A 55,361-nucleotide genomic window follows, 5' to 3' on the forward strand; every position below is an offset into this window, starting at 1 on the left:
CGAATTGCGCTTGCGGCCATCGGGCATGATCCGCTCGTGACGCACGATCCCTTCCTGCTTCGCACCGAGCCGCAGAATCGCCGCGCGTGACTTCTCGTTCAGCTCGTCGGTCGTGAACTGCACGCGCACACAGTGCAGCGTGTCGAACGCATACGCGAGCAGCAGCCATTTCGCTTCGGTATTCGCGCGCGTGCGCTGCGCCGATGCGCTCAGCCACGTATGACCGATCTCGAGCTTGCGGTTCTTGCGGTCGATCTTCCAGAAACGCGTGCTGCCGATCACGCGGCCCGACGCACGCTCGACGATCACGAACGGCATCACGGTGCCGGCCGCGCGGCCTTGCAGCGCCGTGTCGAGATAGGCGTCGACCGTCTCCTCGCCCGGCACGACCGTGACCTTCAGGTTCCACAGCTCGCCGTCCGCCGCCGCATCGAGCAAAGCCTGCCGGTCGGATGCTTCGAGCGGCCGCAGCGCGATGCGCTCGCCGGTGAGCGTCGGTTGTCCGGGGGAAGATGAAGCGTCGGTCATGACGGGTTCCGTTTCCGTGAAGATGACGAAGAGAAGCAGGCTGCGCGCAGCGAAACGCCCATCATACGGCCGTCGTCAGCCGGGCAGCGCGGCGAGCCGCTCGCGAATCGCCTGCGCTTCGCCACGCAGCGCTTCGGCGAATGCGTCGACGAGCAGGCTCTTCGGCCGGTGCTCGGGCACGATCACGCTGACGCGGTAGGGAAACGAGCGCGTGAGCGGCCGCACGTGCAGGTCGCGCCCGACGAAATCGAGCGCGGTCAGCGGATTGACGATCGCGGCGCCCAGCCCCTGCCGCACGAACGCGCACACCGACACGGCCGACGGCGTCTCGACCACCGAACGCGGCGCGACACCGAGCTGCGCGAACGCCTCGTCGATCAGGATCCGGTACGGGTCGTTCAGCGACAGGCTCACGAACGGGCGATCGGCGAGATCCGCGAGATCGATCGCGCGCTGCGCGAGCAGCGGATGGCCGTCCGGCAGCACGCACACCTCGTCGACTTCGAGCAGCGGCGTGAGCACGGTGCCGGCCGGCGCGACGTCGTGCTCGGTCAGCCCGACATCGTAGCGCTGCGCGGTCAGCCACTCTTCGAGCACCGGCGACTCCTGCGTCGCGACCGACACGCTGACGCCCGCATGCGCGTCGTGAAAGCGCCGGCATGCGCCGGGCAGGATCGCGTGCGAAAACGCCGGCAGCGCGATCACCGACAATTGACCGTCGCGAAACTCGCGCAGCCGCGCGGCCGTCGCCGCGACGCGCTCGAGCCCCACATACGCGAGCCGCACGTCGTCGAACAGCGTGAGCGCGGCCATCGTCGGCCGCAGCCGGCCATGCGAGCGCTCGAACAGCGCGAAGCCGACCACCTGCTCCATCCGCGCGAGCTCGCGGCTGATCGTGGGCTGCGACGTATAGAGCATCTCGGCCGCGCGCGTCGTGCTGCCGGTGACCATCAGCGCGCGGAAGACCTCGATGTGCCGGTGTGTGAGCATGGCCGCCTATATCAAAAATGAATCGAATGTCGACAAACATGCATTTTACTGTATAGACATTCAGGCGCATCATTCAAGCTGTCCGTTCATTCGATCCGATTCATCCGCCATGTCCCTCGATTCCCGCCAGCTCGCGACGCTCGCGCAGCAATACGGCACCCCGCTGTGGGTGTACGACGCCGACGTCATCCGCGACCGCATCGCCCAACTGCGCCAGTTCGACGTGATCCGCTATGCGCAGAAGGCGAACTCGAACCTGCATATCCTGAAGCTGATGCGCGAGGAAGGCGCGTGCGTCGACGCCGTGTCGCTCGGCGAGATCGAACGCAGCCTCGCGGCCGGGTTCAGTCCGGCGGGCGAGCCGGAAGGCGTCGTGTTCACGGCCGACCTGATCGACCGTCCGACGCTCGCGGCCGTGCTGAAGCACGGCGTGACCGTGAACGCCGGCTCGCTCGACATGCTCGCGCGCGTCGGCGAGCATGCTCCCGGCCATCGCGTGTGGCTGCGCGTGAATCCCGGCTTCGGCCACGGCCACAGCAACAAGACCAACACCGGTGGCCCGCAGAGCAAGCACGGGATCTGGATCGACGACGTGCCGCGCGCGATCGAGATCGTGCGCCAGTACGGGCTCAAGCTGGTCGGCATCCACATGCATATCGGCTCGGGCGTCGACTACGGCCACCTGTCGCAGGTGTGCGATGCGATGGTCGACCTCGTCACGTCGCTCGGCCACGACATCGAAGCGATCTCCGCCGGCGGCGGGCTGTCGATTCCGTATCGCGACGGCGAGCCGCGCGTCGACGTCGGTCACTACTTCAGCCAGTGGGATGCCGCGCGCAAGCGGATCGAACGGCATCTCGGCCACGCGGTGCGCATCGAGATCGAACCGGGCCGCTTCCTCGTTGCCGAGGCCGGCACGCTCGTCACCGAAGTACAGGCCGTGAACCGCCGTCCGAAGCACGACTTCGTGCTGATCGACGCGGGCTTCAACGACCTGATGCGTCCGTCGATGTACGGCAGCTACCACGCGGTGTCCGTCCACACGCAGGACGGCGCGCTGCCGGCCGGCCGGCCGCTCGTCGACATCGCGATCGCGGGGCCGCTGTGCGAGTCCGGCGACGTGTTCACGCAGGACGCGGGCGGCGTGGTCACGCACCGCAAGCTCGCGCAGCCGCAGATCGGTGACCTGCTGTTCCTGCACGATGCGGGCGCCTACGGCGCGTCGATGTCCTCGAACTACAACAGCCGGCCGCTCGCGCCGGAGGTGCTCGTCGATCGCGGCACGCCGCGGCTGATCCGCCGCCGGCAGACGATCGACGAACTGCTCGCGCTCGAAACGTTCGAGTAACACGCGTTCGGCGGCAGTCACGCCAACGGCCAGGTTTGCCGCTACCGGCAAATCTGGCCGTTGTGCTTTTCGGCGCGCGGCGCTCATGCCGCCCGGCAACACATGAAGCACGCCGCCGAAGTCGCCGATCTTCCACACGCGGTCGCCTCGCCCCTTCGCACCTTCGAACCTTCTCCCCTTCGCCACCTGCGCCGACCGACTCCGACACCCGCTTCCCGGGTGTTCGGTCACACCCCGGCCAATGACTTCTGCCGCATTGTTCGCCCGCCGCGCACCACGCACAGTGGCCGCACGGCAGCGCATTCGCTTCGACCCGCGCGCCGTCTCGACGGCCGAGCAACGCCGGGTTATCTGCAGGAGCGAACATCGTGCAACTTCGACTCACCACCGGCCGTGACTACCAGGACGACCTCACGGCGCTGCGCGACGCGATCCGCCAGAACGGCACGCGCGCGACGCGGCAAGCCGTCGACGTCGTGATCGGCGACGACACCGGCGCGCCGCGCGTGTCGCTGTTGTTGAACCTCGCGTGGCAAGCCGCGAAGAACGGCCCCGCCGTCGACGCGTCGCTGTACACGCTCGGCTTCGTCAGCCAGGGCGGCACCTTCGTATTCGACATCCGGCCGTTTCCGGGCGGCACGCCGGCCGGCGCGGCAGCGCTCGGCGGCGACGGTTCGTACGGCTGGCTCGGCTACGCGACCGATCCATTGCCGACGATCAATCCGAGCAACCTCCATCAGGCCGTGTGGACGCTGTCGAAACTCAAGCCGGCGGACGCATCGAAGCCCGCACCGTTCAAGCCCGATCTCACACGGCTCGTGATCGCGTTGTCCGAGGCGCTGCGCTTCGCGCGCACCGAGCATGCGATCGCCGGCCTGCTCGACGGCACGCTCGCGACCTACGCGCCGAACGACGATCGCACGGCCTGCTTCAACAACTGGGCGGCGAAGGGTTTCCCGCTCGGCGAGCCGGCCTGATGCCGGCGAAGGAGCCACTCATGTCTGGACTCGACTTCAACGCGTCGCTGCGCTGGGAAACGTTCGTACTGGGCCTGATCGCGAATGCCGGCGATACGCCACGCGCGGGCAAGCAGCAGACCGGCTGCGCACTGCCGATGTACGTGATTCCGTTCGCGCGGCTCGACGCGCCGCCCGAGTTGCGGGCGCTGATGTCCGAAATCGCCACGTCTGCGCGCGTCGTCGATCGCGGCACGCCCGGGCGCCACATCGGCGGCGACGTGCTCGGCGCGATGCGGCAGATCCACCAGAACGTGCCGCGCTACCTGCCGACCCTCATCTACGGCACGGCGACGGACCCCTTCGCCGGGCTCACCGAGCGCGCGAAGCTGTACGAACGCTATGCGGCCACGTTCAAGGCGAATTCGAACGGTCGCGGCGGCGGCGCGCAAACGACCGGCTACGTCGAATACACGGCCGGCACGAATGCGCTGTTCCGCGGCGGCAATCGCGCACGCATCGCGTTCGACTACGTGTTCGGCCGCCTGTACTTCTCACCGATCCACTACGAAGCCTGGGTGCCCGGCACGCTCGATCCGGGGCCCGGACAGACCGTCGCCAAGGTCATCGACGGGCCGTACGCGAACCCGTGGTTCTGGATCACCGACATCACGTCCGTTTGAAGCCGCGGCGGTGCGGCCTGAAGCGCCGCGCCGCCACCATCAAGGAAGAGGAAGCCATCATGAAACAGCCAGTCCGAATCGTTTCCGTGCGCTATTCATGCGACTGCAAACCCCTGCGTGCGCCCGACGAAGCGCTCGATGCGTATGCAGCGCGCGTGCAGGGGATCTTGTTCAATCACCTGAACGGTGCGCTGTCGAGCGCGTTCGAAGCCGTGCGGCGCGACGCGAAAGACGACGATGCACGCCGCGTCACGTTCGTCACCGCGCCCGAGTTCTACTGGAACGTGCCCTGGGACGCGCTGAACGACGTCGACGAACTCCATGCGATCGTCGACTTGCAGCTCGATCCCGTGCGGCGCGCGATCGGCGCGGTCGCCGATCGCTTTCCGGTGGATCAGTACGGGCCGATCGTGTTCCTGCCCGGTACCGTCGCGATGCTCGTCAAGCACGAGACGGCGGCCGACGTGCCCGATGACGGCGCGTTCGTCGGGCCGTACGTGTCGCTGAATTTCACGTTCGCGACGACCAATTTCCTGCCGCCGCTCGCGCGCGGCGAAGGGGGCGATGGTGACGGCGACGACGACGGAACGCGCCGCGCGGCGATCTGGCCGAAGCGGCATACGTCGTGGATCGACTACGGCGACTCGGTCGATGCGCTCGAGACGCCGCTCGCCCACACGTTCCAGCTCGGCGACGGCACGCTGGTCGAGGTGCTGAAGACGAGCGACGTGTCGCCGCAAAGCGCGACGGCCGACGCGCCGCCGTCGTCGCCGTATCAGGGCCCGCGCCTGTCGGACAGCTTCGACAATCGGCTCGGCGAAGCGCCGCCGTTCGGCATCGACATCTGCCTCGACTTCCTCGAATGGCGCGAGTATCCCGGCAACGACGTCAAGCCGCCGCATCTCGACGACGGCGCGCTCGTGCTCGACTTCGTGCTGTCGTACGGCGTGAATCCGACCGATGACGCGTTCGACGTGCCCGACTCGCTGCAATACATCGCGCACAACGACGGCCGCCGCCACAAGGAAGTCGTCGTGTTCGCGGTCGACCGCACGCAGACGCACTGGCAGCGGGTCGCCGAAGCGCCGTGCGTGCGCCACCTGTCGAGCGCGGAACGCGAACGCGTCGCAATCCACGCGTTCGACGTGGACGTGCCGGACGCGGACGGCGCACCGTGACATGGGCGCCCCCCGCTTCGGGCGCTGGCGCGCGCGGCCGGCGCTGCCGGAGCCGCCACGCGCGCCGGACGATCTCGCCGCGCAGCTGTGCGACGAATGCGAGGCGATGGCGCGTTATGCGCTCCATCACGGGCTGCCGATCGAGCCCGAACTCGTCGCGCGGCTCGCGGCGCTGATCGCGGCCGCCGCTTCGTCCAACCCGGCGGCCAACCCGGCGCCGGGCGCGTCGACCACCACGCCGCTGGCGCCCGCGCAGCAGCACGCGCTCGCGGCGATCCACCGCAAGCTCGCGACGCTCGTCGCGCCCGCGACGCCACAGGCCGTCACGCTGCTCGACATGCACCGGCGCCAGGCGCACCCGTTCGCGTGGCTCGGCCCGGTGCCGCTGATCCGGCTGCTGACCGGGTCGGCGCTCGGTTTCCTGCTCGCGGTCGTGCTGACGAGCCTGTCGCCGCATGTGTCGGGCGAGAACATCGAGCGCGGCTTCCTGCAATCCAACGGCGTGCAGCTGCTGTGGAACACCACCTTCCTGCTGTGCTGCGCGGGGCTCGGCGCGTCGTTCGCGACGCTGTTCCAGGCGCACCACTACGTCGCCGCCTCGACCTACGATCCGAAATACGACGCATCGTATGGCGCGCGGCTGATTCTCGGCGTGATCGCCGGCCTGATCATCGTCCAGATGCTGCCGGCCCAGCTGTTCGCGCAGGGCAGCATGCACAACTTCGGGCGGCCGGCGCTCGCGATGCTCGGCGGCTTCTCGGCGACGGCCGTGCATCGCGTGCTGCAAAGGCTCGTCGAGACGCTCGAGACGCTGGTGCAGGGCGACCGCTCGACCGACGTCGGCGCGGCGCTCGCCGCGAATCGCGCGCGCGCCGCCAGCGAACGCGCGCAGTGGCAGGGCGAACTGGCGGCCAACCTGCTCGATCTGCAGCAGTCGCTCGACGGCGCGGCATCCGCCGAGGCCGTCCGCGCGCGCCTCGCCGAATTCACGCGCGCGATGCTCGCGGCCCACCCCGCGCCGTCGGCCGCGGACGATCCGCTTCCGCCCGACGCGCCCCGGCAGTAGCGCGACGCGGCGCGGGCGCACCGTTGCCGCCGCAGCGCGAAACCCGCCTTCGCCCGCGGCACGCTCGCGTGCCGGCCCGATCGGTGCGCCCGTCTCACGCATCAACCGGGCGAATGGCACGCCGGCGCGAACGTGAAACCGGCCGGCTCGGACGGCACGTGGCGCGCGAGCCACAACGCCGCCTCCGTCCGGTTGCTCACGCCGATCTGGCGGAACAACGCGTACAGATGGTTCTTGATCGTGCCCTCCGCGACATTCAGTACACGGCAGATCTGCTTGTTCGACTTTCCTTCGGCCAGCAGCCGCAGCACCTCGCGCTGGCGCGGCGTGAGGCGCTCGAATGCGCGATCGTCGCCGGCCGGCACGCCGCCCGGGGGCGCCTGCGTCGCGCCGCCGTCGTTCGGCGGCACGTAGATCGCGCCGGCCGCGACGCGGCCGAGCGCATCCGCGAATTCGTCCGCGCTCGCGTGCCGGTCGATGATGCCGGCCGCCCCCGCCAGCAGCGCATCGGCAATCGTGCGGCGGCACACGGCGGCCACCACACACAGCCACGGCGCGCCGGCGAACGTCTCGTTCAGTACGCTCGGCCAGCTCGGCCGCGCGGCGTGCTCGCCGCATTCGATCGTGATCGCCTCGACCGTCCCGGGCAGCAACGCGTCGCGCAAGCGCAAGACGTCCTCGGGACGGCGGGCCGACCACACATGCCAGTCGACATCGCGTTTACACAGTACGTCCGCCACGCCCGCGACGAATAACGGCGGGCTATCGATCATCAGAACGTTCATTGCGCGGTTTCCTCGAAATCGGGATGCTCGGTTTAGGATTTTTTGCTTCCCTACCCGGCGTTTTTTTTACCGCTGTTTTACGCACCGCGCACTAGGCCCGTCGCTCCGTGACGAATGGCCTAATTCGTCCACGCCGCGCCCCGCCGCGCGTATCGATGCCCGCCGCGGGCCGGCCCGGGCCGCCGGACGTGACGGACGTCATATTTGGTAAACGTCTTCAATTTCCTAATGTGAATAACGACAGCGAATTTCCGTTGTCTTCAACACGAAGAGGAGTTTATTCATGGACGCGAATTTCATTGGCTCGGTGATTAACGCTTTACCCATGGACCAAATGATCGCCGGCCCGTTAAAGGCGATGATCAGCGCGCAGACGCAGGCCGCAAAGAGCTACGCGGATTTCCTGATGCAGGTCTGCATCCAGGGAGGCAAGGCCGTGGCCGTCCAGTTCGACTACGACGAGACGCTGGTGGACGAAAGCGGCGTGTCGAAAGGCGTCGTGCAGAAGACGATGCGCATCCCGCTGCTCGCGGCGATCGTCCATCCGATCATCGCGATCGAGGAAGGCACGATCGACTTCGAGATGGAGATCACGCAGTCGGAGAAGTCGTCGTCGTCGACCGAAGCCGGCGGCGAATTCCAGGCGAAGTTCGGCTGGGGGCCGATCAGCGTCAGCGTGTCCGGGCGCGTGTCGCACAAGGCGGAGCAGACGCGCAGCACCGACACGCGCGCGAAATACTCGATCCATACACAGGTGAAGCGCCAGTCGCCGCCCGAAGCGCTGATGCGCGTGATCGACTTCCTGACCGAGGCCGCGACCAAGCCGGTCGTCACCGAAGGCAACGCGAAGGACGTGAAGCCGCTGCCGGCGACGCCGACCGACGGCAAGCTGGTCGGGGATGCGTCGGGTGCCGGCGGCAAGGCGGCCGCGCCGGCCGGAGCCGATGCGGGCGCCCAGCAGCCGGCGCACGCGTAAGCGCGCGGACCGGCCATGTTCAGGCTCTTCAGACGGTCGCGTCGCGCGGGCGGCGGCGGGCACGACGACGCGGATGCGCGTCCGGGTGGCGGCACCGCCCGGCAGGAACCGGACGGGCCGGTCCCGCCGGCGGCCGGGGCGGTGGCAGGCCGTAGCGGCGCGGTCGCCGGCGCGGGCCCGGACGCGGTCGCCGGCACGGGCGACGCAGCGCCGGCGGCGGCAGGTGTCGATCCGGCGCGCCACGCGACGCCCGATGCCGCCGGCTGGCCGGCCGGCGCCGCGTCGGGCGTAAATGACGCCCCGGCCGCCGCGGCCGGCGCATCGACCGGCGGCTTGCCGCCCGCTGCGCCTGTGTCGCCCGCTCCGCCGACACCACCCGCTACGCCGACGCCGCCTACGCCACCCGCGCCGCCCACGCCACCGCCCGGCGCCCCGGCCGACGACGAACGCCCGCCGCCGCGCGGCATCGCGCTCGACGAGATCGCACGCGGGATGCAGCACGCGGCCGCCGCCGCGAACCAGTTGCTCGCGCACCAGTACACCGCCGTGCTCGACCAGTTCTTCGATCTGCGCGACGACGGCCTGCTCGCGCCGCGCGAGGTCACGGTCGCACTCGACGCGGAGCACACGATGCCGGTGCCGCTCGTCGCGCTCGCCACGCCGCGCGGGCTCGCGCTCGACCGGATGGTCGTGCACCTGACCGTGCGCGGCGACTTCACCGAGGCGCTGCCGGCCGGCGGCATCTCGGGCAACGACGACCAGCGCGGCCGCTTCTACGTGACGTTCGCGCCGCGCTCGGAGAAGAAGGACGCCGCGCCGGGCAGTGCGCGGCAGCGCGACACCGAGCACATCGACATCGAAATGCAGTTCGCGGCGCTGCCGCCGCCCGAAGCGATCATGCGCGTGATCGACGAATACACGCATCGCCTGGTGCCGCGCGCACGGCCGGGCAGCAAGGAGAACGACGATGGCGAACCAGCCTGAACGCACCGGCGAGCAAGGCATCGCGCTGATCAAGCAGTTCGAGGGGCTGCGGCTCGCACGCTATCTCGACGCGGTCGGCAAGCCGACGATCGGCTACGGGCACCTGATCCTGCCGAACGAGCGCTTCACGCGCCCGCTGACGCCGGCCGAAGCGGAGGCGCTGCTGCGGCATGACCTGCGCGGCGCCGAGCTGAACCTGCGCAAGCTGTTGCGCGTGCCGGTCACGCAGCAGCAGTTCGATGCGCTGATGTCGTTCGTCTTCAACCTCGGCGCCGGACGGCTGCGCTCGTCGACCTTGCTGCGCTACCTGAACGCCGGCGCGAGCGCGCGGGCGGCCGACCAGTTCCTCGTCTGGAACAAGGCCGGTGGCAAGCCGCTCGCTGGCCTCACGAAGCGCCGCCAGGCCGAGCGCGCGCTGTTTCTGTCGTGAGCGCCGTGACGCCGCACCGGCCGAACGTCACGGGTCGTCGTGCGTGTCGTTCGCGCCATTTCGCAGCGCGTCGGCTGCCCGTAAGCTGAAACCGTCGCTGAAGTCTTGCTGCATCCGTACCGTTACAACCCTTGCCATTCACCACTCGTCACGACAGGAGCCCCGCATGAACGTCACCCGCTCGCCCGGCCGCACGACGCTGCCCCGCACCACCCGCTCGCACGTAGTGCGCCGCGCGCTGGGCGCCGCTTGCGCCGCCGTCACCGCCACCGTTGCCGTTGCCGCCCTGGCTGCGCTCGCGCCGCACGCCGCGCTCGCCGCCCCCGCCGATCCGTTGCCCGCATACGGCGCCGACCTGCAGCGCACGTCGGTGTCGGGGCTGTCGTCCGGCGGCTTCATGGCCGCGCAGTTCGACGTCGCGTTCTCGAGCCGGCTGATCGGCGCGGGCATCGTCGCGGGCGGGCCGTTCTATTGCGCGGGCGCGAACGCGCTGATCCCGCCGGCGGTGGCCGCGACCACGCTGTGCATGCAGCCGATCGGCCCCGCGCCCTCCGCGGCCGACGCATGGCGCGCCGCGCGCACGTTCGCGCAGCGCGACGAGATCGACGATCCGGCCAACCTGCGCGGCCAACGCATCTACGTGTTCAGTGGGGCGAAGGATACGGTGGTGTTCACGCGCGTCGTCGACCAGACCGCGCGCTTCTACACACTCGCGCAGGTTCCGGCCGCGAACCTTCAGTATCGCCAATCGCAGGACGCCGGGCATGCGTTCATCACGAACCGCCCCGAGGACAACACATGCAGTGCGAACGCGAGCCCGTATATCGACAACTGCGGCTTTCAACAGGCGCACGACATCGTACGCTGGATCTACGGCACGCCCGACAAGCCGCTCAACGCGCCCGCCGCGCAGGCTGGCGGCAAGCTGCTGGCGTTCGACCAGCGCGCGTTCGATCCGCAGCGCCGCGCGTCGCTCGGCGATACGGGCTACGCGTACGTGCCGGCCGATTGCGAACGCGCGACCTGCGCGGTGCACGTGGTGTTCCACGGCTGCGTGCAGAACGTCGCGACCGTCGGCGAGCGGATGATTCGCGGCGTCGGCTACAACGAGATCGCCGACACGAACCGGCTGATCGTGCTGTATCCGCAGGTCGAGAAATCGGCCGTCAATCCGCTCGGCTGCTGGGATTTCTGGGGCTATACGAGCACCGATCCGCTCCAACCCGGCTTCTACCGCCGCGACGCGCCGCAGATGGCCGCCGTGATGCAAATGGTGCAGCGCCTCGGCGCCGCGCGTCGGTAATCCGCGTAGCGGCTGCCGTCGCGCCGTCATCGCCCCTTCTTCACGAGGAATCGCCATGTTCTCCACGTTCATCGCCCAATGGGAACGCGCGCACGCCGACGCGCTCCAGCTGTTCGGCAAGCTCGCCGCGCAGACGACCGGCACCGGCGGCACGTCCGCCAGCCCCGCGTGGCGCGCGTTCGCGCACACCGCGCTGCTCGCCGGCCATCGCTACACGGATGCATGCCAGGCCGCGACCGACGCATTGTGGCGCGGCCAGCTCGAACGGTTCGGGCTCGGCAGTTCGGCCGCCGCGGTCAAGGAGCTGGCGGCCCTGAACGCGGATCTCGCGACGCGCTTCACGCAGAGCCACCTCCAGCACGCGGGCGCGATGGCCGACGCGGCCGCGCAATACCTCGACGATCTCGGCCGCACGCGCGGCCCGGCCGATGCCGCGATGGCGCTCGGGCGCTTCGCCGGCGACCTGCAGGCGCAGGCGCGTGCGCATGCGCTGCACGTCGCGTCGCTCGCGAACGGCGTCGCGCCCGCGCTCGCGCAGTGGGCCGACCGCACGCTGCGCGACGAACGCGGCACGCCGGATGAGGAGCAAGCATCATGAACATCAAGCTCCGCTTCGTGAACCGCTCGAACGACTGCGGCAACAGCGAGGTCGTGCTGTTCCAGCGCGACGTGATCCCCGATCTGGATACGTTCGCGATCGCGTGGAAGGTGATCCGTTATTGCGGACACGACTGCTTCCATCCGTTCGACTACTCGACCGACATCGACGTCGCGCTCGGCGACGAGCACGGCAACTTCTCGCCGCGCGTCACGGCGCCCGCCGGCGTGCGCTTCGTGATCGACGCGCAGCCGACCGGACGCGGCCGGCTCGTGCCCGACCCGGCCGACGCGCCGGGCGGCGACATCGAAGTCGTCAATCGGCTGCGGCGCGGCGCCGTGAACGTCAACGCGTTCAGCGCGGGCCGGCTGATCGCGGTGAAGGAAGCGGTCGCGCCCGGGCAGAAGGCGGTGTTCCGCTTCACGCCGACGCTGTGGATCGGCGTGGCGTCGCAGATACAGGAAAGCCGCGCACTGCACGCGGCGGTGATGTCGAGCGCGAACACGATGCTGCCGCTGGCGGGCGTAGCCGCGGCCGACATCGTGATGACGGGCGGCGGCACCGGCACCGACGCGCAGCCGTTCGCGTTCGCGCTCGAACACATCGTGCGCGCGTAGTGCCGCCCGACACGGCTTGAACCGGCTTGACGGCACGGCTTCGCGGCCGGGCCGGCGGGAAAGGTGTGCGGCAGACCGACTGCCGTTTTTTCAAACTCAAGGAGCAACGACGTGGATATCCAACTGAACCTGATCAACCGCTCGAACGACGCCAACAACTCGAGCGTCGTGATCTTCCAGAAGAACGTGGCGACCGACTTCGACGAACTCGCGATCGCGTGGAAGGTGATCCGCAATTGCGGCCAGGGCGACAACCATCCGTTCAAGTTCCCGATGACGATGAGCGTGAGCGCGAGCGACAGCTGGGGCAACTACATGCCGCAGCAGGTCGCGGCGAACGGCCAGGTGTTCCAGGTCGTGCGCTCCAGCTCGGGCGACGTGCTGCAGCTCGGCGGCGACCCGGGCGCGAGCTCCGAGGTGCAGGTGCGCAACGACCTGCCGGCCGGTGCGATCAACGCGACGATCTACAAGGACGGCAACGCGCTCGCGCGCAAGACCTCCGTCGCGCCGGGCCAGAAGGCGGTGTTCCAGTTCAAGCCGACGATCTGGATCGGTGTCGCGTCGCAGATCGAACAGGGCGCGCTGATGAATTCCGCGGTGATCTCCGACATCAACACGGAACTGTCGCTGCTCGGCATCGCGAGCGCCGACATCGTGATGACCGGCGGCGGCCCCGGCCCGCGCTCGACGCCGTTCACGTTCCGGCTGGAAAACGTGGTGATGGCGTAACGGTCCGTGCGCCGGCGATGCACGGCCGGCGCCCGTTCAATCAGTTATCCGAATCGAATCAAGGTGACTCATGGACATCAATCTCAACTTCGTCAACCTGTCGAACGACGTCAACAACAGCCAGATCGTGATCTTCCAGAAGAACGTGTCGACGGACTTCGACGAGCTCGCGATCGCGTGGAAGGTCATCACCAACTGCGGGCGCGGCGACAACCATCCGTTCGTGTTCCCGTTGTTGACGACCGTCTCCGCGAGCGATGCCGACGGCAACTACATGCCGCAAAAGCGCGCGGACAATGGACAGGTCTTCAACGTGTCGCGCTCGACGTCGGGCAACGTGCTCGCGCTCGCCGGCCCCGCCCCGACGTCGCGCGAGATCCAGCTGCGCAACGACCTGAGCCAGGGAGCGATCACCGCGTCGGTCTTCAAGGACAACCGGTTGCTCGCGCACAAGACGGGGATCGTGCCGGGCCAGAAGGCCGTGTTCGAGTTCAAGCCGACGCTGTGGATCGGCACCGCGTCGCAGATCGAACAGGGCGCGGTGATGAATTCGGCCGTGCTGTCCGACATCAACACCGAACTGTCGCTGCTCGGCATCAAGAGCGCCGACATCGTGATGACGGGCGGCGGTGGCGGCACGACCGCGACCGCGTACCAGTTCCGGCTCGCGAACGTGGTGATGGGGTAAACGGCGCACGCGCGACGGCGCACGGGCGGCACCCGTCACGTCGTCGCGCGACCGCTCCGCGCGTGAATCAGCCCGCGCGCCGCACCGGCGCCATCTTCGAGAAATACTTCGCCCCGGCCACGCAGCCGACGACCACGACCGTCACGACGAGCATCGACGGCGGCACCGTCTCGTGCAGCAGCCCGGCCGCGAGCAGGAAACCGAAGAACGGCTGCAGCAGCTGCAACTGGCCGACGCCCGCGATCCCGCCGAGCGCGAGGCCGCGATACCAGAACACGAAGCCGATCAGCATGCTGAACAGCGACACGTATGCGAGCCCCCACAGCGCGGCGGCGTCGACGCCGTCGAACGTCGCGGGCCACGTGAACCACGTGAGCGGCAGCATCACCGGCAGCGACAGCACGAGCGCCCACGAGATCACCTGCCAGCCGCCGAGCTGGCGCGACAGTCGCGCGCCTTCCGCATAGCCGAGCCCGCACGCGACGATCGCGGCCAGCATCAGCGCATCGCCCGCCACCGACGCTCGACCGCCGTTGCGCAGCGCGAACGCGGCCACCGCGCCGCTGCCGACCAGCGAGAAGACCCAGAACGGCAGCCGCGGCCGTTCGCCGCCGCGCCAGACGCCGAACAGCGCGGTCGCGAGCGGCAGCAGCCCGACGAACACGATCGCATGCGCGGACGTCACGTGCTTGAGCGCGAGCGCGGTCAGCAGCGGAAAACCGACCACGACCCCGAGCGCGACGACGATGAGCGACGCGGTCTCGACACGCGTCGGCCGCTTCTGCTTCAGCGCGACGAGCAGGATCAGGCCGAGCACGCCGGCGATCGTCGCGCGCGCGAACGTGAGGAACAGCGGGTCGAGCCCCTGCACCGCGATGCGCGTCGCGGGCAGCGAGCCACTGAAGATGATCACGCCCAGCAGGCCGCTGAGCCATCCGTCGGTCGTCTTTTGCACGGGAAATCCTGGTCGGAACAAGGTGGATGACCGATGATCCGCCGCCCGCGAAAAGCGCGTAAGCTACAGCCCAATACAATTCTGACAAACTGTACTGGACAACCGGCCGTACAGTTCCCCCCGCCATGAGCCGTTCCCTGCAAGACCCTGCTCCGCCCGCGCCGTCGCGCACGCGCGTGGAAACCGTGATGGACACGCTGCGCGCGCGGATCGCGAGTCGCGCGCTGATGCCCGGCGCGCGCGTGCCGTCGATCCGGATGATGGCCGACGCGCTGCACGTGTCGAAATCGACCGTCGTCGATGCGTACGAGCGGCTCGCGAGCGAAGGCGTGCTCGTCGCACGGCGCGGCTCTGGCTTCTACGTGTCGGGCCACGCGCCGCCGCTCGCGCTCGCCGAACTCGGCCCGCGCCTCGATCGCGAACTCGATCCGCTGTGGCTGTCGCGCCAGGCGCTCGAGGCGGCGCCCGGCTCGGTGAAACCCGGTTGCGGCTGGCTGCCGTCGTCGTGGCTGCCGGACGAGAGCCTGCGACGTGCGCTGCGTGCGGTGTCGCGCGACGAACCCGACGCACTGACCGACTACGCGACACCGCTCGGGCTGCCCGCGTTGCGCCAGCAGCTCGCATGGCGGCTCGCGCAGCACGGCGTTCATGCGGAGCCCGCGCAGATCATGCTGACCGACGGCGGCACGCACGCGCTCGATCTCGTGTGCCGGCTGCTGCTGGAGCCGGGCGACACCGTCGTGCTCGACGATCCTTGCTACTTCAACTTCCAGGCGCTGCTGCGCGCGCATCGCGCACGGATCGTCAGCGTGCCGTACACGCCGAACGGCCCCGATCTCGCGCGCTTCGAGCAGGTGCTCGCCGAACACCGGCCGCGCCTGTACATCACGAACGCGGCGCTGCACAACCCGACCGGCGCGACGCTCGCGCCGCCGATCGCGCACCGGTTGCTCACGCTCGCGGCCGAGCACGGCCTGCTGATCGTCGAGGACGACATCTTCGCGGATTTCGAAAGCACGCCCGCGCCGCGCCTCGCGGCATTCGACGGGCTCTCGCGCGTCGTGTCGATCGGCAGCTTCTCGAAGACGCTGTCGGCCGCGATCCGCTGCGGCTACATCGCCGCGCGCCCCGAATGGATCGACGCGCTCGTCGACCTGAAGCTCGCGACGTCGTTCGGCAATGCGCAGATCGGCGCGAACGTCGTGCACCGGCTGCTGGTCGACGGCACCTACCGGCGCCATCTCGACGGCCTGCGTATGCAGTTGGCCGATGCGATGGGCGAAACGATCCGGCGGCTCGCGCGCGCCGGGCTCGGGATCTGGACGGAACCGCGCGGCGGGTTGTTCGTGTGGGCCGAGCTGCCCGACGGGCTCGATGCCGCGCGCGTCGCGCGCCATGCGCTCGACCACGATGTGGTGCTCGCGCCGGGCAACGTGTTCAGTGCGTCGCACGGCGCGACGTCGTTCATGCGCTTCAACGTGTCGCGCTGCAAGGGGCCGGCGGTGTTCGATGCGCTCGGGCGGGCGATGGAGGCGGCGCGGATGTCGGAGCACGCGATCGCGCAGCCGGACACGAACGGGCGCGCGCTCGCCGGCGAACGTTGACGGCGGGCGAGCGCGCTACTTGCCGGTCGCCACGATCTCCGCGACGAAATCGACGAACGCCCGCACCTTCGCGGGCGGCAGGTGACGCGACGGATAGTAGGCAAACAGCGGAAATGCCTCGCCGCGCCAATCCGCGAGCAGCTCGACGAGCCGCCCCTGCTCGATCAAGCCCGCTACCCCGCTCGCCTTGAAGCGTGCGATGCCCACACCGGCCAGACATGCACCGAGCATCGTGCCGGCGTCGTTGACGAGCAGCCTGCCCGTCGTCCTGACCGGCACGCGCTTGCGGCCGAGCTGATAGATCCATTCGAGCGGCTGGCCGGTCAGCGTGTTGCGCATCTGGATGCACGCATGGCCCGCGAGATCGGCCGGCGCCGCAGGACGCCCGTGCCGTTTCACGTAGGCGGGCGCGGCGACCGTCACCGCGCGCGTCTCCAGCAGTTTGCGCGCCACCAGCGACGACGACGGCGGCTCGCCAAACCGCACCGCAACGTCGAATCCGTCGGCTACCAGATCGCCGAGCTGCTCGCGCGCGGCCAGTTCCAGCGACAGATCGGGATGGCGTGCAAGCAACGCCGGAAGGTGCGGCGCGAGCACCCGCCGCGAGAAATACGCGTCGACGTTCACGCGCAATCTGCCGCGCACGGCGGCGGCCGAGCCGGCGGCCAGCGTCACCGCATCGCCGATGCCGGCGAGCAGCGGACCGATCTCTTCGTACAGGCGGCGCCCTTCGTCCGTCAGCGTAACCGAGCGCGTCGTGCGATCGAGCAGCCGCACGCCGACGCGCGCCTCGAGCCGGCCCACGGCCCGGCTGACGCCGGACGGCGACAAGCCGAGTGCGTCGGCCGCGCGCGCGAAGCTGCCGCTTTCGACGATCGCGGCCAGCACGCCCACGTTCGCCAGAATCCGCCCGTCGATCCCCAGGATTTCATTCATGACAAACAATCACCAATCAAATGACATGGATTCGATTCCATCAGGAATCGTCGCCTCCTATCATGCAACCCGATGCATCGCGACGGCAAGCCCGAACGCGGCATGCAGTTCCGGCGCCCGCATCTTTCGGCGCGCCCGCTCCCTTCTCGATGAGGATTTCAAACCATGTATGCCATTACCGGTATCACCGGACAGGTCGGCGGCGCGCTCGCCCGAACGCTGCTCGCGGCCGGCCGGCCCGTGCGCGCCGTCGCGCGCACCGCGGATCGCGCCGCGCCGTGGGTCGCGCGCGGCTGCGATGTTGCACTTGCCGAGATGACCGACACCGCCGCGCTGACGACGGCCTTCTCGAACACGGATGGCGTCTTCGTCCTGCTGCCGCCATGCTTCGATCCGGCGCCGGGATTCCCCGAAACGCGCGCCGTCATCGATGCCGTCGGTGCGGCATTGCGCACCGCTCGGCCACGCAAGGTCGTCTGTCTGTCGACGATCGGCGCGCAGGCGACGCAGGTGAATCTGCTGACGCAACTGACGATGATCGAACAGGCGTTCGACGACTTGCCGATACCCGTCACGTTCCTGCGCCCCGCGTGGTTCCTCGAAAATGCCGCGTGGGACGTAGCAACCGCACGCGACGCCGGCGTCATCTACAGCTTTCTCCAGCCGCTCGACAAGCCGGTGCCGATGGTCGCAACCGAAGATGTCGGCCGGACGGCGGCCGCGCTGCTACAGGACGAATGGACCGGCGCACGCATCGTCGAACTCGAAGGGCCCCGGCGGGTCAGCCCGAACGACCTCGCGAACGCGTTCACCCGCGTGTTCGGGCGCCCGGTGCGCGCCGAAGCCGTGCCGCGCAGCACGTGGGCGGCGCTGTTCGATGCGCAGCGGATGTGCCACCCCGAGCCGCGCATGCGCATGCTCGACGGCTTCAACGAGGGCTGGATCGACTTCGAGTCGGCGCGCGCGGATGTCGTTCGAGGAGAAATCGACGCGGACGCCGTGCTGCACGCCCTCGTCGCCCGCGTCGCCTGAGCGCGACCGGGGTGGCGGCTGACGTTGCCACGCCGCCGCCCCGGTCGCCCGATCACGCCTCCCCTGCGTGCGCCCTCGCCCGCACCTCGGCGAACGTCGTATCGACCAGCATTTTCCCGGTATCGAACACCGTTTCGAGCGCGTCATCCCACTCGCCTTCCAGCGCGCGATCGTCCCATGCGACCGGCAGCGTCACCGTCCGGTATTCTCCCGTGCGCCGATTGCGCAGCAACGTGAGCCGGCCCTGCTTCGAGCGCTTGCCCGGATCGGTAACCGGATCCTTGCTCACGCCGTGCCACACGTCGCCGCGCCGGATCGCCGAGCACTTCATCGCGAAGCGCTGCGTGTCGCGATTCACCTGCTGCAGCAGCGCGCCGCCCATCCCGAACACGACGTTGCCGGCCGCATAACCCGCGTCGTCGAGTGCGGACAGGATCGCGTCGATCGACAACTCGTCGACACCGTCGCCCTGAATCACGCGCACGCGATTCAGCACGCGCCGTCCCTTGCCGTTCACGGACGAGCCGAACGAAGCGTCGAGCGCGCGCACGGTCTGCAGCACGATCTTCACCGGGTCGCCCGAATCGGGACGCACGACGACCGTCGCGCCCGAATCGATCACCGCCTGGCGCAGCGGGCCGCCCCACAGTTCAAGCGCGGCGAACAGATCATAGGAGTCCGACACGACCGACACGATCGCGCCGGGCAAACCGAAGCGAGCGATCATGTTCCGGTACGCATCGGCTTCGTGCTCACGCCCCCACGACGTGATCGTGCTGTGCTCGGCCGCGGGCACCGAGTACGCGGCCATCGGCTCGCGATAGAAGCGGTTCGCGGCCAGCACGCCGAGCACCGTGTCCGAACCCATGAAGCTCACGAGGTGTGCCGCGCCGCCGATCGCGGCCGACTCCGCGCTCGATACGCCGCGCGCGCCGAAGTCGTGCAGCTTGAACGGCAGCTGCGCGAGATCGTCGTCGGTCTTCTCGAGAAAGCGGCGGATCGTCTGGCGCAGGTGCCAGCTGCGCGTCGCGACCGTCACCGGGTACCACACGCGCAGCAGCATCGTCTCCAGATACGACGCGAGCCAGAACACCTTCGGGTCGTCGCATTCGACGGTCATCAGCACATTGCGCACGGGCACGATCGATCCTTCGGGCACCGCGCGGATCCTCACGGGCAGGTAGCCGTCGTAGTGCTCGACGACATGACGCCAGCCGTCCTCGTTGAACGGCTCGCCGTGCACCGCGAAGAAATCGCGCGCGTCGTCGATCATCGCGTGCGTGACCGGCCGGCACAGATATTCCTTCAGCAGCATCTGCAGGCCGAAGAACAGCGTGCGGTCATAGCGGCCGCCGCGCGACTCGACGTACGAGAACATCGCCTGCGCGTCGGGCGGGTATTGCAGGAAGTGGGAAGCCTTGTACGAATCCGTGTTGAGGATCGGATTGGCGAGAACCGCGGCAAAGCCGCCGGGATCGTTTTGCATGGCTAGAGCTCCTCTAGGCCGTTGAAGTGCCGCCGCGTCTGTCGCGGCGGACCGGAATCCGGGGAATCAGCGTGTCACAGCTTCCCCAGGAAGTGATACGCGATCTCGAAGTGATCCTCGAACATCACGTTGCGCATCTGCGCGAATTCGTTGAGCGGCACCCAGCGCGCCTTGTCGGCGTCGTCGCTGCCCTTCACGCGCGGCAACTCGCCGGTCGGGAAGTTGAACAGGCATGCGTGCGTGATCGTGCGGCCGCGCAGCGAGCGGGTCGGATGATCGAATACCTGGCGATCCTTGATCGAGCCGCGCAGCACGGGCTCCGGCAGCTTCAGGCCGGTCTCCTCGCGCAGTTCGCGGATGCAGGCCGCGTCGAGCCGTTCGTCCTGGTTCACGAACCCGCCCGGCAGCGCCCACAGGCCGCGGCCCGGTTCGCTGCGCCGGCGCACGAGCAGGAGATGGCCCGAGTGCACGACCACCGCGTCGACCGTCACGAACGTGACCGGATACGGTGCGGCCGACCACGCCTTGCGATAGCCGGCGATGAATTCGGCCTCGGCCTTCAGCTGCGCGAATGCCGGCTGCGTGCGAAAGCGTTCGAGCCAGCCGAACACCGGTTCCGGCACGGCCCATTGCACGAAGCTGTTGGTGCGTTCGGCGAAATACTGATCGCGGATTTCGGTGGCGGAGATGTCTTCGGTCGCATCGACGTCGACGAGCTCCCATTGCGGGAACATCCGCAGGTAATACGACGTGGCGTCCTTCTCGTGGCCGATCAGCCCGACCCTGCGCTGCGCGACGTCGCCGAGCGAGGCGGCCACGGCATCCTGCACCCAGCGCACCCAGTCGCCGTCGTTGTACGTCGAATCCTGCACGGGCGCGACCGTCACGCGCTCGCGCTCGGACGGCTCGAGCAGCGAAGCCAGCATCTGGCGGCGCTCGTCGAACGAGAACGGATCCTTGATGGTGCGGGGCTTGTCGGTCGATCCGATCAGCACGCATACGCGCTCGGCCCGGCTCAGTGCGGACTTCAGCACGTTCAGGTGACCACGATGCGGAGGCTGGAAACGACCAATGAAAACGAGCGCGTCGAAGCGCCGGTTCTGTTGCGTACTCATGAGGCTCCCTCAAGAGATTGAAACGCTTCGGGTCTTTCCCGAAGGCATGGAATCGATCGTAGGGGAATTCCCGGAGAAGGTCAATCGAGCGCGCGCTCGACTTGACGAAGTCTGAAGAATTGCGCGGCTTTGGCGGGTTACACTCGATTTCATCCCGATTACAGCGTTGCGCTTGCTACCCATCATGAGGATCTCAGTCAGCCGGATCGTCGGCGTCGATCGCAGACGCCTCTTCACGTGGTCGCAGGACTACGCGCGGCGGCTCGTGTGGGACAGCTTCCTTGCCGACGCGTATCTGCCCGACGGGATGACGGCCGACGTCGGCGTCGATGCGTTCTGCCGCAGCCAGTCGGGCGCGACGATGGTGTCGCGCTACATCTCGTACCGTCCGCCGCAGGTCGCGGCCGTCGAAATGGTCGACGGGCCGAAGGTGCTCGAACGCTTCAGCGGCAGCTGGAATTTCACCGAGCACACACCGGGCACGACCGAAGTGAAGTTCACGTATCACTTCCGTGCGCAGCCGTCCTGGCTGCGCTGGCTGCTCGAACCGCTGATCGGCGCGTTCTATCTCGTGCACACGCGCCGGCGTCTCGACTCGTTCAAGCGTTGGGCCGAAGCCGAAGCGCTGCCGCGCTGACGCGCGACACCGCACGCATCAGAGGAACGGCGAAATGTTCGCGATCGCGCGCGAGACGTAATCGTCCTTCTCGCCCACCGGCGCGACATAGTGAATCGCACTGCGCGCGGCCTCGATGCCGGCCAGACGCGCGATGAACCACGCGGCCAGATACTGCGACGACAGGCACCCGCCGGCGGTCGCGACGTTCCCGCTGGCCACGAACGGCTGGTCGAGCACGGCCACGCCGGCTTCCTGCACCCACGGCTTCGTGGTCAGGTCGGTACACGCGGGGACATCGCCGAGCCAGCCCAGCTTCGCCAGCACGAGCGTGCCCGAGCACTGCGCGCCGAGCAACTGCCGCGCGGGGTCGAACTGCAATTGCGCCATCAATGCGGCATCGGCGACGACGTCGCGGGTCCGCACGCCGCTGCCCACCAGCACGGCGTCCGCGTCGCGGGCGTCCTGCAGCGACGCTTGCGCGTCGATCGTCACGCCGTTCATCGAGCGTACGCGGGCGGTCGGGCTCGCGATCGACACCCGCCAGCCCGGCTGCCTGACCCGGTTGAGAATCCCGAGCGCGATCAGCGAATCGAGTTCGTTGAAACCGTCGAAGGTCAGGACGGCGATGTGCATGGGGGCCTCTGTGCGGGGACGTCGTACCGCACGATCATAAGCGGTTCGCGAAATCGGTGCAGCGCGTCGTCGCATGCGCGACCACCGCTGTCGCCCGGTCGCTCATGTGACGCCGCGCGCCACCTGCTGCCGGACCTGCGCGTGCGTGCCGAGCGCGGTGGCGATCGCATCGACCGCCTCGGCGGCGCGCGCGGCGCCGCACATGAACGCATCGACGGCTGCGAAGCCGTGCTCCGGCCACGTATGAATCGTGATGTGCGACTCCGCGAGCAGCACGACACCCGTCACCCCATGCTCACCGCCGAAGTGATGGAAATGCGCGCCGATCACGCGTGCGCCGGCCTGCTGCGCGGCGTCGGTGAGTATCGTCTCGAGCCGCGCGGCGTCGCGCAGCAGTGCCGCGTCGATGCCGGCGAGATCGGCCAGCACGTGCGAGCCGAGCGTCGCACGCGGCGCGGCGATACCGTCTCGCGCCGTCATTTGTGCGACCCGTACGACGAATAGCCGCTGCGCGCCGACGAACTGCCCCAGCCGCTGCCGCCCGAACCGCTGCCGCCGAGCGACGCGCAGCTGAACAGCGTGACGACGATCAGCCCGTAAAGTCCGTAGAGGATGTAACGCATTACGAGTTGCCCCCGTCGGACGCGAAGCCCTTCCACAGCCATTCCGGCAGCCACAGCACGAGCAGGCCGATCAGCACGTAGACGGAGCGGCCGCTGAACGAGAACAGCGAACCCAGGTTGAAGATCACGAGCATCGCGCTGAACACGATCGGCAGCGGTGCGAAGCTATGCGGCTGCTTCGCGCCGAACAGGCCCGTCGACGTCCCGGCGGAACCCGTTGCGGACGCAACCGCTGCCGTCGCGAGCGCCGGCGTCGCGAAGCGTTCGGCCAGTGCGCCGGCCGACAACGGCCGCGCACGCGACCAGACGATTTCCGCGGCGCTGCGCTCACGCGTGAGCTTGTCCTTCTGCCAGCCGTAGTCGGCAATCGACGTGCGGTCGCCGACCTGCACGCGCCAGTTGAACGCGCCGACCACGTACACGACTTCCGAGTCGTACGTCTCGCGCAGTCGATAGGTCTTGCCTTCGTCGGTGACGTCGGACTCGCCGCCGATCGTCGGCCAGTGGTCGAGTACCTGCACGCGTTCCCAGCGCCCTTCGCTCTGCACGAGCCACAGGAAGCCGCGCTTCGGGTTCAGCAGCAGGTATTCGTCCCACGTCTCGTCGTCGCCCGGCACGCGGCAACGCATCATGCCGATCACCGTGTACTTCACGCCGTCGAACGTGCCGGTCGCGCCGAGCTCCAGCGCGCCCTTCACCGCATCGAGCTTGCGCTGCGCGGCGAACACGGTCTGCTGCTCGGCCGTGCACTGCACGCCCGCGTGACAGCTGCCGCACACGACGTAGTCGGCGAGGTTCGGTGCATACGACAGCGGCGCGCCGCAGCTCGGGCACGCGAACGGCACCATCTGCGCGCCCCGTTTCTCCCGCGTGTCGTTGTCGGTATCGCGCAGCCCCGTGAATGCGAGCGCGTCGAATTCCATCGCTTCGCCGCTGTAGACGGCCGGGCTCCCGCCGTTCGCGTCGGCGTCGGAATAGTCGTAAGTCGCGAATGCATTGCCGGTGCGCAGGTCGACGACGCGCGCTTCCCAGCCCGCATCGATGCGGAACGGCAACTCGCCGTCGCCGCCCGTGCAGCGCGCGGTACGCACGTCGGACACGAGATACGCGCGGCCGCCGTGGTCGATCCGCATGCCCGGTTCGAGCGTGCCGAACGCGGGCCACGCGCCGCCCGACGCATCGTCGGGCTCGCGCACCGTGACCGCATACTGGCCCGACGCATCCGACAGCCAGCCGAACGCGCCGTCGTCGAACACGACGTACCACTCGCTCCACATGCCGGCGTCGTAGGTCATCTGGATGCGACCGAGCACCGTGAACGTGCGCTTGCCGTAGCGCCCGGCCGTGCCGATCTGGATCGGCGACGCGTCGTCGAGCACCGTGGCCAGCTCGCCGATGCGCTCGACGTCGGCGCCGCGCTTGAGCAGCGTGCTGCGACAGAACGCGCAGACGGCCATCACCGCCGCCGCCGAGCGAAACTCGACCGGCGCGCCGCACTGGGGGCACGAAGTACTGAACATGCGCGACGCTTACCGGGTGAGCTTCGCGAGGATGTCCGCCTTCGCGCGCGCATAGTCCTCTTCGGTGACGAGGCCCTTGTCGAGCAGCGCCTTCAGCTGTTCGAGGCGTTGCACGTAATCGGTCCCTTCGGCCGGTGCGGCCGGCTGCGCGGCGGCAACCGGTGCCGCGACGGGCGCGGGCGGTGCGGCCGGCGCCGGTTGCGCGGCGCCCGCGATCTGGCCGGCCATCGCCTGCCCGATCGCCGCGCCGGCCGCGAGCCCCGCGCCGACACCCGCGATGCCGCCCGGGTTCTGCGCGGCCAGCGGAATCGCCTGCGCCGTCTGGTATTGCGTCGCGCGGGCGAGATCGCCGGCCATCCCCGCGCCGATCCGCAGGTCGAGCGCCTTCTGCAGCTCGGCCGGCAGCGACACGCTTTCGACCGCGAATGCATCGAGCGCGAGGCCGTAGCGCGTGAACACCGGCACCAGCGCCTCGGCGACGCGTTGCGACAGCAGCGTCTGGTTCGCGGCCATGTCGACGAACGGCACGTCGGCGGAACCGAACGTCGTGCTCATCGCGGTGACGACCAGGTTGCGCAGCTGCTGCTCGAGATCGTCGACCGTGTACTGCGCGCGCGTGCCGCTCACCTCGCGGTGGAACGCGGCCGCATCGACGATCCGGTACGAGTAGATGCCGAACGCGCGCAGCTGCACGAAGCCGAATTCGCGATCGCGGATCGTCACCGGCTGCGCGGTGCCCCAGCGCCGGCCGAGCTGCAGCCGCGTGCTGAAGAAGTAGACATCCGACTTGAAAGGCGACTGAAAGAACTTGTCCCAGTTCTTCAGGTACGTGAGCACCGGCAGCGTGCGCGTTTCCAGCTTGTACAGCCCCGGCTGGAACACGTCGGCGACCTTGCCTTCGTTGACGAAGATCGCGACCTGCGTTTCGCGCACGGTCAGCTGGCCGCCGTACTGGATCTCCTGGTCTTCCATCGGATAGCGCCAGGCCAGCACGCCGTCGGTGTCTTCCGTCCATTGCAGGACGTCGATGAACTGCTTGCGGATAAACGAACCCAGACTCATGTCGGTCTCCCAGGACGCGTGGCGTGTCAGGTCAGGCAGGCGGCATTGATGATGCCGACGACGAGCGACGCGGTGCCCATCAGGCCACCCATCGCGACGTTGCGATCCTCGATCGCATGGTTCATGCCGGGAATCAGGCGGGTCAGCACCGCGTAGGTGACGAGCTGCACGGCCATTGCGCCGACGGCCCACAGCACGACTTCGCCGAGCGTCGAGTTGTGCGCGATGCTGGACGCGAGCGTCAGGCAGAAGCCGACCAGCGCGCCGCCGAACGACAGCGTCGCGGCCGCGTTGCCGTCACGGATCAAGGCCAGTTCGTCGAACGGGGTGACCTTCAGGTACACTGCCGCGAACACGAAAAGCAGCACGAACGCCGACAGCAAATGAACCGCATAAAGATAGGCACTATTCATTCTTTTCCTCGGATTTTGTGCTCGGTTCGCCGCCCCGTCGCAGGCCGGCCCATGGCGGGCCACCCCACGAAAATCCGCGCCAGTATATCCACATTGACGAGCACTGCACAACGGACGCGCCATGCTGCATAAGCGCGCGCTCGTCCTGTCGATCCTCGTGCTCGCGTCGTGCGGGCTCGGCTACGAACTGATCAGCAGCGCGCTGTCGAGCTACCTGCTCGGCGATTCGATCCTGCAGTTCTCGTCGGTGATCGGCTGCTACCTGTTCGCGATGGGGATCGGCTCGTGGCTCGCGAAGTTTGTCGAGGACGACGACGTGCTCGACCGCTTCGTCGACATCGAGCTGCTCGTCGGCCTGCTCGGCGGCGTGTCGGCAGCGCTGCTGTTCGCGGTGTTCGCGTGGCTCGCCGCGCCGTTCCGCGCGGCGCTCTACGCGCTCGTGCTCGCGCTCGGCCTGCTGATCGGGATGGAGATTCCGCTCGTGATGCGCGCGTTCCAGCAGCGCCGCCAGGCGTTCCGCCATACCGTCAGCGAAGTGCTGACCTTCGACTATCTCGGCTCGCTCGCCGTGTCGCTGATCTTTCCGCTCGTGCTCGCGCCGCGTCTCGGCCTGTTGCGCACGAGCTTCCTGTTCGGGCTGCTGAACGCGTTCGTCGCGCTGTGGACCACGCACCTGTTCCGCGCCGAGATCCGCAACGTGCGCGGCAAGCTGATGCGCGCGTCGCTCGTGATCGGGCTGCTCGTCGCCGGCTTCGCGCTGTCGGACCGCATCACGCACTGGGCCGAGCACGGCGTGTACGGCGACGAGACGATCTATTCGGAAACGACGCCGTACCAGCGCATCGTGCTCACGCAGTGGCACGACGACATGCGGCTGTACCTGAACGGCAACCTGCAGTTCTCGTCGCGCGACGAGCATCGCTATCACGAGGCGCTGATCCATCCGACGATCGAGGCGCTGCCGTGGGCGAAGCGCGTGCTCGTGCTCGGCGGCGGCGACGGCCTCGCGGTGCGCGAACTGCTCAAGCACCGCAATCTCGAACGGATCACGCTCGTCGATCTCGATCCCGCGATGACGAAGCTGTTCTCGACTTCGGCGCCGCTCGTGAAGCTGAACCAGGGTTCGCTGAAGGACCCGCGCGTACAGGTGATCAACGACGATGCGGTGCGCTGGCTCGAATCGAACGCCGACGTGTACGACGCGATCGTCGTCGACTTCCCCGATCCGACCAACTTCGGGCTCGGCCGGCTGTATTCGGTGCCGGTGTTCCGGCTGCTCGCGCGCCACCTGTCCGAGAACGGCTATGCGGTGATCCAGTCGACGTCGCCGTACTTCGCGCCGCACGCGTACTGGACGATCATCGCGACGCTGCGCGAAGCCGGGCTCAACACCTGGCCGTACCACTGCTACGTGCCGTCGTTTGGCGACTGGGGGTTCGTGATCGCCGGCAAGCGTCGCGACTTCACCGTGCCGACACGCTATTCGGTGCCGACGCGCTGGCTCGACGCGCAGACGGCCGCCGAGATGTTCCACTTCCCGGCTGACATGCCGGCGCTGCCGATGTCGCCGAATGAACTCAACGACCAGCCGCTCGTGCGCCGCTTCGACGACGACTGGAAGCACGTGCTGCGCTGATGGATCGCCGCACGTTCCTCGTCGCGTCCGCGGCGGCGTCGCTCGCCGCGTGCGGCCGCACCGGCTGGCTCGAGACGACGCCGCGCGTCGGCTACCCCGGCATGCGCGAAGGCCATGCGCTGCGCGACCACGCGGCGCTGCCGCCGCCTTCCGGCACGATCGAGACCGACGTCGCGGTCCTCGGCTCGGGCGCGGCCGGGTTGTCGTGCGCGTGGCAGCTCGCGCGCGCGGGACACACACGCTTCGTCGTGCTCGCCGGGCCCGAATTCGGCGGCAATGCGGCCGGCGGCCGCTTCGGCGAACTCGGCTATCCGAAGGGCGCGCACTACCTGCCGCTGCCGTCGCTCGAATCCGCACATCTGCGCGACATGCTCGCCGATCTCGGCGTGATCGAAGCGGCGCCGTTCTCCGCGCAACCCGCGTACGACGAACGCGCGCTCGTGCACGCCCCCGACGAACGGCTGTTCATCGGAGGCCAGTGGCAGGACGGCATCGTGCCGACGGCCGCCCTCGACGCCGATGCGCTCGCGCAGCAAACGCGCTTCTTCGCCTACACCGACAGCCTGCGCTCCGCGCGCGGCGCGGACGGCCGCAAGGTGTTCTGCATTCCGCTCGCGGAATCGTCGCGCGACCCGCGCTGGCGCGCGCTCGACCGGCGCTCGTTCAGGCAGTGGCTGCTCGACGAGGGCTACACCGCGACCGCGCTGCACTGGTACCTGAACTACTGCTGCCGCGACGACTACGGTGCGGGTTACGAGCACGTGTCCGCGTGGGCCGGCCTGCACTACTTCTCGTCGCGCGGCGGCCACGCGAGCGACGCGGGCGACGGCGCCGTGCTGACCTGGCCCGACGGGCTGCATACGATGGTGACGAAGCTGAGCGACTCGATCACCGCGCGCACCGGCTCGAACGCGTGGTCGCGGCACGGCTTCGCCGTTCGCGCGACCGAGCGCGCGGGCGGCGTCGACGTGCTGTGTGCGCGTGTCGGTGACGACGGCACGCTGTCGACGTTCATGCTGAAGGCGCGGCGCGTCGTCAGCGCCATGCCGCTGTTCGTCGCGGCTCGCGTGTTTCCGCAGTTGCGCGCGTACGGTTTCGATCCCACGCGCGACCTGCCGCCGCGCGCGCCGTGGCTCGTGTCCAATTTCCTGCTCGACGGGATGCCGGCCGAGGCAGCCGGCGTGCCGCTCGCGTGGGACAACGTCGTCTACGACGGCGCGGGGCTCGGCTATGTCGTGTCGACGCACCAGCTGATCCGGATGTCGCCGCCGACCCGCTCCGTGTTCTCCGCCTATCAGGCGTTGAGTACGCAAACGCCGGACGACACGCGCCGCTGGCTTGCCCAGGCAAAGCCCGATGCCTTGCGCGAACAGGCGGCGATCGACCTGCAGGCCGTCTACGGACGCGAACTGTGGAAGCATGCGACGGCGCTCGAGATCACCGTGCGCGGCCACGCGATGGCGACACCCGATGTCGGCTTCCTGAGCCGGCCGGGGCTGCTCGCGCTGCGCGAGGCTGATGGCCCCGTCGTGTTCGCGCATGCGGACCTGTCCGGGCTGTCGCTGTTCGAGGAAGCATCGTACTGGGGCATGCTCGCGGCCCGGCGCGTGCTCGCCTGAGCGCCGGTTTCCGGCGCGCGCGACGCCGCGCCTTCCGTCATTGCGGCGCCGCCGGCAACCGCTATAATCGCGCGACATTCCGACTGCATTGAGCAGGCCGACGGTGCGCGCCAGGCGACGCGCCGCATGCCCTCCTCGACAACAACAATGACAAACCGAACCCTTCGACGCCTTCGTCCGTTCGTGCGCGCCGCCGCGCGCCTGCTCGCATGCGGCCCGCTGCTCGGCGCGCCGCTCGCGCTGCATGCGGCCGATGCGGCAGGTCCGGACGCACAGCCGGCCTCCGGCCGCTACGTCGTCGTCGACACCGGCCATACGCCGGCCCACCCGGGTGCCACCGGCGCAAGCGGCCGCGTCGAATACCGGTACAACCTCGACCTGTCCACCGCCGTCGCGGAGACACTCGCCGCGCACGGCGACCGCGTGCTGCGCACGTCGGCCGATGGCCGCGAGATCGCGCTCGACCAGCGCTCGACGCAGGCGCCGGACGCAAATCTGTTCGTGTCGATCCATCACGATTCGATGCAGCAGCAGTTCATCGACGCGGGACGGCAGCGCGACTTCCGCGGTTTCGCCGTGTTCGTGTCCGAGCGTAATCCGCACTACGCGGAAAGCCTGCGTTGCGCGAAGGCGATCGCCGAACGCCTGGTCGCGGCCGGCGAACGGCCGTCGCTGTATCACGCGCAGCCGATCAAGGGCGAGAACCGCCCGCTGATCGATCCGCAACTCGGCATCCACCGCTTCGACGATCTCGTCGTGCTGCGTACCGCGCCGATCCCGGCCGTTCTGGTCGAGGCGGGCGTGATCGTCAATCCCGACGAGGAAAAGCGACTCGCGCAGCGCGAGACGATCCAGCGCCTCGCCACCGCGATCGCGGGCGGGATCGACGCGTGTACGGCGGCCCGGTAAAGGCGCCGCCGGTCGGTTTCAACGGTTTTCACCCAGTGAGGAGCACCACAATGATGAAGAAGAATCTGCTCGTATCCTGCACGCTGCTCGCGCTTGCCGTGCCGTTCTCCGCGCAGGCGGCCGGCTGCGGCAAACCGCGCAGCGCGTTCGACCAGGTGTACTGCAGCAGCAACGAGTTCTCGCAGGTCGACCGCGAACTGAACGACGAGTACGGCCGCGTGCGCAAGCAACTGAGCGGCGACCAGCAGGCGAAGCTGAAGACCGGCCAGCTCGCGTGGATGAAGCGGCGCGACGACCGCTGCAGCGAAACGCGCGACGACGGCTATCTCGTGAACCTGCAATGCGCGATCGACTTCACGCAATCGCGCCTGTCGTTCCTGCGCGAACGCGAGCGCGAATGCTCGAGCACGGGGTGCGTGACGGCGAAGCTCGGCGAGTAAGGACGGTGCAGGTGCGGCGCGACACCGCACCTGCATGCACGCCCGATTCACGGCGTTGAACGGGGCTGCTTCATCGTTGTATCCCGCAACCGGTCAAACCACGCACGCATGCCCTCGAAAACGACCACGATCGCCATCCGCACAGCCACGCCGGCCGATGCCGCAGCCATCGCCGCGATCCACGTCGCATCGTGGCGGGCAACCTACGACGGCATCATGCCGGCGTCGTTCCTTGCAGGTTTGTCGGTCGAACAACGTACCGACTTCTGGCACCACGCGCTCGCGGCAGGCGAAACGCGCGTCACGGTCGCATTCGACGCAGACGGCGTGACGGGCTGGGTCGCGTACGGCACGACGCGCGACGCCGACAAGGATCGCGCGTGGGGTGAAATCCACGCGATCTATCTGCATCCGCTGCATTGCGGCAAAGGAATCGGCAAGGCGCTGGTCCGGCATGCTTGCCGGTCGCTGCACGACGGGGGGCATGCATGGGTGTCGCTCTGGGCAATCGTCGAGAACCGCCGCGCGCGCGCGTTCTACGAACGTGAAGGCTTCGTCGCCGAAAGCGACATCAAGACGTTCGACATCGACGGGACGTCGATCGACGAAGTGCGCTACTGGCGCGCACTTCCATAGTCCGCGCCGGTCGGCGCAGCACGTCAAAGAAACCACCGATACTCGCGCGCCCCGATCTCGTTGCGAAAATCCAGTTCCTCCTGCCGCTTGTTCTCGCAATACACCATCACGAATTCACTGCCGAGCCCGTCGCGCACGGCCACGTGATCCTGCATCGCCGCGACGGCCGACAGCATCTCCTTCGGGAAATCGATCCCGCTGCCGCGATCGTCGTTGAGCGGCGCGATCGGCTCGATCCGTGCGTCGAGCCCATGCTCCATCCCGGACAGGATCGCCGCGAGCACCAGGTACGGATTCGCGTCCGCGCTCGCGAGCCGATGCTCGATGCGCAGATTGCGCGCATCCGATTCCGGAATCCGGATGCACGCGTCGCGATCCTCGAAGCCCCAGCTTGCACGGCTCGCCGCATTCACCATCGAGCCGTAGCGGCGGAACGCATTGTGGTTCGGCGCGAATACCGGCATGCAGTGCGGCAGCAGCGCGAGGCAGCCGGCCACCGCATGCCGCAGCGGCCGCTGCGCGTCCGCTGCGAGCAGGTTGCGGCCCGCGTCGTCATACAGGCTCACGTGCACGTGCATCCCGCTGCCCGGCGCATGCAGGTACGGCTTGCCCATGAAGCTCGCACGATAGCCGTGCTGCAGCGCGACGCCGCGCGTGCTGCGGCAGAACAGCGCCGACCAGTCGGCCGCGCGCAGCGCGTCGTCGGTATGGCCGAAGTTGATCTCGAACTGGCCGGGCCCGAGCTCGGCCGTGATCACCGTCGCGTCGACGCCCTGCTCGCGCGCGGCCTCGACCATCTCGTGCAGCACATCGGAAAACCGCGACAGGCGTTCGATGTGCATGTTCGGCTGGTCGTCGCGGTCGTCGCTCAAGCGGTCGCGCGGATACTGCGGCAGCCCGTCCGCGAGTTGCGCGGCGAACAGGTAGAACTCGAGCTCGAACGCGACGACCGGCCGGATGCCGCGCGCCGCGAACCGCCGCAGCACGCGCGCCAGCACCTCGCGCGGCTCGAACTCGATCGGCGCGTCCGTGCCGTCGGAGCTGATCAGCATCTGCGCGAGCGGCTGCCGCTCCCAGCGCACCGGCTTCAGCGTGCCGGGAATCAGGCGGCGCGGCGCGTCGGGGTCACCGTCGTTGAAGCAGTAATCGCCGATCTTGTAGAGGCCGCCCTGCGTGCCGAGCAGCACGCAGTTCTGCGGCAGCTTCAGCAACGAGCCCGACGCGACCTTCTCGAGCGCATCGATCGGATAACGCTTGCCGTAGAAATGACCCGGCAGGTCGAGACAGATCAGGTCGACATAACGGATCTCGGGATGCGCCTGCCGGAATGCGCGGACTTCATCGACCAGCACGGGAACGACGTCAGCCATGTCTCATCCTTTCCATGTCTTGTATGACGGTGCCGCAGCGCGGCGAACCGGACTCATCGGCATGCGGCACGTCACATGCCCGATGTCGATCAGTACTGCAAACCAGCAGCACGGCGCGACGATCCGTGGGACCGCCCGCCGGCGAACTCAGGTGAACACCCAGATCACGCGCGCCGGCGCGTCGCCCAGGTTCGCGTAACGAAACCGCTTGTGCGCGGGAAGCTGGAATGCGTCGTTCGGGCCGAGCGTGACGGGCGTGTCGTCGCCGTCGATCCAGATCGTCAGCTCGCCTTCGAGCACGAAGCCGCCCTGCTCGTCGCTGTCGTCGACGGAGCGCTCGCCGCTGCTCGCGCCGGGCGCGAGATGGCTCTCGAGGATCGAGAAGCGCGAGCGCATGTTCGGCGACACGAGGATGTCCGTGATGCCGGCCGCGTAATACACGGTGCGCCGCTCGTCGGGCCGCGTGACCCACGGCACGCTGCGCGGCTTGCTCAGGCTGTAGAAATACGTGGTCGGCACGCCGAGCGCCTCGCCGATCGCGGTGAGATCCGCGACCGTCGGGCGCGACAGCCCGCGCTCGACCTGCGACAGAAAGCCGACCGAGCGGCCGATCCGTTCCGCGAGATCGTTGAGCGTGACCTTGCGATGCTTGCGCAGGTCGCGGATCAGGATCGCCAGACTTTCTATCTCTTCCTGTTCGTTCATGATGAGTTCCGGTACGTCAGACGGTATCGCGCAAACGGTACCAGGCCTTGCCGATCGCTTCCAGCGGCGCGGCGAGGCGGTCGCCGCCGGGAAAGCGCGGGTTGCGGATGCGCTGGTACTGCGCGAGCAGGCGATCGTCGCCGAGCACGGCATCGGCGACCGCGCGCGCGCCGGCGAGCGTCGGCAGCACGCCGTGCCCCGAGAAGCCCTGCAGCCAGAAGCGCTGGCCGCGGCGGCCGATGTCCGGCGTGCGGCGCATGCTGATGTCGATGTGACCGCCCCACACGTAGTCGAGCGGCACGCCGGCCAGTTGCGGGAACACGCGTTCGAGATGCGGGCGCGTCGCGGCCGCGATGTCGGCCGGAATCCCGCCGAGATACGTGCAGCCGCCGCCGAACAGCAGGCGGTTGTCGGGGCTCAGGCGGAAGTAGTCGGGCACGAACTGGTTGTCGATCACACAGCTGTTCCGCGGCAGCAGCGAGCGGGCGACGTCCGCCGAAAGCGGCGCGGTCGCGACCTGGTAGGTGCCGACCGGCAGCAACCGGCGCGACAGTTCGGGATCGAGCCGGTCGACGTACGCGTTGCACGCGAGCACCAGCACGTCCGCGCGCACTTCGCCCTGCGCGGTGCGTGCGACGTGACCGCCGGCCGTCTCGCGACAGTCGAGCACGCGGCTTTGCTCGAAGATGCGGCCGCCGGCCCGTTCGATCGTCTGCGCAAGACCGAGCGCGAGCTTCAGCGGATTCAGATGGCCGGCCTCGGGATCGTAGAGCGCGGCGAGATAGCGCGCGCTGCCGATCCATTCGGGCATCTCGTCCTGCCCGATCACGCGCAGCCGGTCGTAGCCCCAGCGCTGCGCGGCTTCGTCGCGGGCCTGTGCGAGCAACGCAACGCGACGCGGCCGCACCGCGGCCCACAGGCTGCCGGGCCGATAGTCGATGTCGAAGCCGTGCCGCGCGGGCAGTTCGCGCACTTCGGCCGCGGCCCAGCGCATGCTGTCCCACAGCATGCGCGCGCCGTCGCGGCCGAGCGAATCCTCGAGCGGCTGCATGTCGCACGACCAGCCGAGCAGCGCCTGTCCGCCGTTGCGGCCCGATGCGGCCCACGCGACGCGGCTCGCTTCGAGCACCACCACGCGCTTGCCCGCGAGCGCCAGGCGCAACGCCGTGTGCAGCCCGCTGAAGCCCGCGCCGACGACCAGCACGTCGGCGTCGATGCGTTCGTCCAGTTCGGGACGCCGCGGGATCGGCGCCGGGTAGGTGCCGGCGTAGTAGCTTGCGACGTGACGGTCGGACTGCACGAACATGCGGGCTCCCGTGAAATTTCAGTCGTCCAATTTCATGAAAAATTAGCACGTCAATTTCACGGAGGCAAGCGGGAGGATGGGATCGTCGTCGTTGGGAAAATGAAGGCTCGCAGGGCGCCGGCACGACGCTTGCGTCCGCAGCCCGGCACGCCCCCGCCGCCCGTATCTTTTTCCATGCCCGGCGAGCGCCGATAACGCGTACGGCAACGACCGACGACACCGCACCGATGCAACGAGGCTCCCCGCATGACGACGCCATTCAAGCCGGGCGACCACGTCCGCTGGAATTCCGAAGCCGGTTACGTGACCGGCACGACCATCGCGATCCACACGCAGGATTTCGACTACAAGGCTCATCGCGAACACGCATCGCCCGACGATCCGCAATACGAGATCAGGAGCGACCGCACCGACCACATCGCCGCGCACCGCGGGCACGTGCTCGAACGCGTTGCCGGCAAGGACGATTCGTGGCGCTCCCGTTCTACACGATCGGCCATTCGAACCGCACGCTCGACGCGTTCATCGAGATGCTCGACGCGTCCGACATCGCGCTGCTCGCCGATATCCGGAAGATGACGCGTTCGCGCACGAATCCGCAGTTCAACGAAGCAACGCTTCCCGGCGAGCTGGCCGCGGCCGCCATCGCCTACGAGCACATCGCCGCACTCGGCGGCCTGCGAGGCAAGTCGCTCGGCGTGCCCGACGACGTCAACGACTTCTGGACGAACCGCAGTTTCCATCGCTACGCCGATTACGCGCTGTCGCCCGAGTTTCGAGCGGGCCTCGACAGCTGATCGCGCAAGGGCACCGGCAGCTTTGCACGATCATGCGTTCGGAAGCCATGTCGTGGCGCTGTCATCGGCGCATCGTGTCCGACTACCTGATCGCGCGCGGCGAAACGGTGCTGCACATCATGGGCAAGAACCGCGTGGAGCCCACGCGTCTTACTGCCGGCGCGGTGATCCGGGACGACGGTACGATCGTCTATCCGGACGTCGAAGGCGATGCGCCAGCGGAAACGCCGACACGCAGCCGAACGCGTGACGCGACACCGGTCGGGTGCGTAACGGCGCGGGCGAAACGCGAAACGGCGCGAAAGCATCACGCCCGACGCAACGCCCACGTCGATCAGCCGCGCCCCCTGCAACGCTGCGCGCCGGCCCGCTTTGCGCCGCCGCGATCCTGCATTACCATCGGGCGTCCGCCGCGCGTACCCGCGCGCCCCGCCACTTCTCCGCTTCCGCACCAATGCTCGCCCTCATCATCGTCGCCGGCCTGTGGGCCGGCCTGCAAAACGCCCTCGCGGGCGGCGGCTCGTTCGTCACGCTGCCCGCGCTGATCGTGTCGGGAATGTCGCCGCTCGCGGCGAACATCACGTCGACGGTCGCGCTGTTTCCCGGCCAGGTCACGACAGGCTGGGCCAGCCGGAACATGGTGCGCGGCGCGGGCAAGCTGTCGTTTCGCGCGCTGTTCGCGATCAGCGTGGTCGGCGGCGCGCTCGGCGGCCTGCTGCTGCTGAAAACCCCGTCGTCGATCTTCTCGCACCTCGTGCCGTGGCTCGTGCTGTTCGCGACGGTCGTGTTCGCATGGGGCAGCTTCTTCCGCAAGACCGGCGCCGGCACGCAGCATGTCGGCCCCGTCACGGCCGCGATCTCGCAGTTCCTGATCGCGATCTACGGCGGCTACTTCGGCGGCGGCATCGGCTTCCTGATGATGGCCGCGCTGACGATGGCCGGCCTGTCGCCGCGTCACGCGATGTCGACCAAGAACGCACTCGCGGGCGTGATGAACGCGTCGGCGGTCGTGCTGTTCCTGACCTCGCCGCACCTCCACTGGCAGGCGGCGATCGCGCTCGGCGGCGGCGCGATCGTCGGCGGCCTGCTCGGCGCGTGGGCGCTGCACCGCGTGAACGAACGCGTGCTGCGGATCGCGATCGTCTGCATCGGCGCCGCGCTGACCGTGGGGCTGTTCGTCAAGCCGATCTGACGCGCGCGCCCCGATCGCGCCGACGGCACGCATGCCGTCGGTCGCGACGAACTCGCCATCGATCGGCAGGCGCCCCGTGCGCCGAGCGATGGCGGGCAATGCGCCCGCCTCGATGTCGCGGCGGATTCGCGGGCGCGGCGGGCGGCCTGCGCGCCCCGCTCGTCAATGCTTGCAGGCGCGCGCGTTCAACCGAACGGCCGCACGCCGATCAGCGGGCCGTGCAGGAACCAAGCGAAGACGGCCCATACGACGAGCCCGGCGACGATCGTCACGGCATCGCCCGACAGGCTGCCGGCCGGATAGCGGACGCCGTTGCGGCGATCGCGCGCGCGCCACACGACGAAATCGACCAGCGACCACACGAAGAATGCGCCGAACAGCACGACCGCGTGCAGCGTGCCGTTCGCGAGCAGGTGCGCGATCGCCCATACCATCACGCCGGCCACCATCGGATGGCCGACGAGCGTCTTGATGCGGTTGCGCGGCACGTAGGACGCGGCAATCAGCACGAACGCGATCGCGGTCAGCATGCCGGTGAGATGGCGAACGCCGACGGGCGACACCCACAGCAGCGTCCCGCCCTGGCGCGCGATCCCGTAACCCCAGATGATCAGCACGAAGCCGACGATCGACGCGATCGCATAGGGGCCCTTCCAGCGTTTCTCGCCGATCCGCTCGATGGTCGCGGATCGCCAGCCGTCCGCGACGATCCGAATCGAATGCACACCGAGGAAGATCGCTAAACCGAGAATCAGGACGAGCATCGGTTGTCTCCGTCTGGAACGATGAGTGGGGAATCATTCGCGCGGCTTTCGATGCGCCGTTCGCGAGGCCGGCGACACGGCCGGCGCGGGTCGCGCCAGACGCGGACGCGATCCGCGCCGATCATAAACGCCGTAGCCGCCGTTGTGAAGCATGACGCACGCACGGTTCGGCAAGGTTGATGCTTTCGTACATCCCGTGCGGTTGGCAGGAATCTGGCGCATCTCCCCACGCTTCGCGAGTCGCAAACTCAGGACAACGTAAATCGTCGCGCAGCGACGATGGGCGGCCGGCGCTACGGTTACTTGCGCTTCGCCACGGATTTCGTGGCCCGTTTCGAAACAGGTTTCGGCGCCGCTTTCGCGGAAGGTTTCGCGGACGCTTTCGCAGCCGGCTTCACACTCCGTTTCTCAGCCGGCGTTGACGCCGCTGCCGTCTTCGGCTCCGCAGGCGGCTTCGGCGCCGCCTTCCCCTTCGCCTTGCGCTTCGGCGCCCCCGCCAGCAACGCCGCCCGATACGCGCCGCGGCACCAGTCGAACAGCGCGCCCGCATCCTCCAGCACGTCGGCCGGCGTTTCGTAATAACCCTCGAGCGCAACGGTGCGCGTAGGGCGCTCATACGAGAACGGCCCCATCCCTGCCGCCACGAACGCGGGACGGTTCACGTCGTCGACGCGCAGGAACAGCGACCCGCGCGACATGAAGCCGAACATCACGCCGTCGAGCCGCATCGCGGCGCCGCTGAAGAACCGCGCGACCTCTACCTTGCCGAGCGGCGCGAGCCGGTACGCGATCTCCTCGCCGTGCGCCTTCTCCGATTGCCAGCTCATGCGGGCTCCGTGCAGCGCCGTGTCCACACGTCGAGTTCCGCGTCGTCGAAGCCGACGGCCGCCGCGCTCTCGCGGATCTGCCGCCACGTCGCGCGATCGACCGGAATGCCGTCCACGCCGCGTGCGGCGCGGCTCGCCTCCTCCGGCTCGCCGGGCATCCGCACCGGCGCATCGCCCGCCTGCGGCGACGCCTTCGCCCATTCGACGAACGCATCGGCTTCGCGCTGCGCATCGGCCGCATCGAACGCGTCAGGATCGATCAGCACCGACAGCATCCCGTTGACGATCGCGCTCGTCTTCTGCAGCGTGTCGCCGTAGGTCGTATGCCCGCCGACCAGCGCGCCGCCGAAGATCTCGCACATCGCGGCCAGCGCATACCCCTTGTGCAGCCCGAACGGCAGCAGCGCGCCGAACGGCTGCTCGTGCATGACGGCCGGATCGTCGGTCGGCTGGCCGCGATGATCGATCAGCGACCCGGCCGGCACGCGCTTGCCCTGGTTGTACGCGACCCGCGTCTTGCCGTAAGCGATCGCGCTCGTCGCGAAATCGAGCAGCAGCGGCGGCCGCCCCGCGCGCGGATACGCGGCGCAGAACGGATTCGTGCCGAAGCGCGCATCGGTGCCGTGCAGCGGCGCGACGAGCAAGTCGCCCGGCACGTTGACGAAATGGAACGACACGAGCCCCGAGCGCGCGCACTGCTCGGCCCAGTGCCCGATGCGGCCGAGGTGATGGACGTCGCGCAGCCCGATCGCGCAGATGCCCATGCGTCGCGCGCGCTCGATGCCTTCGACCATCGCCTCGAATGCGATCACCTGGCCGAAGCCGCGTCCGCCGTCGATGGTGAGCACCGCGCCGCCGTCGCGGACGATCGACGCGTGCCCGTTCAACTGCAACTGCCCTTCCCGCCACGACGCGACGTAGTTCGGGATCATCCCGATCCCGTGCGAATCGTGCCCGGCCAGATTCGCGCCGACCAGGTGATCGGCGACGAGCCGCGCCTCGCGCTCGCTGCTGCCGACCCGCTCCCAGAGTGCCGCGACGAACGCGTGCAGCGGTTCGGCGCGCATGCGCAGCGGGTCGGTATCGGGGGTCGGCAGCGCGGTCATCGGCAAGGCTCCGTCAGGTCGGGTTGGATCCGGTCGGGTCGGGACAGACGGCGCGAACGCTCAGCGCGCGGACGCGATCACGTCCGCCACCGCCGCGGTCAGCTTCTTCGCGTACGGCACGTGCAGGAACTCGTTCGGGCCGTGCGCATTCGACTTCGGCCCGAGCACGCCGCACACCATGAACTGCGCGGACGGGAAGCCGGCCTGCAGCACGTTCATCAGCGGGATCGTGCCGCCGAGGCCCATGTACGCGCAGTCCGCGCCGAAGTGGCGGCGCGACGCGGCGTCGAGCGACGACGCGAGCCACGGCGCGAGATCCGGCGCGCTCCAGCCGGTCGCGGCGCCCGCATCCGGCTTGAACGTGACCTTCGCGTTGTACGGCGGATCGAGTTCGAGCAGTTCCTTCAGTTGCTGCACGGCCTGAGCGGCATCGACCAGCGGCGGCAGGCGCAGCGACAGCTTGAACGCGGTGCGCGGACGCAGCACGTTGCCCGCGTCGGCGAGCGCCGGCAGGCCGGCCGCGCCCGTCACCGACAGCGACGGACGCCACGTCGAGTTCAACAGCGCCTCGCGCGGATCGGTGGTGGTCGGCAGCACCGGCTTGCCGTCCGCGCCGCATGCCCACGGCAGCCCCTTCCACACGGCGTCGCCGAGGATCGCGGCGGCCGCGTCGGCCTCGCGCACGCGGCTGTCGGGAATCTCGCAATGGAACACGCCCGGCAGCAGGTTGCCGTTCTTCGCGTCTTCCAGGCGCTCGAACAGCTGGCGCATCACGCGGAAGCTCGACGGCGCGATGCCGCCGAACACGCCCGAGTGAACACCCTCCTCGAGCACCTCGACCTGCAGGTCGCCGGACACCAGCCCGCGCAGCGACGTCGTGAGCCACATCTGGTCGTAGTTGCCGGCGCCCGAATCGAGGCACACGACGAGCGACACCTGGCCGAGCCGGTCGCGCAGCGCATCGACGTACGGCAGCAGGTCGTAGCTGCCCGACTCCTCGCAGGTCTCGATCAGGCCGACGCAGCGCGGGCGTTCGACGCCCTGCTCGTCGAGCGCGCCGAGCGCGGCGAGGCTCGCGTAGATCGCGTAGCCGTCGTCCGCGCCGCCGCGGCCGTACAGCTTGCCGTTCTCGAACTTCGGCGTCCACGGGCCGAGGTCCGCGCGCCAGCCGTCGAATTCGGGCTGCTTGTCGAGGTGGCCGTACAGCAGGATCGTGTCGGTGCTGCCCGAGCGGGTTGCGGGGGTTTCGAAGAAGATCACCGGCGTGCGGCCGGGCAAGCGCACGATCTCGAGCTTCAGGCCTTTCACCGGCTGGCGTTCGGCCCACTGCGCGGCATCGGTGACGACCCGTTCGAGATAGCCGCGCTTCGCCCAGTCGGGGTCGAAGGCGGGGCTCTTCGCGGGAATCGCGATGTAGTCGGTCAGTGCGTGGAGGATTTCATCGTTCCACTTGCGCTCGACGAAGGTAACGAGCTTGTCATGGTCGAGGACGGGGGTAGTGTCGACGGAGGTCATGGTGGGGTGCCTGGATAGGGCTGACGAAAAACCGGATGATACGCCGATGCCCCCGCCCCGGGGCGCTTTCCGTGCCGTATTCGGGGCCCGTTCGGGCCCGTTTCCCGCAGCGCGTCGCGCACCCGCTCAAACGGCCTGCGGGAATGCGTCGCACAACCCCGCCGCGCACGCGATCGCGTCGTCCCACAGCCGCCGGGTCAGCACCCCGGCATCCTCTTCCCGCGCGAGTGCCGCGGCCTCGCCCGACCACAGCAGCGAGAAATCGTCGCGCCCCTGCCGCTCGAACGCGACGCGCAGCGGATCGACTGCCGCCGTCGCGAGCGGGAACGCGGGCGCAAGCGCGCTCATCGGCCCCTGCTCGCGCATGAAGCGCGTCAGCAGGCCGCGTCCGGGGCGGCCCGTGTAGAGGTTGGTCACGCGCGTGCCGTCGTCGCGTGCGGCCCGCAGCGCCGCGCGGTGCTGCGTCGAGCGGCCGGCTTGCGGCGTCAGCAGGTAGCCGGTGCCGATCTGCACCGCGCGTGCGCCGAGCGCGAACGCGGCCGCGATGCCGCGGCCATCGGCGATCGCGCCGGCGGCGATCACCGGCGCGCGCACCGCGTCGACGAGCTGCGGCAGCAGCGCGAACAGGCCCGGCTGCGCGTGGATGTCGTCGGTCAGGAACATCCCGCGATGCCCGCCCGCCTCGGCGCCCTGCGCGACGATCGCATCGACGCCGCGCGCATCGAGCCAGCGCGCTTCCTCGACGGTCGTCGCGGACGAGACGATCAACGCGCCCGTGCGCCGCACCCGTTCGAGCAGTGCTTCGTCCGGCAAACCGAAATGGAAGCTCACGACGGCCGGGCGCAGTTCCTCGACGACCGCGCACATCGCGTCGTCGAACGGCGCGCGACCGGGGCCGCCCTTCACGTCGGCCGCATCGAGCCCGGCTTCCGCGTAGTAGCCGGCCAGCGCCGCGCGCCAGCGCGCGTCGACCTCGGCATCGGGCGCGGGCGGCGCATGACAGAAGAAGTTGACGTTGAACGGCGCCGGCGTGCGTGCGTGGATCGCCGCGATTTCGTCGCGCAACTGCTGCGGGCCGAGTGCCGCGCATGCGAGCGAGCCGAGCCCGCCCGCCTCGCAGACCGCAATCGTCAGCGGGCTCAGGGAACCGACCATCGGAGCCTGGATCAGCGGCAGGCGGGAAGGCAGCATCGTCATCGGAATCACCGTTCGGTAGACGTAATCAATGGCGCGGGCGAGCGCATTTCGAGCGCTCGATAATAACCGACTAATTCAATCAGGGTTTGACGACTCACTCAGCCCGCAAATTGAATTAACCGGTTCGGCAAAAATCGATTATCCGTTCAACCTGACCCGCATCTCACCTTCACCCCGGAACCACCGTCCGGACGGCCCATACAGGCCATTCGCCCCGGTGCAGCCACCGTCATCCGCACCAAAGCGTTTCACCCTTTTCAATGATCGACATCAATATTCAAGATATTAAATTGTATCGCTTACCCTTATTCAAACCTAATTAAGATATAAGATGCTGTCGTTCAATAAAACGACGATCCATTCCGGAATCGTCGACCGGCGCCGGGCCGCGCCACCTCAACCGCATCACGACCATTCAAGGAGCCTCGCATGTCCGATGCCAGCTCGTCCTCCTCCCGTTCCGCCGCCGCGCCAGCCGCGACCGCCGCGCCGAAAATCGGCGTCATCCCCGCCACGCTGATGGTCGCGGGCAACATGATGGGCTCCGGCGTCTTCATGCTGCCCGCGAACCTCGCCGCCACCGGCGGCATCGCGATCTTCGGCTGGCTGATCACCGTCGTCGGCGCCGTGTCGCTCGCGCTGGTGTTCGCGAAGCTCGCGGCGATCGACCCGGCCGCCGGCGGCCCGTATGCGTATGCGCGCAAGGCCTTCGGCCCGTACATCGGCTACCAGACCAACCTGATCTACTGGCTCGCGAACGTGCTCGGCAACGTCGGCCTCGCGGTCGCCGGCCTCGGCTATCTCACGCACTTCTTCCCGGTCCTGCACGACCCGCTCGTGTTCGCGCTCGCGCAGATCTTCGTGATCTGGCTGTTCACCTACGCGAACATCCTCGGGCCGAACGTGGTCGGCCGCGTGCAGTCGGTCACGACGATCTTCGCGCTCGTGCCGATCCTCGGGATGGCCGTGTTCGGCTGGTTCTGGTTCAGCAAGGACGTGTACTTCGCCGGCTGGAACGTGTCGGGCGCGAGCAGCTTCGGCGCGATCGGCGCGACGCTGAACTTCACGCTGTGGGCGTTCATCGGCGTCGAGAGCGCGTCGGTGTCGGCCGGCGTCGTCGAGAACCCGTCGCGCAACGTGCCGATCGCGACCGTCGGCGGCGTCGTGCTCGCGGCCGTCTGCTACGTGCTCAGCTCGACCGTGATCATGGGAATGATCCCGAACAAGGCGCTGCTCGCGTCGAGCGCGCCGTTCGCGGATGCCGCGCGCCTCGCGCTCGGCGACACCGCCGCGAACGCGGTCGCGATCTGCGCGGCGCTCGGCTGCCTCGGCTCGCTCGCGGGCTGGACGCTGCTGGTCGGCCAGACCGCGAAGGCCGCGGCCGACGACGGCCTGTTCGCCGGCGTGTTCGCCCGCGTCAACTCGAAGAACGTGCCGTCGGCGGGCCTCGCGATCGTCGCGGTCATCATGTCGGTGCAGGTGCTCGCGACGATGTCGCCGAGCGCGAGCGAGCAGTTCGGCAAGATCGCGTCGATCGCCGTGATCATGACGCTGCTGCCGTACATCTACTCGTGCATCGCGATCAAGGTGCTCGGCTACGGCAAGATGCCGTCGCACCAGTTCACCTTCTACACGATCGTCGGCCTGATCGGCGCCGTCTACGCGCTGTGGGCGATGGTCGGCTCCGACGGCCAGCAGACGCGCTGGTCGCTGATCTTCGTGATCGCGACGATCGTGTTCTACGAGCTGTCGATCAACCGCCAGCGCGAAATCGAGGAAACCCATGTCCACCCGGGCGGCCGCTCGCCGCGCTGGGTGCGCTACCTCGCGCTCGGCGTGACCATCGTCGCGCTCGTCGCGGCCTTCTGGATCTCCGTCGGCCAACACGAGGCCGCCCGCCTTCACGCACGCTCGCCGGCCGCCGCAGCAGGCATCCCGGCAACTCAACAAACGGGGGAATGACCCATGACCGCTTCCTTGACCCAACCGGCGTTCCGCCGCCTCGGCATGAAGGCGCTGCTCGTGCAGCACGACATCGACGAACGCACGGCCACCGGACGCGCGGCCACCGCGCTCGTCGAAGAATTGCGCACGCGGCTCGTCGACGTCGTGATCGCGACCTCAGCCGAAGACGCACGCGCGGTGGTCGACGCCGATCCCGCGATCCAGTGCCTGCTGCTCAACTGGGAGCTCGGCAACGATCCCGGCCATGCGCCGGCGCAGGCCGTGCTCGACGCGATGCGTGCGCGCAATGCGACGGTGCCGGTGTTCCTGCTCGCGAGCCGCGCGAGCGCGGCGGCGATTCCCGTCGACGCGATGCGCAAGGCCGACGACTTCATCTGGATGCTGGAGGACACGACCGCATTCATCGGCGGGCGGATCGTCGCCGCGATCGAACGCTACCGCGAAACCGTGCTGCCGCCGATGTTCCGCGCGCTCGCGCAGTTCTCGCGCGTCTACGAATACTCGTGGCACACGCCGGGCCACACGGGCGGCACCGCGTTCCTGAAATCGCCGGTCGGCCGCGCGTACTTCGAATTCTTCGGCGAAGCGCTGTTCCGCTCGGACCTGTCGATCTCGGTCGGCGAACTCGGCTCGCTGCTCGACCACTCGGGCCCGATCGGCGAAAGCGAACGCTACGCGGCGCGCGTGTTCGGTGCGCACCGCACGTATCACGTGACGAACGGCTCGTCGATGTCGAACCGCGTGATCCTGATGGCGAGCGTCACGCGCAACCAGGTCGCGCTGTGCGATCGCAACTGCCACAAGTCGGCCGAGCATGCGATGACGATGTCGGGCGCGATTCCGACCTACCTGATTCCGTCGCGCAACCATTACGGGATCATCGGGCCGATCATGCCGGAACGGCTCACGGCCGCCGCCGTGCGTCTCGCGATCGACGCGAACCCGCTCGTGCGCGGCCGCGACGGCATCGACCCGACGCCCGTGCATGCGCTGATCACGAACTCGACGTACGACGGCCTCTGCTACAACGTCACGCGCATCGAGGAACTGCTCGGCCAGAGCGTCGACCGGTTGCATTTCGACGAGGCATGGTACGGCTACGCGCGCTTCAACCCGATCTACCGCGATCGCCACGCGATGCACGGCGATCCGTCGCAGCACGACGCGAGCAAGCCGACCGTGTTCGCGACACAGTCGACGCACAAGCTGCTCGCCGCGCTGTCGCAGGCGTCGTTCATCCATGTCCGCAACGGCCGCAACCCGATCGAGCACGCGCGCTTCAACGAGGCGTACATGATGCATGCATCGACGTCGCCGAACTACGCGATCATCGCGTCGAACGACGTGAGCGCCGCGATGATGGACGGCCCCGGCGGCGAGGCGCTGACCACCGACGCGATCCGCGAGGCCGTGTCGTTCCGCCGGATGCTCGCGCGGCTGCATGCGGAATGCGAGGAGAACGACGACTGGTTCTTCAACGGCTGGCAGCCGGACACCGTGGTCGATCGCAAGACGGGCCGGCGCGTGCGCTTCCATGAAGCGGACGAAACGCTGCTCGCCACCGATCCGTCATGCTGGGTGCTGCATCCGGGCGAAACATGGCACGGCTTCGGCGAGATCGAGGACGATTACTGCATGCTCGATCCGATCAAGGTGTCGATCGTCACGCCTGGCGTCGCGCCGCACGGCGGGCTGATGCCGGTCGGCATTCCGGCGTCGGTCGTCACCGCGTACCTGGACCGGCACGGGATCGTCGTCGAGAAGACGACCGACTTCACGATCCTGTTCCTGTTCTCGCTCGGCGTGACGAAGGGCAAGTGGGGCACGCTCGTCAACACGCTGCTCGACTTCAAGCGCGACTACGATGCGAACGCGCCGCTCGAGCAGGCGCTGCCGGAGCTCGTCGCGCGCTATCCGGACCGCTACGGCACGCTCGGCCTGCGCGACCTGTGCGACCTGATGTTCAGCGCGATGAGCGACCTGAAGACGACCGAGATGATGTCGCGCGGCTTCTCGACGCTGCCGCAACCCGACTTCAGCCCGGCCGAGGCGTACGAGCATCTCGTGCACAACGACATCGAGATGCTGGAACTCGCCGAGATGGCGGGCCGCACCGTCGCGACGGGCGTGGTGCCCTATCCGCCGGGCATTCCGCTGCTGATGCCCGGCGAAAACGCGGGGCCGGCCGACGGCCCGCTGCTCGGTTACCTGAAGGCGCTCGAGCAGTACGACCTGCGCTTCCCCGGCTTCACGCACGACACGCATGGCGTCGAAGTCGAGGACGGCGTGTACCGGATCGCGTGCATCAAGCAAACCGCGCGCGATACCCGCAATACCAACACGCGCTGAGCATGCGCGCCGCGACGCCGCGCCGGCAGGATGCGGCAGGCGTCGCGACGCGCGATGAACCGGCCGGTCATGCCGGCAACTGATTAACCCACGCGGCAAGCTGCGCTTCGCCTTCTTCGTCGAGCTTGCCCTTCAGTTCCCCGTACCACGGCGCGATCGCGTCGGCCGGCTGCGTGGCCTTCAGGATCTCGAGACTGTTCTCGAGGAACGACGAAAAGAACGGAATGCCGCGCATGTAGAGGAAGGTCGAATCGGTGATCCGCACGTGGCCGTACACGTCGCGCACCCACGCGAGATGCGGCAGCGCCTCGCGCAGGTGGCCGCCTTGCATCAGCGCCGAAATGAAGTTCACGCGCGCCGCGACGTCGGACTGCTCGTGCGTGTCGTGATTGACCTCGGCGGCCTTCTGCATCCACGCTTCGCCGCGCTCCACTTCGTCGCACATCACCGACGTCGTCGCGAGCTGCACCGCGTTGTGCGCGCTCGGCTCATGGTCGAACAGCGCGAGCCAGTACGGAAACGCTTCCCGGTAACGCTTCATCGCCGAGTATGAAAGCGCGCAGAGGCGCGCCGCATCGGCCAGCCGCTCCGCGTGCGGCGCGGCGGCCGCGATCGCGGCCTCGTGCCGGCCGGCCTGGAATGCCCTCAGCGCGGGCGCGAGTTCCGGCGCGATGTCGGGGCCGCCTTGTTCGTTCGTATCGTCGGATCCTTCCGTTGCTTCCGGCGCTCCGCCTGCGTCGTGCGCGGAACGCGCGGGCGCTGCCGCTTCGTCACGCGTTTTCTTTCCGAACAGCTTGCCCAGCAGGCCCATGATGATTGTCCTTGTCGTTGTCGTTGTCGTTGCGAGCGGGAATGGCGGCGCCGCATCTACGGTCGCCGCACGGCGATCGCCATCTTACGCGTGCTCGAAGTCGACAAGAAGCAAACGACGGACTCGTTCCGCCGCGGCGCGGAAAGACGCACCACTCACGCGTCCGTGGACCTCACACCGCGATCCATCCCGCGCCGGTACGCAGCCGGGCTCGTCGCCGCGACGCGCCGGAAATGCCGGCGCAACGACTCCTCGGAACCGAACCCCGCGCGTGCGGCAATCTGCGCGAGCGACAGCCCGGGATGTGCTTCGAGCATGTCCTTCGCGACGTTCACGCGCTCGCGGATCAGCCACGCGAGCGGCGACATCCCGGTTGCATCCGCGAACTGCCGCTGCAGCGTGCGCGTGCTCATCGCGGCCTGCGCGGCCAGCGACGCGAGCGTGTGCGGCTCGGCCGCGTGCGCGCGCATCCAGTCGATCAGCTTAGCGAGCCGGTCGCTGCCGCCCGGCGCGACCGGGCGCGGCACGAACTGCGCCTGGCCGCCGTCGCGATGCGGCGGCAGCACGAGGCGCTGCGCGACGCGGTTCGCGATCGCGCCGCCGTGATCGCGGCGCACGAGATGCAGCAGCATGTCGAGCCCCGCCGCCGAGCCGGCCGACGTGACGATCTGCCCTTCGTCGACGTACAGCGCGTCGGGATTCACGCGCAGCGCCGGATAGCGCGCCTGCAGGCGCTCGGCGTAGCGCCAGTGCGTGGTCACGGTGAGCCCGTCGAGCACGCCGGCCGCCGCGAGCACGAACACGCCCGAGCAGATCGAACAGAGCCGCGCGCCGCGGCGATGCGCAGCACGCAGCTTCTTCAGCAGCGGCTCCGGCGGCAGCTCGTCCGGATCGCGCCAGCCGGGAATCACGATGGTGTCCGCGCGATCGAGCATCGCGAGCCGGTACGGCGCGGCGACCGTGATGCCGCCCGCCGCGCGCACGGGCCCGGGCTCGCTCGCGCAGACCGCGAAGCGATACCAGTCGACGCCGAGTTCCGGGCGTTCGAGCGCGAACAGTTCGACCACGCAGCCGAACTCGAAGGTGCAGAGGCGCTCGTAGGCGAGCGCGACGACGAGATGATTGTGCATGGCGCGATGTTACCGGAACTTGTCGATCGCGCCACTGCCGCGACGGCCGCCGAACCGCGATACTGCCCTTCATTCCGGCGCATTCCGCGCCGTCCTTCAGGAGCGCCTTTCATGTCATACGTCACCGACGTCCCCGCCGCCGACAGCGCCACCGCCCTCGCGCACTTCGAAGCATCGCTGCGTTTCGAGACCGATTGCTGGGACGTACACGATGCGCTTGCGTCCGGCGCGCCGGATTTCGTGCTGCTCGACGTCCGGGGTCCGGAGCAGTTTGCCGCGGGCCACGTGCCCGGCGCGCGCAACCTGCCGCACCTCAAGATCGTCGCCGGCAAGCTCGCCGACCATCCGGCCGACACGCTGTTCGTCGTCTACTGCGCGGGCCCGCACTGCAACGGCGCCGCGCGCGCGGCGATCCGGCTCGCGCGCCTCGGCCGCCCGGTGAAGCTGATGATCGGCGGCGTCACGGGCTGGCTCGACGAAGGTTTCGCGTTGAGCAACGAAGTGCAGCCTGAGGGCGTCGCCATGCGCTGATCGTTATTGAAAACGCAACAATCAATTGCCGGCACACGAACGGAAAAAGCGCGACAATCAGCCTCATTGCAGTTCGGACGGAGCAGCAACATGGAACACACAGTCCTGATTCAGGTGGCCGGTTCGGTCGCAGCGATCGCGCTCTATTTTCTTCCGGCCATCGTCGCCGATCGGCGCAGCCGGCACGACAAGCTGACGATCGCGATGTTCAACGCGCTGTTCGCGTGGACGGGCATCGGCTGGCTGATGACGCTGTACTGGGCATGCCAGCCGAACCCGCAGACCGACGTCGCGCAAACCATCCTCGCGAAGCGCCGCGGCATCAGCATGCGGACCTTCTCGACCGGTCTCGTCGAACGCGTCCAACGCCGCGTCGCCGCCCAGCAACAATGGGCCGAGAAGCAAGGTTGCCGCTAGGCAGTCCCGCCTTTCCGCTTACCTCGCCGTGCCGAACTTCGGCATCCTGACATTGGTCGAGGCCCGGTAGTCCCACACCAGCCTGTCGCGCGGCGCGTCACCGCCCGCGCGCAACCACGCCCCGAACGCCCCCGCCGTGACCGCCCGCGCGATCCGCTCGCCCGGACAGCCGTGCGGCCCCGTGCCGAACCCGAAGTTCGGCCCCGGCGCGCGGCCCGGCAGCAGTCGGTGCGGCTCGCGATGCACGGCCGGATCGCGGTTCGCCGCCGCAAGCACGACCAGGATGGCCGCACCGGCATCGACGGTCACGCCGTCGATCGTCGTGCGCGACGCGACGAAGCGGCGCGTGTTCTGCACCGGCGCATCGAATCGGCCGACCTCGGCGACGAATGCGTCGAGGGCGGCCGTATCCGGCATCGCGCGTTCGCCGTCCGTGCCATCCCATGCGACCAGCACGTTGCCGAGCCACGCGGCCGTCGCCTCGCACGTCTGCGACAGCAACCCGACCAGATTCGCGACCAGCGCGCCGCTCGCGTGCCAGCCCGCGGCGCCGGCCGCCTGCTGAACCGCGGCGACGAGTGAACCGTCCTGCGCATGCGTGCGCGCGACGCGTTCCGTCATGCGGTCGAGCAGTTGCCGCGCGGCTTCGCTCGCGCGGGCCAGCGCGGCGTCGTCCGACAGCGGCGACAGCGCGGCGACGAAGTCGACGACCAGCGCGGCGACATCGTCGAGTTGCGCGCTGTCGAAGCCGAGCAGATCGGCGACCGCGCAAACGGGCACCGTCAGGCACCACACGTTCAATGCATCGGCGTCATACGGCGCGCGCAGCCGGCTGCCGGCGAGTTGGGCGGCCCGTTCGCGCAACGCGTTCGCATCGATCGGCGCGAACGCCGCGCGCAGCGCCTGCTTCGGCACGTCGTGCCGCAATGCGCCGTCGTTCATGCGCACCAGTTCGCCGAACAGCGCACCCGCCGTCGACCCGCGCAACGCGGGCGGTACCGGCGCATCGAGCGGCCTGACGCGGCACGCCGGGTGGCCGAGCACGGCCGTCACGCTCGCCGCCCGGCTCGCGACCCACAGGCCGAGCGAGGCGTCGAACGCAAGCGGCGGCCCGTCGACGAGCGTCGCGTAATACGGGTAGGGATCGCGGTGCGTGACCGCGGCAATCGGATGGGTCGGGTTCATGCGTGCAGTATCGGCGCGCCGGGCCGCCGCATGTTTCGGGTTGACGTGAAATGTCGTGGATGTCGTCGGCATGCCGGCACGGCGGGCCACGGCGATGCGGCAACCTGCGGCCGGCAAGCGGCGCGGTGCCGCGACGGGCGCGTCGTCAGGCTGCCGACCGGTAGCGGTGCCCCTGCATGCGCACGCGGACGCGCCCGGCGGAAATCGCGCGCGGTTCGGGCACTACCGTTTCGTGATGAAACATTTCCTGCCGGAAGTGGCCGCTGTCGTCGAACCACTGGCAGATCAGCCAGTCGGCATCGTCGAACACGACCGGCCCCGCGTAGGTGACGGTCATGCGCGGCCCGCCGGTTTTCAGCGTCACGACATCGCCGACGCGAACGCCACTGCGGTGATTTTCTCGGATTGTCATCGCTCTCTCGATTTTTTATATATTCATTTTCCGGCGGCCCGCTGGCAGGTCATTCGGATATGCGGGAGATTACCAATCCGATAAATAACCGGCAACTCCCGAATACGAAAAAAAACAGCGACCGGAAAATCGCAACAATATGCGGCACCGGTTCGCGTGGCGGGCGGCTGACGCCAGAACCGGCGTGGCTTGCGTGCCGGTTCCGGTCGCACCGCCGGAATACGGAGAATAATCGATGGTTTTCGCGCCGTCATCGAACTTCAAATCGGCAGCAGTTTCGATTGATTACCGTCAATCAGCTTTCGGTTGGAAACGTTCCCACGTTTCACCGGCCCTTATTGTTCGAACTGAACGGGCGAATTGTCCGGCGCCGAAAACCAGCGATTGAGGTCGCGGCCCGGCACCGCCGCCTGCGTGAACGTGAACGTGCCGTCGCGCACCATTTCCGTCGCGGCGCGCAGGAACGCGCCGAATGCGGCCCGCGCCAGCGCGCCGCCGACGCTGACGCGCTTCACGCCGAGCGCCGCGAGCGTCTCGAGGCTCAGCAACCCGCCCTGCAGCCCCATCACGACGTTGACCGGCGCGCCGACCGCGCGCGTGAGCGCCGCGATCTCGTCGGGATCGGTCACGCCCGGTGCGTACAGCACGTCGGCGCCCGCGTCGCGGTACGCGACCAGCCGCGCGATCGTGTCGGCGAGGTCGTGGCGGCCGTGCAGGTAGTTTTCGCAACGCGCGGTCAGCGTGAACGGAAACGGCAGCGCGCGCGCCGCGTCGACCGCCGCCGCGATGCGCTCGACCGCCGCGTCGTACGGATAGATCGGTGCGTCGGCGCGGCCGGTCGCATCCTCGATCGAGCCGCCCACCGCGCCGGCGCCGGCCGCCAGGCGGATCGTCTCGGCGACCGTGTCGGGCGCGTCGCCGAAGCCGTTCTCGAGATCGGCGCTGACCGGCAGGCCGCCCACCGCGACGATCTCTGCGATGTGGGCGAGCATTTCGTCACGGCCGATCGCGTTGTCGGGCCGCCCTCTCGAAAACGCGAAACCGGCGCTCGTGGTGGCGAGCGCTTCGAAGCCGGCCATCGCGAGCAGCCGGGCGGACCCGGCATCCCACGGGTTCGGGATGATGAAGGCGCCGGGGCGCGTGTGCAGCGCGCGGAAGGTTTCGGCCTGGCGGAACTGCACGTTGGAATCGGACATTGACGTCTCCTCGGAATGGAGACGCCAGCATACGCGCGCGCGGTACCGCGACGGTTCAGGTCGCGATGAAATATCGATGCGGATGTCAGGGGCCGGCGCGCGGCGCGGTGTGCGGCCGGAAGTCGGCCGGGCCGGCCTGGCTTTCGTTGAACCGGACGAGCGGCGCCGCGATCTGCTTGCGAACGTTCACGTCGCCGACGTCGGTCACGTCGTAGGTGAACGTCATCGGTTACGTCGGATCAAGGAGAAAACGTGAGCGGAAGACAGTGGAAGCCGCGCGTGCGGCTACACGACATACGCGCCCTTCGCATGCAGTTCCGCTTCCGTGCGCTCGAGCGCCGTGATCGCATCGCTGCCTTCGAGCGCCAGCAACTGCGCGACCAGCGCCTCGGCCATCGCATGCGCGGCGACCAGCGACGGAAAGAACGACGGGCTGTCGTGCGTGAAGATCAGCTGCGCGTCCGCATGCAGCGCGATCGGCGACACCGCGCTGTCGGTGATCGCGACGATCCTGCTGCCCTGCGCTTTCGCCGCCTGCACGACGCGCGTCGCTTCCGCCGAATACGGCGCGAAACTGATGATCACGGTCACGCTCTGCTTCGCGATCGTGCGCAACTCCATCTCGAGCGAGCCGGCGACACCGTTGAGCAACGACACGGTCGGCCGGAACAGCCGGTAGCCGTACACGAAACCGAACGCCACCGGATAGCACGACCGGAACCCCGCGACATGCACGTGCGACGCCTTGCGGATCAGCTTCGCGGCGTCCGCGAGCGCGTGCCCGTTCTGTGCGGCGGTGGCGGCAAGATTGTGCTGCTGTGCGGCGAGCAGGTCGTGCGCGAGCGACGCCTTCGCGTCGGGCCGCACGAGCGAACGCGCACGCTGCGTGAGCGGCTCGGGACGTGTGCGCACGCGCGCGACGCACAGATCGCGCAGCTCGTTCCAGCCGGGGAAACCGAATTGCTGCGCGAGCCGCACGAGCGATGCGGGTTGAACCTGCGCGCGCTGCGCGACCTTGCGCATCGACGAGGTGGCGACCTCGTCGGGATGATCGAGCAGAAATGCAGCGCCCGCCTGGAATTGCGGGCTCAGTTCGGAAAATTGCGCCCGGATCCGGGACGCGAGTTCATCGAAATTGGCAGCCATCTTGGTGAGAACGGGAACCGGTCGTCCATGGTATCACCGGCCCCGTGCACACCGGTGCACCGGTCAGCGCAGCACTTCCACGTGATCGGCGTCGACCTTCACCTTGCCCGACCACTTGCGCTCGAACTCGCCGGTCAGCTTCACTTCGTTCTTGTCGCTGACGGGCTGGCCGGCCGCCCACAGCTTGTGGTCGATCTCGACGCGGATCGTGCCCGTCGCATCGGCGAACTCGTAGTCCTCGCCGCCGGCATGCTTGACGATGTGCCCCTGCAACTGCACGTGCTGGTCGTCCTTGCCGTTCGCGAGCAGTTCCTTCACGGTCGTCGTGGTCAGCGCGGACGGCCCCGTGTATTGCGCGTAGACGGCGGCGGGCAGCACCGCAAGCGCGACCGCCAGGATTCTCGTCAGGTGTTTCATGATCTCGTTCCTCCATTTTTTCGAGTGCGTCGCGCTCCGTTGAACGCGACGCACTCAGATTACGGACCGTAAGATTAAGCAAAGCTGAAGACCGTGCGCCGCGGCATGCCGTCGCAACATTCCGGTGCGCGAACGCACGCAGGCGCCCGTGTTTAAGCTCGGCCTAAGACACCTGCGCTTATCATGGGAACCCCGGGCGCCCACGCCCGCCAACAGACACGAATCCATGCGCGTACTGCTCGTCGAGGACGATCCGCTGATCGGCAGCGGGCTCGAACAGGGCCTCAAACAGGAAGGCTTCGCGGTCGACTGGGTCAAGGACGGCGACGCCGCGACGCTCGCGCTGCGCTCGACCGGCTACGGCCTCCTACTGCTCGACCTCGGGCTGCCGAACCGCGACGGCCTGTCGGTGCTCGCGTCGCTGCGCCGCCGCGACGAAACCCTGCCGGCGATCATCATCACCGCGCGCGACGGCGTGCCGGACCGCATCGCCGGCCTCGACAGCGGTGCCGACGACTACCTCGTCAAGCCGTTCGTGCTCGAGGAACTACTCGCCCGCATTCGTGCGGTCAACCGCCGCCACGCAGGGCGCGCGCAGACGACGCTCGCGATCGGCCCGCTGCGGCTCGATCCGGTCAAGCACCTGGTCTGGCTCAACGACGAAGAAGTCACGCTGTCGCCGAAGGAGTTCGTGCTGCTGCACGAACTGATGCGCGACCCCGGCGCCGTGATCTCGCGCGAACAGTTCGAGGAACGGCTGTACAGCTGGGGCGAGGAAATCGAGAGCAACGCGGTGCAGGTACACATCCACAACCTGCGCAAGAAACTCGGCCACGACATGATCCGCACGGTGCGCGGCGTCGGCTACCGGATCGGTGACGCCGCATGATGCGTCTGCAACACGCGATCGCGCGCTGGCGCAGCGCATCGCTGCGGCGGCGCCTGTTGACGTGGCTGCTGCCGGCCGCGTGCGTGATCGGGCTGGTCGCAAGCGCGGGCACCTACTGGGGCGCGCTGCGCGAACTCGACGATCTCCTCGACGACCAGATGCGCAGCATGTCGAAGCAGATCGTCGTCGGCCCGAACGGCGAACTGTCGTTCCGCAACCATCGCGACGGCAAGCACGAATTCGAGGCAGGCGACCCCGACGCCGTGCTGCTGCAGGTCTGGCGCAACGGCACGCTGGTGTATTCGACCGATCGCAAGTCCGCGCTGCCGCCGCCCGCGCAGACAGGCATCGGCAGCGTCGACGTCGGCGGCCAGCCGTGGCGCACCTACGTGACCGAACGCGGCGGCACGACGATCCGGCTCGCGCAGGCGCGCCACGCGCGCTGGGAAGCGATCGCGGGCATCGCGGTGCACCTGCTGTGGCCGGTGTTCTCGATGCTGCCGGTGCTCGCGATCGGGCTGTGGTTCGGCATCGGCGCGGGGCTGCGGCCGCTGCGCACGATCGCGGCCGGCCTGAAGCGCAGGAATGCGAACAATCTCGAGCCGGTCGACGTCGCGTCGATGCCGAACGAAGTCCGCCCGCTCGCCGAAGCGATCAACGACCTGCTCGCGCGGCTCGACCGTTCGTTCACGCTGCAGCGGCACTTCATCGCCGATGCCGCGCACGAATTGCGCACGCCGATCATGGGGCTGTCGATCCAGTCGCAATTGCTGCGGCGCGCGTCGACGGCCGACGAACGCGAGCAGATCCTCGCGCAGATCCATGCGGGCACGACACGCCTCGGCCACCTCGCCGAACAATTGCTGACGCTCGCGCGCCTCGAACCCGACGCGCAGGCGTCCGCCGCGACCTCCGCACCCGTCGATCTCGCCGCGCTGTGCCGCTCGGTGGTCGCCGATCGCACGCGCGTCGCGGATGCGCACCGCATCGACCTCGGCGCGATCGTGTCGTCGCCGGTGATGGCCGCCGGCAACATC

At 68.6% G+C, this 55,361-nt stretch carries 56 protein-coding genes and 3 pseudogenes (2 of these 59 running past the window's edge); 30 read left to right on the plus strand and 29 right to left on the minus strand.

All coding sequences use genetic code 11. The features are described 5' to 3' along the window. Window positions 1-528 carry the 5' portion of a GNAT family N-acetyltransferase gene (locus DIE04_RS03185; RefSeq protein WP_124522379.1) on the minus strand. Its footprint begins 72 nt before the window's first position, so only the first 528 of its 600 coding nucleotides appear in the window; it begins with the start codon at window positions 526-528; the stop codon falls past the left edge of the window. Between the two features lie 75 nt (window positions 529-603). Continuing rightward, window positions 604-1,518, minus strand: a complete 915-nt coding sequence (locus tag DIE04_RS03190) for a LysR family transcriptional regulator (RefSeq protein ID WP_124523022.1) — start codon at window positions 1,516-1,518, stop codon at window positions 604-606. Between the two features lie 109 nt (window positions 1,519-1,627). Between DIE04_RS03190 and lysA the strand changes: the two genes are divergently transcribed. From lysA to DIE04_RS03215, 5 genes are all read left to right on the plus strand, one after another. Continuing rightward, on the plus strand, window positions 1,628-2,866 hold the full coding sequence (gene lysA, locus DIE04_RS03195; protein WP_124485349.1) for a diaminopimelate decarboxylase: 1,239 nt from the start codon (window positions 1,628-1,630) through the stop codon (window positions 2,864-2,866). A 368-nt stretch (window positions 2,867-3,234) separates the two neighbouring features. Then, entirely contained in the window at window positions 3,235-3,843 is a 609-nt protein-coding gene (locus DIE04_RS03200) for a ribosome-inactivating family protein (RefSeq protein WP_124522381.1), read from the plus strand. A 20-nt stretch (window positions 3,844-3,863) separates the two neighbouring features. After that, window positions 3,864-4,505 carry a hypothetical protein gene (locus DIE04_RS03205; protein WP_124522383.1) on the plus strand — a complete coding sequence of 214 codons (642 nt, stop codon included), beginning with the start codon at window positions 3,864-3,866 and terminating at the stop codon, window positions 4,503-4,505. Window positions 4,506-4,564: 59 nt separating this feature from the next. Beyond that, the gene (locus tag DIE04_RS03210) at window positions 4,565-5,683 is read left to right on the plus strand and encodes a hypothetical protein (RefSeq protein ID WP_124522385.1); all 1,119 of its coding nucleotides are present in this window, start codon (window positions 4,565-4,567) and stop codon (window positions 5,681-5,683) included. A 1-nt stretch (window position 5,684) separates the two neighbouring features. Then, window positions 5,685-6,749, plus strand: a complete 1,065-nt coding sequence (locus DIE04_RS03215; RefSeq protein WP_124522387.1) for a hypothetical protein — start codon at window positions 5,685-5,687, stop codon at window positions 6,747-6,749. 101 nt (window positions 6,750-6,850) lie between these two features. On the opposite strand, the gene DIE04_RS03220 is transcribed toward DIE04_RS03215, so the two are convergent. Continuing rightward, complete coding sequence (locus DIE04_RS03220) at window positions 6,851-7,534, minus strand: response regulator transcription factor (protein WP_124522389.1); 684 nt, start codon at window positions 7,532-7,534, stop codon at window positions 6,851-6,853. Between the two features lie 283 nt (window positions 7,535-7,817). Here DIE04_RS03220 and DIE04_RS03225 point away from each other — a divergent pair, with 283 nt between their 5' ends. The 8 genes from DIE04_RS03225 (at window position 7,818) to DIE04_RS03260 (ending at window position 13,859) form a co-directional block, all read left to right on the plus strand. Continuing rightward, window positions 7,818-8,510 carry a DUF2589 domain-containing protein gene (locus DIE04_RS03225; protein WP_124485342.1) on the plus strand — a complete coding sequence of 231 codons (693 nt, stop codon included), beginning with the start codon at window positions 7,818-7,820 and terminating at the stop codon, window positions 8,508-8,510. Between the two features lie 15 nt (window positions 8,511-8,525). Continuing rightward, window positions 8,526-9,494, plus strand: a complete 969-nt coding sequence (locus tag DIE04_RS30010) for a DUF2589 domain-containing protein (protein WP_260426315.1) — start codon at window positions 8,526-8,528, stop codon at window positions 9,492-9,494. Further along, complete coding sequence (locus DIE04_RS03235) at window positions 9,478-9,924, plus strand: lysozyme (RefSeq protein ID WP_124522391.1); 447 nt, start codon at window positions 9,478-9,480, stop codon at window positions 9,922-9,924. The genes DIE04_RS30010 and DIE04_RS03235 overlap by 17 nt, the downstream gene beginning before the upstream one ends. A 166-nt stretch (window positions 9,925-10,090) precedes the next feature. Next, window positions 10,091-11,227: a poly(3-hydroxybutyrate) depolymerase gene (locus DIE04_RS03240; RefSeq protein WP_124522393.1), complete on the plus strand. Its 1,137-nt coding sequence runs from the start codon at window positions 10,091-10,093 to the stop codon at window positions 11,225-11,227. 55 nt (window positions 11,228-11,282) lie between these two features. Beyond that, window positions 11,283-11,825 carry a hypothetical protein gene (locus DIE04_RS03245; RefSeq protein ID WP_044848968.1) on the plus strand — a complete coding sequence of 181 codons (543 nt, stop codon included), beginning with the start codon at window positions 11,283-11,285 and terminating at the stop codon, window positions 11,823-11,825. Beyond that, window positions 11,822-12,442: a hypothetical protein gene (locus tag DIE04_RS03250; RefSeq protein WP_124522395.1), complete on the plus strand. Its 621-nt coding sequence runs from the start codon at window positions 11,822-11,824 to the stop codon at window positions 12,440-12,442. Before DIE04_RS03245 ends, DIE04_RS03250 begins: the two co-directional genes overlap by 4 nt. A gap of 111 nt (window positions 12,443-12,553) precedes the next feature. After that, window positions 12,554-13,171, plus strand: coding sequence for a hypothetical protein (locus tag DIE04_RS03255; RefSeq protein ID WP_044848966.1), 618 nt, complete (start codon window positions 12,554-12,556; stop codon window positions 13,169-13,171). 70 nt (window positions 13,172-13,241) lie between these two features. Next, the gene (locus tag DIE04_RS03260) at window positions 13,242-13,859 is read left to right on the plus strand and encodes a hypothetical protein (protein ID WP_044848965.1); all 618 of its coding nucleotides are present in this window, start codon (window positions 13,242-13,244) and stop codon (window positions 13,857-13,859) included. A 67-nt stretch (window positions 13,860-13,926) separates the two neighbouring features. Here DIE04_RS03260 and DIE04_RS03265 read toward each other — a convergent pair whose 3' ends face one another. Continuing rightward, window positions 13,927-14,814, minus strand: a complete 888-nt coding sequence (locus DIE04_RS03265; protein WP_124485338.1) for a DMT family transporter — start codon at window positions 14,812-14,814, stop codon at window positions 13,927-13,929. Window positions 14,815-14,939: 125 nt separating this feature from the next. Here DIE04_RS03265 and DIE04_RS03270 point away from each other — a divergent pair, with 125 nt between their 5' ends. Next, on the plus strand, window positions 14,940-16,418 hold the full coding sequence (locus tag DIE04_RS03270) for a PLP-dependent aminotransferase family protein (protein ID WP_124522397.1): 1,479 nt from the start codon (window positions 14,940-14,942) through the stop codon (window positions 16,416-16,418). Between the two features lie 15 nt (window positions 16,419-16,433). Here the strand turns inward: DIE04_RS03270 and DIE04_RS03275 are convergent, their stop codons facing one another. Further along, a complete protein-coding gene (locus DIE04_RS03275) occupies window positions 16,434-17,342 on the minus strand; it encodes a LysR family transcriptional regulator (RefSeq protein ID WP_124522463.1) in 909 nt (302 codons plus the stop codon). A gap of 177 nt (window positions 17,343-17,519) precedes the next feature. Here DIE04_RS03275 and DIE04_RS03280 point away from each other — a divergent pair, with 177 nt between their 5' ends. Then, the gene (locus DIE04_RS03280) at window positions 17,520-18,386 is read left to right on the plus strand and encodes an NmrA family NAD(P)-binding protein (protein ID WP_124522399.1); all 867 of its coding nucleotides are present in this window, start codon (window positions 17,520-17,522) and stop codon (window positions 18,384-18,386) included. Between the two features lie 52 nt (window positions 18,387-18,438). On the opposite strand, the gene DIE04_RS03285 is transcribed toward DIE04_RS03280, so the two are convergent. Both DIE04_RS03285 and DIE04_RS03290 read right to left on the minus strand, forming a co-directional pair. Further along, a complete protein-coding gene (locus DIE04_RS03285) occupies window positions 18,439-19,872 on the minus strand; it encodes a nicotinate phosphoribosyltransferase (protein ID WP_124522401.1) in 1,434 nt (477 codons plus the stop codon). Between the two features lie 74 nt (window positions 19,873-19,946). Then, window positions 19,947-20,987 carry a bifunctional nicotinamide-nucleotide adenylyltransferase/Nudix hydroxylase gene (locus DIE04_RS03290; RefSeq protein WP_124522403.1) on the minus strand — a complete coding sequence of 347 codons (1,041 nt, stop codon included), beginning with the start codon at window positions 20,985-20,987 and terminating at the stop codon, window positions 19,947-19,949. 184 nt (window positions 20,988-21,171) lie between these two features. On the opposite strand from DIE04_RS03290, the gene DIE04_RS03295 reads away from it, so the two are divergent. After that, the gene (locus tag DIE04_RS03295; protein ID WP_124485333.1) at window positions 21,172-21,624 is read left to right on the plus strand and encodes a type II toxin-antitoxin system RatA family toxin; all 453 of its coding nucleotides are present in this window, start codon (window positions 21,172-21,174) and stop codon (window positions 21,622-21,624) included. An 18-nt stretch (window positions 21,625-21,642) separates the two neighbouring features. On the opposite strand, the gene DIE04_RS03300 is transcribed toward DIE04_RS03295, so the two are convergent. The 6 genes from DIE04_RS03300 to DIE04_RS03320 all read right to left on the minus strand — a co-directional run bounded on the left by DIE04_RS03300 (window position 21,643) and on the right by DIE04_RS03320 (window position 25,857). Then, entirely contained in the window at window positions 21,643-22,239 is a 597-nt protein-coding gene (locus DIE04_RS03300) for a DJ-1/PfpI family protein (RefSeq protein WP_124522405.1), read from the minus strand. A gap of 102 nt (window positions 22,240-22,341) precedes the next feature. Next, window positions 22,342-22,719, minus strand: coding sequence for an adenosylmethionine decarboxylase (gene speD / locus DIE04_RS03305; protein ID WP_124522407.1), 378 nt, complete (start codon window positions 22,717-22,719; stop codon window positions 22,342-22,344). Beyond that, complete coding sequence (locus tag DIE04_RS29655) at window positions 22,716-22,862, minus strand: hypothetical protein (protein WP_170296473.1); 147 nt, start codon at window positions 22,860-22,862, stop codon at window positions 22,716-22,718. Before DIE04_RS29655 ends, speD begins: the two co-directional genes overlap by 4 nt. Continuing rightward, entirely contained in the window at window positions 22,862-24,382 is a 1,521-nt protein-coding gene (locus DIE04_RS03310) for a DUF4178 domain-containing protein (protein WP_124522409.1), read from the minus strand. The genes DIE04_RS29655 and DIE04_RS03310 overlap by 1 nt, the downstream gene beginning before the upstream one ends. Before the next feature lie 9 nt (window positions 24,383-24,391). Then, window positions 24,392-25,444, minus strand: coding sequence for an SPFH domain-containing protein (locus DIE04_RS03315; RefSeq protein ID WP_124522411.1), 1,053 nt, complete (start codon window positions 25,442-25,444; stop codon window positions 24,392-24,394). 26 nt (window positions 25,445-25,470) lie between these two features. Then, window positions 25,471-25,857, minus strand: a complete 387-nt coding sequence (locus DIE04_RS03320; protein WP_014898735.1) for a DUF350 domain-containing protein — start codon at window positions 25,855-25,857, stop codon at window positions 25,471-25,473. A gap of 121 nt (window positions 25,858-25,978) precedes the next feature. On the opposite strand from DIE04_RS03320, the gene DIE04_RS03325 reads away from it, so the two are divergent. From DIE04_RS03325 to DIE04_RS03345, 5 genes are all read left to right on the plus strand, one after another. Beyond that, window positions 25,979-27,493 carry a polyamine aminopropyltransferase gene (locus DIE04_RS03325; protein ID WP_124522413.1) on the plus strand — a complete coding sequence of 505 codons (1,515 nt, stop codon included), beginning with the start codon at window positions 25,979-25,981 and terminating at the stop codon, window positions 27,491-27,493. Next, entirely contained in the window at window positions 27,493-29,112 is a 1,620-nt protein-coding gene (locus tag DIE04_RS03330) for an FAD-dependent oxidoreductase (RefSeq protein WP_124522415.1), read from the plus strand. Before DIE04_RS03325 ends, DIE04_RS03330 begins: the two co-directional genes overlap by 1 nt. A gap of 147 nt (window positions 29,113-29,259) precedes the next feature. Continuing rightward, entirely contained in the window at window positions 29,260-30,021 is a 762-nt protein-coding gene (locus DIE04_RS03335) for an N-acetylmuramoyl-L-alanine amidase (RefSeq protein ID WP_124522417.1), read from the plus strand. 50 nt (window positions 30,022-30,071) lie between these two features. After that, a complete protein-coding gene (locus tag DIE04_RS03340) occupies window positions 30,072-30,461 on the plus strand; it encodes a lysozyme inhibitor LprI family protein (protein ID WP_124522419.1) in 390 nt (129 codons plus the stop codon). A 108-nt stretch (window positions 30,462-30,569) separates the two neighbouring features. Beyond that, complete coding sequence (locus tag DIE04_RS03345; protein ID WP_124522421.1) at window positions 30,570-31,097, plus strand: GNAT family N-acetyltransferase; 528 nt, start codon at window positions 30,570-30,572, stop codon at window positions 31,095-31,097. Window positions 31,098-31,120: 23 nt separating this feature from the next. Here the strand turns inward: DIE04_RS03345 and DIE04_RS03350 are convergent, their stop codons facing one another. The 3 genes from DIE04_RS03350 to DIE04_RS03360 form a co-directional block, all read right to left on the minus strand. Next, on the minus strand, window positions 31,121-32,467 hold the full coding sequence (locus DIE04_RS03350; RefSeq protein WP_124522423.1) for a glutamine synthetase family protein: 1,347 nt from the start codon (window positions 32,465-32,467) through the stop codon (window positions 31,121-31,123). A 147-nt stretch (window positions 32,468-32,614) separates the two neighbouring features. Continuing rightward, window positions 32,615-33,172 (minus strand): helix-turn-helix domain-containing protein, encoded by a 558-nt coding sequence (locus tag DIE04_RS03355; RefSeq protein ID WP_044847929.1) that lies wholly within the window; start codon window positions 33,170-33,172, stop codon window positions 32,615-32,617. A 16-nt stretch (window positions 33,173-33,188) separates the two neighbouring features. Then, the gene (locus tag DIE04_RS03360) at window positions 33,189-34,478 is read right to left on the minus strand and encodes an FAD-binding oxidoreductase (RefSeq protein WP_124522425.1); all 1,290 of its coding nucleotides are present in this window, start codon (window positions 34,476-34,478) and stop codon (window positions 33,189-33,191) included. 246 nt (window positions 34,479-34,724) lie between these two features. Here DIE04_RS03360 and DIE04_RS03365 point away from each other — a divergent pair. From DIE04_RS03365 to DIE04_RS03375, 3 genes and pseudogenes are all read left to right on the plus strand, one after another. Beyond that, window positions 34,725-34,949: pseudogene (locus tag DIE04_RS03365) on the plus strand (DUF2945 domain-containing protein); the annotation flags it as partial. A 59-nt stretch (window positions 34,950-35,008) separates the two neighbouring features. Beyond that, window positions 35,009-35,820 (plus strand): annotated as a pseudogene (locus DIE04_RS30330) (DUF488 family protein). Beyond that, on the plus strand, window positions 35,730-36,467 hold the full coding sequence (locus DIE04_RS03375; RefSeq protein ID WP_124485404.1) for a sulfite exporter TauE/SafE family protein: 738 nt from the start codon (window positions 35,730-35,732) through the stop codon (window positions 36,465-36,467). Before DIE04_RS30330 ends, DIE04_RS03375 begins: the two are co-directional and overlap by 91 nt. Window positions 36,468-36,652: 185 nt before the next feature. On the opposite strand, the gene DIE04_RS03380 is transcribed toward DIE04_RS03375, so the two are convergent. The 5 genes from DIE04_RS03380 to DIE04_RS03400 form a co-directional block, all read right to left on the minus strand. Next, window positions 36,653-37,231, minus strand: coding sequence for an NnrU family protein (locus tag DIE04_RS03380; RefSeq protein WP_044847924.1), 579 nt, complete (start codon window positions 37,229-37,231; stop codon window positions 36,653-36,655). A gap of 299 nt (window positions 37,232-37,530) precedes the next feature. Continuing rightward, window positions 37,531-38,058, minus strand: coding sequence for a TfoX/Sxy family protein (locus tag DIE04_RS30285; protein ID WP_124522429.1), 528 nt, complete (start codon window positions 38,056-38,058; stop codon window positions 37,531-37,533). Then, entirely contained in the window at window positions 38,055-39,164 is a 1,110-nt protein-coding gene (locus tag DIE04_RS03390; RefSeq protein ID WP_124522431.1) for a malate/lactate/ureidoglycolate dehydrogenase, read from the minus strand. The genes DIE04_RS30285 and DIE04_RS03390 overlap by 4 nt, the downstream gene beginning before the upstream one ends. A gap of 60 nt (window positions 39,165-39,224) precedes the next feature. Further along, complete coding sequence (locus DIE04_RS03395) at window positions 39,225-40,679, minus strand: M20 family metallopeptidase (protein ID WP_059506616.1); 1,455 nt, start codon at window positions 40,677-40,679, stop codon at window positions 39,225-39,227. 126 nt (window positions 40,680-40,805) lie between these two features. Next, window positions 40,806-41,876, minus strand: coding sequence for a nitronate monooxygenase family protein (locus DIE04_RS03400; protein WP_124522433.1), 1,071 nt, complete (start codon window positions 41,874-41,876; stop codon window positions 40,806-40,808). Window positions 41,877-42,305: 429 nt separating this feature from the next. Here DIE04_RS03400 and adiC point away from each other — a divergent pair, with 429 nt between their 5' ends. Together adiC and DIE04_RS03410 are read left to right on the plus strand one after the other, a co-directional pair. Further along, window positions 42,306-43,838, plus strand: coding sequence for an arginine/agmatine antiporter (adiC, locus tag DIE04_RS03405; RefSeq protein WP_124522435.1), 1,533 nt, complete (start codon window positions 42,306-42,308; stop codon window positions 43,836-43,838). 3 nt (window positions 43,839-43,841) lie between these two features. Further along, complete coding sequence (locus DIE04_RS03410) at window positions 43,842-46,190, plus strand: Orn/Lys/Arg decarboxylase N-terminal domain-containing protein (RefSeq protein WP_124522437.1); 2,349 nt, start codon at window positions 43,842-43,844, stop codon at window positions 46,188-46,190. Window positions 46,191-46,257: 67 nt separating this feature from the next. Here the strand turns inward: DIE04_RS03410 and DIE04_RS03415 are convergent, their stop codons facing one another. Beyond that, complete coding sequence (locus tag DIE04_RS03415; protein ID WP_124522439.1) at window positions 46,258-47,001, minus strand: hypothetical protein; 744 nt, start codon at window positions 46,999-47,001, stop codon at window positions 46,258-46,260. 155 nt (window positions 47,002-47,156) lie between these two features. Next, complete coding sequence (ftrA, locus tag DIE04_RS03420; RefSeq protein ID WP_124522441.1) at window positions 47,157-48,131, minus strand: transcriptional regulator FtrA; 975 nt, start codon at window positions 48,129-48,131, stop codon at window positions 47,157-47,159. A 111-nt stretch (window positions 48,132-48,242) separates the two neighbouring features. Between ftrA and DIE04_RS03425 the strand changes: the two genes are divergently transcribed. Next, window positions 48,243-48,662, plus strand: coding sequence for a rhodanese-like domain-containing protein (locus tag DIE04_RS03425; protein ID WP_124522443.1), 420 nt, complete (start codon window positions 48,243-48,245; stop codon window positions 48,660-48,662). A 90-nt stretch (window positions 48,663-48,752) separates the two neighbouring features. Then, window positions 48,753-49,079 carry a superinfection immunity protein gene (locus tag DIE04_RS03430; RefSeq protein WP_044847914.1) on the plus strand — a complete coding sequence of 109 codons (327 nt, stop codon included), beginning with the start codon at window positions 48,753-48,755 and terminating at the stop codon, window positions 49,077-49,079. 18 nt (window positions 49,080-49,097) lie between these two features. On the opposite strand, the gene DIE04_RS03435 is transcribed toward DIE04_RS03430, so the two are convergent. From DIE04_RS03435 to DIE04_RS03460, 6 genes and pseudogenes are all read right to left on the minus strand, one after another. Then, window positions 49,098-50,264 carry a cytochrome P450 gene (locus DIE04_RS03435; RefSeq protein ID WP_124522445.1) on the minus strand — a complete coding sequence of 389 codons (1,167 nt, stop codon included), beginning with the start codon at window positions 50,262-50,264 and terminating at the stop codon, window positions 49,098-49,100. Window positions 50,265-50,409: 145 nt separating this feature from the next. After that, window positions 50,410-50,676, minus strand: coding sequence for a YodC family protein (locus DIE04_RS03440; RefSeq protein ID WP_044847912.1), 267 nt, complete (start codon window positions 50,674-50,676; stop codon window positions 50,410-50,412). A 335-nt stretch (window positions 50,677-51,011) separates the two neighbouring features. Next, window positions 51,012-51,872: an oxaloacetate decarboxylase gene (locus tag DIE04_RS03445; RefSeq protein WP_124522447.1), complete on the minus strand. Its 861-nt coding sequence runs from the start codon at window positions 51,870-51,872 to the stop codon at window positions 51,012-51,014. Between the two features lie 112 nt (window positions 51,873-51,984). Further along, window positions 51,985-52,098: pseudogene (locus DIE04_RS03450) on the minus strand (GNAT family N-acetyltransferase); the annotation flags it as partial. A 59-nt stretch (window positions 52,099-52,157) separates the two neighbouring features. Further along, the gene (locus DIE04_RS03455; RefSeq protein ID WP_124522449.1) at window positions 52,158-53,018 is read right to left on the minus strand and encodes a MurR/RpiR family transcriptional regulator; all 861 of its coding nucleotides are present in this window, start codon (window positions 53,016-53,018) and stop codon (window positions 52,158-52,160) included. A 63-nt stretch (window positions 53,019-53,081) separates the two neighbouring features. Continuing rightward, window positions 53,082-53,435, minus strand: coding sequence for a YgiW/YdeI family stress tolerance OB fold protein (locus tag DIE04_RS03460; RefSeq protein ID WP_124522451.1), 354 nt, complete (start codon window positions 53,433-53,435; stop codon window positions 53,082-53,084). Between the two features lie 226 nt (window positions 53,436-53,661). Between DIE04_RS03460 and DIE04_RS03465 the strand changes: the two genes are divergently transcribed. Both DIE04_RS03465 and DIE04_RS03470 read left to right on the plus strand, forming a co-directional pair. Further along, window positions 53,662-54,324 (plus strand): response regulator, encoded by a 663-nt coding sequence (locus DIE04_RS03465; RefSeq protein ID WP_044847907.1) that lies wholly within the window; start codon window positions 53,662-53,664, stop codon window positions 54,322-54,324. Next, window positions 54,321-55,361, plus strand: partial view of an ATP-binding protein gene (locus tag DIE04_RS03470; RefSeq protein ID WP_124522453.1) — the 5' portion only. 336 nt of this gene lie beyond the right edge of the window; 1,041 of the gene's 1,377 nt are visible here — the first part of the coding sequence; its start codon is at window positions 54,321-54,323; its stop codon lies off the right edge, out of view. Before DIE04_RS03465 ends, DIE04_RS03470 begins: the two co-directional genes overlap by 4 nt.

The sequence above is a fragment of the Burkholderia sp. Bp8994 genome, assembly GCF_003853805.1.
Taxonomy (GTDB): Bacteria; Pseudomonadota; Gammaproteobacteria; order Burkholderiales; family Burkholderiaceae; genus Burkholderia.

Coding starts and splice junctions, on each gene's coding strand:
- DIE04_RS03465 (WP_044847907.1), top strand. CDS start 53,662: ATGCGCGTACTGCTCGTCGAGGACGATCCGCTGATCGGCAGCGGGCTC.
- DIE04_RS03205 (WP_124522383.1), top strand. CDS start 3,864: ATGTCTGGACTCGACTTCAACGCGTCGCTGCGCTGGGAAACGTTCGTA.
- DIE04_RS03430 (WP_044847914.1), top strand. CDS start 48,753: ATGGAACACACAGTCCTGATTCAGGTGGCCGGTTCGGTCGCAGCGATC.
- DIE04_RS03210 (WP_124522385.1), top strand. CDS start 4,565: ATGAAACAGCCAGTCCGAATCGTTTCCGTGCGCTATTCATGCGACTGC.
- DIE04_RS03375 (WP_124485404.1), top strand. CDS start 35,730: ATGCTCGCCCTCATCATCGTCGCCGGCCTGTGGGCCGGCCTGCAAAAC.
- DIE04_RS03335 (WP_124522417.1), top strand. CDS start 29,260: ATGACAAACCGAACCCTTCGACGCCTTCGTCCGTTCGTGCGCGCCGCC.
- DIE04_RS30010 (WP_260426315.1), top strand. CDS start 8,526: ATGTTCAGGCTCTTCAGACGGTCGCGTCGCGCGGGCGGCGGCGGGCAC.
- adiC (WP_124522435.1), top strand. CDS start 42,306: ATGTCCGATGCCAGCTCGTCCTCCTCCCGTTCCGCCGCCGCGCCAGCC.
- DIE04_RS03390 (WP_124522431.1), bottom strand. CDS start 39,164: ATGACCGCGCTGCCGACCCCCGATACCGACCCGCTGCGCATGCGCGCC.
- DIE04_RS03355 (WP_044847929.1), bottom strand. CDS start 33,172: ATGAACGAACAGGAAGAGATAGAAAGTCTGGCGATCCTGATCCGCGAC.
- DIE04_RS03215 (WP_124522387.1), top strand. CDS start 5,685: ATGGGCGCCCCCCGCTTCGGGCGCTGGCGCGCGCGGCCGGCGCTGCCG.
- DIE04_RS03440 (WP_044847912.1), bottom strand. CDS start 50,676: ATGACAATCCGAGAAAATCACCGCAGTGGCGTTCGCGTCGGCGATGTC.
- DIE04_RS03345 (WP_124522421.1), top strand. CDS start 30,570: ATGCCCTCGAAAACGACCACGATCGCCATCCGCACAGCCACGCCGGCC.
- DIE04_RS03325 (WP_124522413.1), top strand. CDS start 25,979: ATGCTGCATAAGCGCGCGCTCGTCCTGTCGATCCTCGTGCTCGCGTCG.
- speD (WP_124522407.1), bottom strand. CDS start 22,719: ATGACGGCGCGAGACGGTATCGCCGCGCCGCGTGCGACGCTCGGCTCG.
- DIE04_RS03410 (WP_124522437.1), top strand. CDS start 43,842: ATGACCGCTTCCTTGACCCAACCGGCGTTCCGCCGCCTCGGCATGAAG.
- DIE04_RS03270 (WP_124522397.1), top strand. CDS start 14,940: ATGAGCCGTTCCCTGCAAGACCCTGCTCCGCCCGCGCCGTCGCGCACG.
- DIE04_RS03330 (WP_124522415.1), top strand. CDS start 27,493: ATGGATCGCCGCACGTTCCTCGTCGCGTCCGCGGCGGCGTCGCTCGCC.
- DIE04_RS30285 (WP_124522429.1), bottom strand. CDS start 38,058: ATGAGCTGGCAATCGGAGAAGGCGCACGGCGAGGAGATCGCGTACCGG.
- DIE04_RS03290 (WP_124522403.1), bottom strand. CDS start 20,987: ATGAGTACGCAACAGAACCGGCGCTTCGACGCGCTCGTTTTCATTGGT.
- DIE04_RS03285 (WP_124522401.1), bottom strand. CDS start 19,872: ATGCAAAACGATCCCGGCGGCTTTGCCGCGGTTCTCGCCAATCCGATC.
- DIE04_RS03400 (WP_124522433.1), bottom strand. CDS start 41,876: ATGACGATGCTGCCTTCCCGCCTGCCGCTGATCCAGGCTCCGATGGTC.
- DIE04_RS03300 (WP_124522405.1), bottom strand. CDS start 22,239: ATGCACATCGCCGTCCTGACCTTCGACGGTTTCAACGAACTCGATTCG.
- DIE04_RS03240 (WP_124522393.1), top strand. CDS start 10,091: ATGAACGTCACCCGCTCGCCCGGCCGCACGACGCTGCCCCGCACCACC.
- DIE04_RS03225 (WP_124485342.1), top strand. CDS start 7,818: ATGGACGCGAATTTCATTGGCTCGGTGATTAACGCTTTACCCATGGAC.
- DIE04_RS03260 (WP_044848965.1), top strand. CDS start 13,242: ATGGACATCAATCTCAACTTCGTCAACCTGTCGAACGACGTCAACAAC.
- DIE04_RS03340 (WP_124522419.1), top strand. CDS start 30,072: ATGATGAAGAAGAATCTGCTCGTATCCTGCACGCTGCTCGCGCTTGCC.
- DIE04_RS03235 (WP_124522391.1), top strand. CDS start 9,478: ATGGCGAACCAGCCTGAACGCACCGGCGAGCAAGGCATCGCGCTGATC.
- DIE04_RS03460 (WP_124522451.1), bottom strand. CDS start 53,435: ATGAAACACCTGACGAGAATCCTGGCGGTCGCGCTTGCGGTGCTGCCC.
- lysA (WP_124485349.1), top strand. CDS start 1,628: ATGTCCCTCGATTCCCGCCAGCTCGCGACGCTCGCGCAGCAATACGGC.
- DIE04_RS03320 (WP_014898735.1), bottom strand. CDS start 25,857: ATGAATAGTGCCTATCTTTATGCGGTTCATTTGCTGTCGGCGTTCGTG.
- DIE04_RS03245 (WP_044848968.1), top strand. CDS start 11,283: ATGTTCTCCACGTTCATCGCCCAATGGGAACGCGCGCACGCCGACGCG.
- DIE04_RS03435 (WP_124522445.1), bottom strand. CDS start 50,264: ATGAACCCGACCCATCCGATTGCCGCGGTCACGCACCGCGATCCCTAC.
- DIE04_RS03445 (WP_124522447.1), bottom strand. CDS start 51,872: ATGTCCGATTCCAACGTGCAGTTCCGCCAGGCCGAAACCTTCCGCGCG.
- DIE04_RS03295 (WP_124485333.1), top strand. CDS start 21,172: ATGAGGATCTCAGTCAGCCGGATCGTCGGCGTCGATCGCAGACGCCTC.
- DIE04_RS03360 (WP_124522425.1), bottom strand. CDS start 34,478: ATGTTCGTGCAGTCCGACCGTCACGTCGCAAGCTACTACGCCGGCACC.
- DIE04_RS03380 (WP_044847924.1), bottom strand. CDS start 37,231: ATGCTCGTCCTGATTCTCGGTTTAGCGATCTTCCTCGGTGTGCATTCG.
- DIE04_RS29655 (WP_170296473.1), bottom strand. CDS start 22,862: ATGCGTTACATCCTCTACGGACTTTACGGGCTGATCGTCGTCACGCTG.
- DIE04_RS03280 (WP_124522399.1), top strand. CDS start 17,520: ATGTATGCCATTACCGGTATCACCGGACAGGTCGGCGGCGCGCTCGCC.
- DIE04_RS03455 (WP_124522449.1), bottom strand. CDS start 53,018: ATGGCTGCCAATTTCGATGAACTCGCGTCCCGGATCCGGGCGCAATTT.
- ftrA (WP_124522441.1), bottom strand. CDS start 48,131: ATGCACAATCATCTCGTCGTCGCGCTCGCCTACGAGCGCCTCTGCACC.
- DIE04_RS03220 (WP_124522389.1), bottom strand. CDS start 7,534: ATGAACGTTCTGATGATCGATAGCCCGCCGTTATTCGTCGCGGGCGTG.
- DIE04_RS03395 (WP_059506616.1), bottom strand. CDS start 40,679: ATGACCTCCGTCGACACTACCCCCGTCCTCGACCATGACAAGCTCGTT.
- DIE04_RS03425 (WP_124522443.1), top strand. CDS start 48,243: ATGTCATACGTCACCGACGTCCCCGCCGCCGACAGCGCCACCGCCCTC.
- DIE04_RS03250 (WP_124522395.1), top strand. CDS start 11,822: ATGAACATCAAGCTCCGCTTCGTGAACCGCTCGAACGACTGCGGCAAC.
- DIE04_RS03315 (WP_124522411.1), bottom strand. CDS start 25,444: ATGAGTCTGGGTTCGTTTATCCGCAAGCAGTTCATCGACGTCCTGCAA.
- DIE04_RS03415 (WP_124522439.1), bottom strand. CDS start 47,001: ATGGGCCTGCTGGGCAAGCTGTTCGGAAAGAAAACGCGTGACGAAGCG.
- DIE04_RS03310 (WP_124522409.1), bottom strand. CDS start 24,382: ATGTTCAGTACTTCGTGCCCCCAGTGCGGCGCGCCGGTCGAGTTTCGC.
- DIE04_RS03350 (WP_124522423.1), bottom strand. CDS start 32,467: ATGGCTGACGTCGTTCCCGTGCTGGTCGATGAAGTCCGCGCATTCCGG.
- DIE04_RS03190 (WP_124523022.1), bottom strand. CDS start 1,518: ATGCTCACACACCGGCACATCGAGGTCTTCCGCGCGCTGATGGTCACC.